This is a genomic window from Cryobacterium sp. SO2 (assembly GCF_026151165.2).
Classification (GTDB): Bacteria; Actinomycetota; Actinomycetes; order Actinomycetales; family Microbacteriaceae; genus Cryobacterium.
Window position 1 is genome coordinate 3,968,547 of the sequence record NZ_CP117849.1, and the last position, 55,889, is coordinate 4,024,435.

Sequence of the window (55,889 nt, forward strand, 5' to 3'; positions counted from 1 at the left end):
GCACCGGTCCGGTCTCGGTGGTGATGATCGCGCCCACCACCCGGCCGTCCTCGAGCACCAGCTCGCTGACCGGGGAGTTGAGCAGCACCTCGGTGCCCTGCCGGCGCACGATCTCCATGAGCGTCATCACCAGGGCGGCGCCGAGCCCGTAGAGGCGTTTGCCGGTGACCAGGCCACCGAGGGTGCGGAAGACGAACCGGGCGCCACGCACGAAGCCGCTCGGCGTCGACCAGGCGCGGGCGAGCAGCCAGACATCGTCGGTCTTGAGCGGCGCGGGGATGCCCTCGTTGGCCCGGGAGGACTTCACCCAGTCGCCCAGGCGCTTGGCGTCGAAGGGCTGCACCTCGATGCCGCGGCCCACCCGCCCTCCGGGCCGGTCGGGGTAGTAGTCCGGGTAGTCCTTGGCCGCGCACCAGCGCACGCCAAGACCCTCGAGAAGGGCGAACACCCGCGGCACGGCGTCGACGAAGGCCTCTCGGCGCTCGGTGGAGCTGGCCGGGCCGGCGTCGCCGATCGCCGCCGCCATGTACGTGAGCGCGTCGGTGCGGGAGTCCTGGATGCCGAGCTTGGTCATGAGCGGGTTGGTCGGCATCCACAGGCCGCCGCCGCTGAGCATGGTGGTGCCGCCCCAACGGCCTGTGCTTTCAACGACGAGGGCGGTGAGGCCCACATCCGCGGCGGTGATGGCGGCGGTCAATCCCGCGGCCCCCGAGCCTGCTACAAGTACGTCAACTTCGCGATCCCACTGGGCGGTCATGACTTCCTCCTCGATCCGGACAACACTGTCCGGATGTAACCTACCTCGGTGACCACACAAAACAAAGGGAATCTCGCCAGAGGGAATCGCGGACCGAGTGCCGGCCCCGAGAACCGGCGGGCGCTGCTCACCGCCGCGCGGGAGGTCTTCGCCACCGACGGGTTCTCGGCACCGCTGAGCGCCATCGCCCGGCGGGCCGGCGTGGGCCAGGGCAGCCTCTACCGGCACTTTCCCGATCGCACCGCGCTGGCGATCGCCATCTTCGACGAGAACATCGCGGAGATCGAGGTCTTCGTGGACAAGCCGGAGAGCACCCTCGACGACCTGCTCGACCGGGTGATCGAGCAGGCGCTCGTCTCCACGGCGCTCATCGACCTCGTGATGGCCAACGCCCGCGATCCCCGCGCCGTGCACCTGGCCGACCGGCTCAATGTGGTGGTGGCGCGGCTGCTCGCGCGCGAGCAGCAGGCCGGCCGGATCGGCCAGCACGTGAGCACAGCGGATGTGATCCTGGCGGTGTCGATGCTCGCCGGGGTGCTCGCCCGCAGCGAGGCCGCCGACCGCCCGGACGTGGCCCGGCGCGCCTGGGGCCTCTTCCACGCGGCGTTCACCCCGCACTGAACGAAATCCCTCCCCGAGTTCGGGCAAAGCTCCCCTTCAGCGCTCCCGAAGGGGCGTTTTGCGGCAAGTCGCGGAAGACCCCCTCCCCGAGTTCGGGCAAAGCTCCCCTTGAGCGCCCCCAAAGGGGCGTTTTGCGGCAAGTCGCGGCCGGAACAGTCGCCAATCGGAACAGTCGCCAATCCGAGCAGGGGCTTGCCGTCGACGGGCCGCCTGCATACGCTCCACACCAGTGGAGGTGCCGCCATGACCGACATCATCGCATCCGCCGTTTTGCTCATCGTGCTGCCGCTCGCGTTCAACGCCGCCTTCGCCGGCCTCGCGCTCTCGTTCGAATACCCCGATGTGCTGCGCCGGCCCACCGCGGAGGTGCTCGACCGTTTCCGCCGCGGCGGCACCCGGCTGATTCTGCTCTGGTGGGCCTTCGCCCTCACCGCGGTGCTCCTCGTGCCGCTCGCCGGCATCCTGCCCAGCGCGCTGGTCGGTGCCGACGCCACCCTGCTGTCGCTCGGGTCGATCGTGGGTGTGGTGGCCGGGGTGGTGCAGTTCCTGGGCCTCATCCGCTGGCCGTTCCTGGTGCCCTACCTGGCCCGGGTGAGCGCCGAGCCGGATGCGACGCCCGCGCGCAAGGAGGCCGTCGACGTCGTCTTCCAGGCGTTCAACCGCTACCTGGGCGTTGCGGTCGGCGAGCACCTCGGCCTGCTGTTCACCGGAGCGTGGAGCATTCTCGTCGGTGCCGCCATCACTCAGGCCGACCTGCTGCCGGACTGGCTCGGTGGGGTGGGGATCGCGGCCGGAGCCGTGCTCGCCCTGTGCTCGCTCGAATTCGTGGGCTCGTTCGAGCGCACGGGCTGGGCGCTCGTGGCCAGGCTCACCCCGGTGGCCTATGTGGTCTGGTCGCTCTGGCTGGTGGCGACGGGCGTCTTCCTGCTGCTCTGACCGGCAGGTGGGCAACTCGGCGGGTGGCAAGCGGGGCATACTGGCGGCGAGACCGGAAGGAGCCGACCGTGAGCCTCTGGATCTGTGCCACCTGTGGCGTCGAGCACGCCGACAAGACCGGCGTCTGCGCCAGCTGCGCCGACGAACGCCAGTGGGTGCCCGCCGCCGGCCAGGCCTGGACCTCGCTCGACGATCTGCACGAGGCCGGTTACCAGGCCGACCTCACCGAGCTCGAACCCGACCTGTTCGGCATCCAGAGCACCCCCGCGGTGGGCATCGGGCAGCAGGCCAAGCTGCTCTGCACCCCCACCGGAACCGTGCTCTGGGATCCCATCGGCTTCGTTGACAACGCCATCGCCAGCCGGGTGCTCGAGCACGGTCCGGTGCGCGCGATCGTGGCCAGCCATCCGCACATGTTCGGCGTGCAGGTGGAGTGGAGCCGGGCGCTCGGGCACCCGCCGGTGCTGGTGGCCGAGGCCGACCTGGCCTGGGTGGCCCGACCCGACCCGGCGATCGCCCCCTGGTCGACCGAGGTGCGTCTGCTGCCCGGTGTGACCCTGGTGCAGGTGGGCGGGCATTTTCCCGGCAGCAGCGTGATCCACTGGGCCGCCGGCGCCTCCGGGCGGGGCGTGCTGCTCAGCGGCGATACCGTCTTCGCCAACCCCGACCGCACCACGGTGAGCTTCATGCGCAGCTATCCCAACCGGCTGCCGTTGTCTGGCCCGGTGGTGGAGCGCATCGCCCGCACCCTCGAGAGGTTCGACTTCGACAGGCTGTACGGCAACTTCGACAACGTCATCCCAGCGGATGCCCGCGCCGTTGTGCGCCGCTCGGCCGACCGGCACTGGGACTGGGTGCGCGGCGACTTCGACCACCTCACCTGAGTGGCCGGCACTGCTCAGACGGGCCGCGGCTGCTCCGGCGGCTCGGGCAGGATGCGCAACCCCGCCGGCGTGTTCGCCACCTGCACGAGTTCGTCGATCCAGGTGCGATTCAGTGTGGGCTCCCGTTTGCCGGAGAACTCGAAATCGAGGGGGACGGCGGGGTTCAACCAGATGGAACTGTGCCCGCTGCCCGAGTCCTTGGACTTCTCCCAGGAAAACGCGAAACTCTCGCCGCGACGCAACTTGGCCACGATGACGACCTTGAGGTGCGCCAGCGTGCGGTCGTCGATGTCCACGGAGATCGCTGGCGACCCGTAGATGAACTTGCCCATCGCATTCCTCGCTTGTGGGTGAATCGCTTGTCTCTCACCGGGCAGTGTAGGCCGGGGCGGCCACGCTGACTACGAGTCGTAGTCCCGCCCGGCGCCCTCCTCGATCCCCTCGACGGCCCGGTTGAAGTCGGCGGCGTGGAATTCGGCTTCGGCCTCGGACTCGTCTGACGGGTCCTCCACCGCCAGGATGCGGGAGGGCGGGAAGACCGGCAGCGGGAAGAGCGCGATCTCTCCGGCCAGGGTCTCCTCCGCGACATCCGCCACATCGAGCTCGGTGGCCGGGCCGAGCACAAGCGTATGCGTGCGGGTAGTGCCGTCGGGTTCGCGCACCCGAATGTCGACGGCCACGCTCTCCTCACCACTCGAGTGCGTGGTGACGTAGTCGAGCAGCGCCTCGGCGACGTCGTCGCCGGTGAGGATGGTGCCGCCCGCGTACGTGATGAGCTTCATACCACTGACGATAACCGCCCTGAGGACTCTTGGGAATGACCACGGGTCACGCCGCCGGAGCCGCCACGAGTGCGCGCTCGGCGGCCGAGGCCTCTGGCAGCAGGATCTCGAAGCGGGCCGCGCCCAGATGCAGGGTGACCACGGTGGCACCGAGATATTTCGGATGCGGCGCCGCGGTGATCTGCTCGATGCCAGCCAACGGAATCGTCGTGTGCGACCGGGACAAATCGGGGGCGTTGCCGCGCACGAGCCAGGCCTTGCGGCCCAGAACGTGCAGCTCGTGGCCGGTGCTGCAGAGCACCGCTCCGTGCAGGGTCATCGGGTAGAGGGCGTGCACGGCCCGGGTGAGCAGACCGCCGCGAGGGGCGAGGCCGGAACGCCCGGTGGCGGCGAGCAGCGTCGCGTCGGGCTCGTGGCGCATCAGGTCGAAGTACGAGGTGACCAGGCCCACGTCGTGTTTGCCCAGGTCGAGCAGGTCAAGGGCGGGGACGGCAGCCGTGTCGGGCAGGGACACGGCTCCCGTGGGCGCCGGTGCCGGTCGCGACAGCTCGCCGAGCAGGTCGGCGAGGCGGGTGATGACCTCCTGCGACGACCCGTTGTACGGCACGGTGAGGGTCTCACCCGTGCGGGCCAGGATGCGCAGACGCCCGTCGACGAGGTCGACGGTGTCGGTGACCGCGACGATGTCGCCGTAGTAGAGGGACTTCTCGGTGTACCGGTCCTGCGCACGGCTGAGCACAACGAGAGCCTCGGGCCCTGCGATGAGCAGGTGGTCGTAGAGGTCCATGGTGGGCAGCGCGTCGCGGCGGCTGATGTTGCGGGGCACCTTGAGCACGAGCCGGCTGGCGGCAAAATCCACCGGGTAGTCCCGGTAGAGGCCGGGAACCTCGGTGGCGTCGCGCACCTGGTCCACCCACGGGCCGAAGGCGTCGAACTCTGCCGACCTGGTCACATCCGTCGCGTTCACTGGCTGCCTCTCGTGGCGCGCAGCGGTGCGCGCCCTCCGCGGCCGTTGGGTCCGCTGAAGATCAGGCTAGACCGTGTGGGCGCCGTTTCGTGACTAGGGGGCCGGCCACCGCAACGGGAGAAGCCGCATTCGAGACTCGTAGCACGGAAGGCATCATCTCAACCATCGACGCGCCGCCGTTTTCCGGGCGAAGTGCACAGCTCTCTCCCCAACGTTTCCACAGCACAATCCACAGGGTCCGGCCAGTGATCCCGGCGGTTTCCACACGCTGTGCACAGGGTTATCCACAGGGCGCGCGGCGAAGACATCTTCGAATTATCGATAATCAGGCCCGGGCGGGCGCTAGGAGGGCAGCACCGCCGGAGCTACACTCGCGGCATGGAGACCCAGCATTTCTCAATTCGCGTGAATGCGCCAGCTGAAGTGGTCTGGAAGACCATGTTCGACCACAACACCTATCGGCAGTGGACGAGCGTGTTCAACCCGGATTCGTATTTCGAGGGCGCCTGGCTGCCCGGCAGCGAGATCCGGTTCCTCGGCAGCAATCCCGACGGCGGCATGAACGGATTGACCGGGATGTTCGGCGTGATTACCGAACACCGCCCGTACGAGTTCGTGCTGATCGAATACCAGGGCCAGATCGTGAACGACATTGACGACACCACCAGCCGCGAGGCTCGGCAACTGATCGGGGCGAGGGAGGCGTACTCCTTCCTCGAGGCCGACGGAGCGACGACGGTGACCATCGACGTGGACACGGCGGACACCTACGCCGAACTCTTCGGCGAACTGTGGCCGAGGGGCCTGGCCAAGCTCAAGGAACTGGCCGAGGCCGCCGCCGCTGAACCTGGCCCTGCTCACACCTGAGACGCCCTGTCCTCGCCGCCGGTGCGGCGCTAGGCTCCCGGCATGAAAACCCTGCATTTTTCACAGGAGATCATTGCCCCCGCTGACATCGTCTGGGAGACCATGCTCGACGATGCCACCTACCGGGAATGGACCAGCGCCTTCAGCCCCGGCTCATACTTCGAGGGGTCCTGGCTGCAGGGCAGCGAGATCCGGTTCCTCGGCGACAGCGACGACGACGACGGCACTGACAGCGGCAGCGACGGAGGCAGCGACGGCGACGGCATGGGCGGCCTGGTTGGCGTGATCGCCGAGCACCGCCCGCACGAGTTCGTGTCGATCGAGTACACCGGTTTGATCCTGAACGGTGACGTGGACACCGAGAGCGACTACGCCAAGAAATTCATCGGCACCCACGAGAACTACACCTTCAGCGAGTCGCGCGGGGTCACGACCCTCACTATCGACCTGGACGTGGACGAGGAGGAAGCTGACATGTTCGCGGAGATGTGGCCGAAGGGCCTCGACAGGCTCACCGAGCTCGCCGAGGCCGAGGCGGCCACGCACGGCCGGCATGCAGCCGGCCAACCGGACTGAGCCGCACCAGATCTAGCGGCGCCGGCCGCGGATGGCGCCATAGCCGCGCATCAGCTGGGGCACGACGAGGTACACGGCCACGGGCACGACCACAACCGAGAGCACGAAGGCCCGGAGCACCGGATTCCAGTCGCCGGCGAACGGGGCGATCGCGAAGAATCCGAGCGTCACCAGCGGGAAGATGGCGATCCAGGTGATCACGGCACGCACGTGCACCGACGGCGGTCCTACACTGGCGCGGGGCGGTTGAGGGAGGGACATGGATGGTCCTTTCTGAGGCTGTTTCTAGGGCTGTTCTCGTCACTCCGGCTGGGGATCCGGCCGGGTCCTCCCTACGATGTGCCCCCCGGACCGATCGGTGAAACTATTGTTGCCAAAAGTGGGACACGCTGCTTAGCTGAGGGCATGAGCAGCACACCGAGGATCGCCGACGAGCTGAGCCAGATCGCTCCACGCCTGCGGCGCGCGCGCGAGAAGAAGAGCGTGACCCTGTCGGAACTCGCCACGGCCACCGGCATCTCCAAGAGCACCCTGTCCCGGCTCGAGTCCGGGCAGAGAAAGCCCAACCTCGAACTCCTGCTGCCCATCGTGGCGGCGCTGGCCGTGCCGTTCGAGGAGATCGTCAGCCCGCCCCGCGTGCAGGACCCGCGGGTGCCGCAAAAATCGACCAGGTCCGACGGCCGCACCCTCACGCCGCTGTCGCAGCATCAGGGCGAGCCCCAGGCGTTCAAGATCGTCATCCCCGCCACCGACCGGGAACCGGCCCCGCGCAGCCACACCGGCTACGAGTGGATCTACGTGCTCTCCGGCCGCCTGCGCCTGATCCTCGGCGAACACGATGTGGTGCTCGGCACCGGCGAGGCGGCGGAGTTCGACACCCGCAATCCGCACTGGTTCGGCTCCACCGGCGCCGATTCGGTGGAGATCCTGAGCATGTTCGGCAAACAGGGTGAGCGCATCCACCTGCGCGCCCGCTCCACGCCGGCGACCGAGAGCTGATCGATGGCGATGCAGGTCCTGGCCACCAAGCTGTTCGTTCCCCGGCTGCGCCCGAACGCCGTGGCCCGGCCGCGCCTGGTCGAGACACTGCGGGAGGGGCTCGGCTCTGGACGCAAGCTGACCCTGATCTCGGCCCCGGCCGGGTTCGGCAAGACCACCCTCCTGGGCGAGTGGATCGCCGATGCCCGGCAGCGGGATCCCCAGCTGAGGGTCGCCTGGATATCGCTCGACGAGGGCGACAACGACCCCGCCCGTTTTCTCAGCTACCTGGTCGCCGCACTGCAGCAGGCGGATGCCCCCATCGGCCCGGATGCCCTGAGCGGCCCGCCGGGGTCGGTGGAGTCGACCCTCACCGCCCTCATCAACGACATCGCGCAGAGCCCGCACCCGCTCCTGCTGGTGCTCGACGACGTGCAGCTCATCGAAGCCGCACCCGTGCGTGACGCCCTGGCCTTCCTGCTCGACCACCTGCCGTCGACCCTGCACGTGGCCGTGGCCAGCCGCTCGGATCCGCTGCTCCCCGTGGCCCGGCTGCGCGCCGGCGGCGAACTCACCGAGCTGCGAGCGGCCGAGCTGCGGTTCACCCCGGCCGAAGCGGCCGGGTTCCTCACCGAGCGGATGCGGTTGAACCTCTCCGCCGCGGATGTCGCGGCGCTCGAGACGCGCACCGAGGGCTGGATCGCCGGCCTGCAGCTGGCAGCCCTGTCGTTGCGGGACAGCACCGACGTCTCCGGGTTCATCGCGGGCTTCACCGGGAGCAACCGTTTCGTGATCGACTACCTCGTCGAGGAGGTCCTGCAGCGCCAACCCGATCCGATCCGTGCCTTCCTGCTGCAGACGGCCGTCCTCGACCGGCTCAGCGGCGAGCTCTGCGACGCCGTCACCGGGCTCACCGGGGGCACCGAGGTTCTGGCGGCGCTCGACCGGGACAACCTCTTCGTCGTGCCGCTGGACGACCGGCGCCAGTGGTACCGCTACCACCACCTGTTCGCCGACGTGCTCCGAGCCCGCCTGGCCGCCGACGGCTCCCTCGAGCCGGCCAGGTTGCACACCCGGGCCAGCGAGTGGCACGAACAGCACGGCCTGGTGGAGGACGCCGTCACGCATGCGCTGGCCGCCGCCGATGTCGAGCGGGCGGCGCGGCTGATCGAACTCACCATTCCCGCCGTTCGGCAGAGCCGGCAGGACGCCACCCTGCTGCACTGGCTGGCCCTGCTGCCGGCAGAGGTCATCCGGCGCCGACCGATTCTCGGCGTGTACTGGGCGTGGTCGGCGCTCATCGCGGGCGATGTGGACACCGCGGAGGCCAGGCTGGTCGGCGCTGAGGGCGCCCTCGCCGCGACGACCGGCAACGACAGCCCCGCCTATAACGACCCCGCCCACGACTCGGCGCTCAGCGAGGAGCTGCGCACCCTGCCCGTGACGATCGCCGTGTACCGGGCGGCCGTGGCGCAGGCCCGCGGCGACCTGGGCGGCATGATCGAACAGGCCCAGCGCGCCCTGGCGCTCACCGGTCCTGGCGATCATCTGGGCCGCGGCGCGGCGGCCGGCTTCCTCGGGCTCGCCTCGTGGGCCACCGGCGATCTCCAAGCCGGGGTGCGGGCGTTCGGCGAGGTCAGAACCAGCCTGCGGCTGGCCGGCAATGTGGCGGATGCGCTCGGCACAACGATCCCGACGGCCGACATGCTGCTGCCGCAGGGCCGGCTGCGGGACGCCCGCCGGGCCTACGAGGACGCTCTGCGGCTCGCCGCCGAGCAGGGCGACCCGCCACCGCAGTCCACCGGCGACCTGCACGTCGGGCTCAGCGAGGTGCTGATCGAGCAGAACGACCTCCCCGGCGCTCTGACCCACCTCGCCGCGAGCGAGTCGTTGGGCGAGCGGGCGCACTCGCACGAGAACCGGTACCGCTATTTCGTGGCGCTGGCCCGCATCCGCCGGGCGGAGGGAGACCTCGATGCCGCCCTCGACCTGCTCCGCACAGCGGAGGGGGTTTACCGCAGGGGGTTCTTCCCGGAGGTGCGCCCGATCGGGGCGGTGGCGGCGCGGCTGTGGATCACCCAGGGCCGGCTGGCCGAGGCCGCCGCCTGGGCGGCCGACGCTGGTCTTGCCAGCACGGATGAGCCGAGCTATCTGCGCGAGTACGAGCACCTGACCCTGGCCCGGCTGCTGATCGCCCGGCACGCTGTCGATCCACGCGCTGGCAGCATCCGCGATGCCCTGACCCTGTTGGATCGGCTGCTCCAGGCCGCGGAATCGGGGCAGCGGACCGGCAGCGCGACCGAGATCCTGCTGCTTCAGGCGCTCGCGCACGCGGCGCAAGGCGACACCGCCGTGGCCCTCCGATCTCTGGAACGCTCCCTCGGCCAGGCCGAGCCGGAGGGCTACTGCCGGCTGTTCCTGGACGAGGGCCCCGCGCTGACGGCGCTGCTGTCTGCCGCGGCCGCCGCGGGAATCGCCCCGGCCGCAGTCCGGCGACTGAGCGCGGCCGCGGGATCCGCCGCGACCGGCCAGCCGACCGATCAGCCGACCGAGCCGTTGAGCGAGCCGTTGAGCGACCGGGAGCTGCACGTGTTGCGGCTGCTGGCCAGCGAGCTGAGCGGCCCGGACATCGCCCGCGAGCTGTACATCTCGCTGAACACCCTGCGCACCCACACCCGGCACATCTTCGGCAAGCTCGAGGTCACCAGCCGCCAGGCGGCCGTGCGCCGGGCCGAAACGCTGGGCTTGCTCTGATCCGGGCTTGCTCTGACCTGGGCACGCACCGGGCACCCGCACAATCACCACCTCAATCACCACGCCGGATGATGCCCGGTCACCACGTCTCTCCCTAGATTCACAGTCGTCCCCGGATTCCGCCGGGGCGTCCCCGAATCAAGGAGAGCCACCATGAGCATCACCACGTCCACCCTCACCCGCGCCGCCGGCGTCTCCGCCGCGCTGGCCGGGCTGATCTACATCGTCATCCAGTTCATCCACCCCAGCGACGTGGTCGCGTCGATCACCACGCCGATGTGGGTGGTCGTGCACCTCCTCAGCCTGAGCATGGCCGTGCTCGCCCTGATCGGGTTGGCGGGCCTGTACCTCAGCCAGGTGCGGCAACTCGGGCTCCTCGGCCTGATCGGCTACCTGATGTTCAGCTTCTTCTTCATCCTGCAGTCGGCGTTCAACTTCGCCGAGGCCCTCATCGCACCGCTGATCGCGGATGTCGCGCCGCAGTTCGCCGAGGACTTCGTCGGGCTGTTCGGCCGCTACGCCAGCCAGACCGACCTCGGCCCGCTCGCCCTGGTGGTGCCGGTGGGCAGCGCCCTGTACATCGTCGGCGCGCTCATCTTCGGCATCGCCATCCTGCGCGGCCGGGTGCTGTCGCGCGGAGCGGGCATCCTGCTCATCGTCGCCGCCGTGCTGACGCCCGTGGCCGGGCTGCTGCCGCACACCGTTGAACGCCTGGCCGCCATCCCGATGGGCCTGGCGCTGATCTGGCTCGGCTACTCACTCTGGTCGGCCCGTCGCTCGACGGCGACAGGACTCACCGAGCCCGCCGAACGAAGCGTGACCAATGCCTCGCGCACTCGCTGAGCCCGACCGCTACGCCATCCGCCTCCAGGGACAGCTGGACGCGGGGTGGAGCGACTGGTTCGAGGGCTTCCAGCTCACTGCCGAGAGCGATGGCAGCACCACCCTGACCGGCCGGGTCATCGACCAGGCCGCGCTGCACGGCCTGCTGCGCCGGATCGGCGACCTCGGCCTCACCCTCATCTCGATCAACCCCGATCCGTCACTGAACCCAGACCTGCCAGTGAACCCAGACCGCCCACACCCTGAGGAGCAGGATTCCCGATGAACCACATCCAGGCCACCCGCACACCCGGCCCCGCCACGCTCCGCACCCGCCCACGATCACGGTGGTGGGTGCCGGCCGGTCTCATCCTGCTCAGCGTCATCCCGATCCTCGCCGGGGCCGCGCGACTCACCGAGCTCACCGGTGGCGCCGTCGGCACCGCCGAGAACGCGCGGTTCCTCGACTCGCCGGTCCCGGTACTCACGCACATCGTCAGCGCCACCGTCTTCAGCCTGCTCGGGGCGTTCCAGTTCCTGCCGGCCCTGCGTCGCGGACGCGGGGCCTGGCACCGCATCGCGGGCCGCGTTCTCATCCCGGCCGGGCTGCTGGCGGCGCTCTCCGGAATCTGGATGGTGCTGTTCTACCCGCATCCGCCGGGTGACGGCCTCCTCGTGTCGGTGTTCCGCCTGGTCTTCGGCGGCGCGATGGTGGCCGGCATCGGCCTGGGCATCCGCTCGATCTCGCGCCGAGACTTCATCGGGCACGGCCGGTGGATGACGCGCGCCTACGCGATCGGGGTGGCCGCCGGTACCCAGGCGCTGCTGCTGATCCCCGGGGCCATCGTCTTCGGGCCCACCGACCAGCTCTCCCGGGCCCTCCTGATGGGCGCCGCCTGGCTGCTCAACCTCGCCGTGGCCGAATTCGTCATCCGACGGCGCGCCGGTCAGAGGTTGGTCTGGACCTCCAGGAAGTCGGGATAGCGGCCGCCGTGGATCTCGACCGAATCGGACAGGGCGGCGAGGCGATCGGCCTCGTCTGTGCTGAGTTCGATGTCGGCGGCCGCGAGATTCTCTTCCAGCCGGTGCAGCTTCGTGGTTCCCGGGATGGGCACGATCCACGGCTCGCGGGAGAGCAGCCAGGCCAGGGCGACCTGGCCGGGTGTCGCGCCCTTGGCCGCGGCGATGGCCCTGACGCCGTCCACCAGGGTGATGTTCTGCTCGAGCGCCTCCGTGCCGAAGCGCGGGATGCTGGCACGCAGGTCGTTCCCCTGGTCGAATGCCGTCGACGCGGTGATGGTTCCGGTGAGAAAACCCTTGCCGAGCGGGCTGAAGGGCACAAATCCGATGCCGAGTTCGCGGCAGGCATCCAGCACGCCTTCTTCGGGGCGCCGCCACCAGAGTGAGTATTCGCTCTGCACGGCGGTGACGGGCTGAACCGCGTGCGCACGGCGGATCGTCGCCGCTGACGCCTCCGACATTCCGTAGGCCTTGACCTTGCCGGCCTCGATGAGGTCGCGCACGGCGCCCGCGAACTCCTCGATCGGGTAGTCGGGGTTGACGCGGTGTTGGTAGTAGAGGTCGATCGAGTCGAGACCCAGGCGTCGCAGGGAGCCGTCGACGGCGCCCGCGACTTCGTCGGGACGGAGCATCCGCCCGGTGGCCTGGCCAGTGACCGGGTCGATGTGCGCGGCGAACTTCGTGGCGATGGTGACGGTGTCGCGCAGGCCGGCGAGGGCCTCGCCGACAAGTTCCTCGTTGAGGTGCGGGCCGTAGATCTCCGCGGTGTCGAAGAGGGTGACCCCGAGCTCGACGGCCGAATGCAGCAAATCGATCATGCCGGCGCGATCGGGGCGGCCGCTGTACCCGCCCGTCATGGTCATGCAGCCCAGGCCGATGGCCGAGACCTCGAGGGCGTTCGGTCCGAGAGTGCGAGTCTTCATGCGATTCCTTTTGTGAGTGGGGGCTGGATGCGGGTCAGGTGCCGGCGTGCCCGGCGACCGCCGATGCATCCAGCCGGTGCGTGGCCGCCCAGGAGGCGAGGAGCTTGAGACTGGTCTCGCTAGACGTGCCGGGTTCAGCGCTGTAGAGCAGCAGACTCAGTCCAGGGTCAGCAACCAATTCGGCGCCTTCGAAGACGAGGTCCAGGTCTCCGACGATGGGGTGGTGGAAGTACTTGCGCCCCGCGGCATGTCTGCGAACGTTGTGCGCGCCCCACATGCTGCGGAAATCCTCGCTCAGGGTCGAGAGTTCGCCGATGAGGTCGTGCAGGTCTGTGTTGTGCGGGTCCCGGCCGGCCTCGGTGCGCAGGATGGCCACCGACTGCTCTGCCGCGACCTTCCAGTTCGGATAGAACAGTTCGGCGTGCGGGCGGTCGAGGAAGGCGAACCTGGCCAGGTTCGCCGGGTGCGGCTGCACCCGGAACAGGTCCACGTACAGGGCGCGCCCGAGTGCGTTGGCACCGAGGATGTCGAGACGGCCGTTCCGCACGAAGGCGGGGCCGCCGGTGTAGGAGTCGAGGATGAATTGGAGGGCAGGGCGCACGTTCGCAGCGCGGCTGGATCGACGTTGTTGCGTGGCCGGCGATTCGTTCGCCGCACGGGCGAGATCCAGCAAGTGGTCCCGTTCGGCGTCGTCTAGCAGGAGCGCGTGGGCGATGGAGTCGAGCACGGTCGCCGAGACACCGGTGAGATTGCCGCGTTCGAGTTTGGCGTAGTACTCGATGCTCACGTTGGCGAGCATCGCCACCTCGCCGCGGCGCAACCCGGGTACGCGCCGGTTCGGGCCGCCGGGCAGGTCGACCTGTTCCGGGCGTACTCGGGCACGGCGGCTGGTGAGGAAGTCCCGCACCTCGTTCTGACTCTGCGTGCTCATGCTTTCGACTCTACGAGCCCCGCCGGTGCTCTGGGGTGCTCCGTCAGTACACCTGTGGGCGGAGCACCCGTGCGCCTCGAAACGGTGTTGCGACGACCGTCTAGAGCAGGCCGGCCGACTCCGCCCACTGCAGCAGGATGACGGTCTTGCCATCGACGATGCGGCCATCGGCCACCATGGCCAGCGCGTCGTCGAGGGGGATCTCGAGCACCTCGATGTCCTCACCCTCCTCGGCCACGCCGCCGCCCGCGTCGACCCGGTCGGCCGGAGAGTAACGGGCCGCATAGAAGTGCACCCGTTCCGTGACCGAGCCCGGGCTCATGTAGAGGTCGAACACGTGCTGCAGCTCGCCGACGGCCACGCCGAGTTCTTCGGCGGCCTCGCGGCGGATCGCCACATCGGGGGCGTCGTCGTCGAGCAGGCCGGCGGCGGTCTCGATGAGCATGCCGTCGGCGTGGCCGTTGACATAGGCGGGGTAGCGGAACTGGCGGGTGAGCAGCACGGTGCGCCGCGCGGGGTCGTAAAGCAGGATGGTGGCGCCGTTGCCGCGGTCGTAGGTCTCGCGCTGCTGGGTGACCACCCGGCCGTCGCGGCGCCGGTAGCCGAAGGTGGTGCGGCGCAGCACGTGCCAGCCGTCGCTGGTCACCTCCACCCGCTCGACCGACACGGACGGATTGCCGTTCAGGCCGGCGCCCGTGCGGTGCAAGCCGGTGCGGCCGCGGCCGTCCGGCAGGTCGACACCGGGGATGCCGGCACTGGACTGGCCGGCACTGGACTGGCCGGGCTCGGGCGCGCTCACTGCTTGGCCTGAGCGGCGGCGGCGGCGACCCCTGGCACCTCGGCCAGGCTCGTGTACACCGGGATGCCCCGACGCCTGGCGATGGCCACATCCTGGTCGGCGCCGTGCGAGTCGCCGGGCAGCCGCAGCACACCGTCGCACCTCTCGAGCAGGCGCTCGGCGGTGGGATACATCACGTCGGCGGCCAGCGGATGGGCCACATCCGTCACACCGGCGCTGGCGAGCACCGGCAACGCCACCCACTCGCCGATCATGGGCAGGTGCCCGGCCCGGAAGAGCGGCCAGGCGGCCTCTTCGAGCCGGTCAAGGTTGCGGCGGAGGAGCACCGGGTCGTCGCCGGTGCCCGAGCGGTAGGGGCCGGCGATCAGGATCATCAGGGAAGCGGTCATGTCCGATAGAGTAATACAACGTGCAGAAACATGCACTAACCGGAAGGAACATGGAATGTTGGCTGCGGAACGTCAGGTTCTCCTGCTCGAACGGCTCAGCAGGGACGGCAAGATCGTGGCCAAGGACATCGCCGCCGAGCTGGGCCTCTCCGACGACAGCGTGCGCCGGGACCTCCGCGAACTCGCCGCCGCCGGACTCTGCCAGCGTGTCTACGGCGGGGCCCTGCCTGTGTCGCCGGCGCTCGCGCAGTACGCGGACCGCACTCTCGTGCAACCGGCCAGCAAAGACCGGGTCGCCGCCCGCGCCGCGCGGCTGATCGAGCCGGGCAGCACGGTGATCCTCGACGGCGGCACCACGACTCTCGCCGTGGTGCGCGCCCTGCCCCTGGACCTGGCCTGCACCGTGATCACGCACAGCCCCACCATCGCCGCGGCGCTGCTGCCGCATGAGAGCATCGACGTGTTCCTGCTCGGCGGGCGGCTGTTCCGACACTCCGCGGTGACCTGTGGCGCCGCGGCGGTCGAGGCCGCCCAGGCGATCTCGGCCGACCTGTTCCTGCTGGGCGTCACGGGCGTGCACGCCACGGCCGGCCTCACCACCGGGGACGTGGAGGAGGCCGCGATGAAACGGGCCCTCGCGGGCCGGGCGGCCGACACCGTCGTGCTGGCCAGTGCCGAGAAGATCGGGGTGGCCTCGCCCTACCGGGTGCTGCCGTTCGGCGACATCGCGGGCATCGTGACCGACACGGCGGCCGACGACCCCACCGTGGCCGAGCTGCGGGACCGCGGCATCACCATCCTCACCGCCCGCGACTGACCAGAACCGGGCGGATGCGCGCGCGGCCAGCCCCGCACATCCGCCGCAACTGTTGCCGAATCGGACATTTGCGCCCGGTGCGCCGGGCGCAAATGTCCGGAACGGGAACAGTTAGGGCTGGGTGGGCGCCGGGTCTGCGAGTGCCGCGGGTGCCGCGGGTGCCGCGGGTGCCGCGGATGCGTCGGGCACGCCGACGGTGAGCCGGCGCACGCTGCGGGTCGACAGGGCCGCGAGGCTGGCGACCACGATCACGGCGGCGCAGCCGAGCAGCACGGGCGTGGTGCCGTAGACGTGGGCGAGCGGACCCACGAGGATCTCCCCCAGCGGGATGGCGATGAACGAGCCGACGGCGTCGTAGGAGTAGACCCTGGCGAGTTTGTCCTGGGGGATGTTCTGCTGCAGCGACTGGTCCCAGGCCACCCCGAACTGCTCGATCGCGACGCCGCCGACGAGGAAGGCGATGACCAGCACCGGAACGATCGGCACTTCGACGAGCGGCAGCAGGGCCAGGCCCACGATGGGCAGGGCGGTGACGATCACCAGGCCCACCCCGATGCCCAGCGCATGCCGGGGGCGCCAGCGCAGGGCGAGCAGCCCGCCGAGGGCGAGGCCCACGGTCTCGGCGGCGATGATCAGGCCCCAGCTGGCGCGGCCGAAGGTGTCGTCGGCCACGAGCGGGCCGAGCACCGCGATCGCGCCCACGAAGGCGGCGTTCACCAGGGCGAACTGGGCCACCACCACCCACACCCAGGTGCGGCTGGCGAACTCCTGCCAGCCTTCGCGCAGCTCCCGCAACATGCTGGTGGGCGGCGGCGCGGCGGCGGCGGGCACGGCGACGGGCGTGCGCACGAAGGCGAAGAAGAGACCGGCGAGCGCGAAGGATGCGGCGTTGAGCGCGAGCCCCCAGCCAGGCCCGACCGCGGCGATGAGCAGGGCGCCGAGGCTGGCGCCCACGATCGCGCCACCGTTGAGGCTCAGCCGGAGCAGGGCGTTCGCCGGCCGCAACTGCGCCACGGGCACGGTTTGCGGCACGATGGCCGCCGAGGCCGGAAAGCTGACGGCGGCCACGGCGCCGTTGACGATGCTGAGGATCACGAGCAGCGGGATGGTGGCGGATCCGGACAACACGAGGGCGGCCACGACGGCCTGGGTGCCGGCCGCGGCGAGGGAGGTGCCGACCAGCAGCAGGTGCTTGGGCAGGCGGTCGGCGATGACCCCGCCGAACAGCAGCACGGCCACGTTGGCGATGGACCGGCTGGCCACGACCAGGCCGAGGTCCACGGCGGATCCGGTGAGGTCCAGCACCGCGAAGGCCAGGGCGATCGGGGCGGCGGCGTTGCCGAGGACGGCGATGGTGCGGGCGGTGAGCAGCCAGCGGAAGGGGGCGAAGGCGAACGGGCCGGCGCCGCCCGGGGCACGCCCCTGTGCCGCTTTCCCCCGATTAGCCATGCCGCCAGTCAACCACGCGGGTCGGGCCAGGCCCGCCGCGCCCGCCCATCCCAGGACAACTGTTGCTCGTGCGGACAATTGCGCCCGGCGCACCGGGTGCACATGTCCGATTCGGCAACAGTTGCGGCTTGCCGGGCCGGGGCGGCTATTCGCTCAGGCCGAAGCGTGCGTGGATGGGCGCCGTCCAGCGTGGGGCCCACCAGAGGATGCGCTCGAGCGCGGTCATCACCGCGGGCACGAGCACGATTCGCACCAGCGTCGCATCCAGCAGCACCGCCACCGCTAGGGCGGTGCCGATCTGTTTCATCTGCATCAGCTCGCCGGTGGCGAAGCCCGCGAACACCAGCACGATGATCAGTGCCGCCGAGGTGATGATGCGGCCGGAGCTCTGAAGGCCGGTTTCGATGGCCTTCCTGGTGCTCTCACCGCGGTCGTGGTGCTCTTTGATACGGGCGAGGAGGAACATCTCGTAGTCCATCGCCAGGCCGAACCCGAAGGTGAGCACGAGGGTGAGCACGAGAGCGTCGACGCCGGAGATGGTGTCGGGGTCGAAATTGAGCAGGCCGGAAAGGTTGCCCTCCTGGAACCCCCAGACCAGCACGCCGGCCGCCGCGCCCAACGAGATGGCGCTGATCACCAGAGCCGTGAGGGGGATGATCACCGATCCGGTCATCAAGAACAGCAGCACAAAGGTGGCCAGGGCGATGATCAGCACCGCCCAGGGGACTCCCGCAGCCAGCGAGTCGAGGTAGTCAATAGCCTGCGCGTCGGCGCCGCCGACCCAGTTGTCGAAGTCCGGCCTGTCGGCGCGGATTTCGCGCACCACGTCGGTGCCCTGGTGGGTGTCGACGGTGACCCTGGACACCCAGTAGCCGTTCTGGTCGACCGGCGGCGCTACATCCGTCACCCCGGGCAGGGCGGCGACGTCGTCGGCCCACGCGGCCGCCGCGGCCTGGTCGGTGCTCGACACGAGCAGCACCCGGGGCGCGGTGGCCAGGGGGAACTCTTCGTTGAGCGTCGTGAGGAAGTCGTACTGGCTGGATGAGCGCGGGATGGCGTCGTCGGCGCTGTTGGCCACCGTCATCGACAGCACGGGGCTGCTCAGCAGCAGCAGCACGGCAGTGCCGGCGAGCGCAACGAGCACCGGCGCCCGCTGCACGAACCGGGCCAGCTTGGAGAAGACGCCCTCGTCGGGCGCGATGTCGCCGAACCGGGTGAGCCACCGGCCGACGACGGGGATGCGAGTGAGCAGGCCAGGCTGCACCAGCCGTTCGCCGAGATAGCCGAGCAGCGCCGGCACCAGCACGAGGGCGGTGAGGATGGCGATGAGCACGACGCAGATCGCGCCGATGGCGATGGCCCGGATGATCGACGGCTCGAACACGAGCAGGCCCGCCGTGGCGATCGCAAAGGTCAACCCCGAGAACAGCACGGTGCGGCCGGCCGTGTTCACCGTGCTGCCCACGGCCTGGAGCATCAGTTCGTGGCGGCTGTGCCGGTGGTGCGCCAGAGTGGCCAGCTCCCCCGTTTCCAGCGGCGGCAGGTTCGCGAATGACTCCCCGTGCGGGCCCGGCGGGGCGCCGGGGCCGCCGCCGCCCACCCGCGCCCGGAACTCCTCCCTGAACCGGCTGACCATGAGCAGGCCGTAGTCGATCGAAAGACCCAGCCCGATCACGGTGATCACGTTCATCACGGTGATGCCGATGTCCATCACGAAGGTGAAGGCGTAGAGCATCCCGAGCGCGCCGATGATCGACGCGATGGCGCCCACCAGCGGGATGCCGGCCGCGAGGAAGCCGCCGAAGATGATCAGCATCACCAGCAGCGCGATCGGCAGGGCGATCAGTTCCCCCTTCTGCAGGTCGGATTCGGCGACGGCGACGAGGGAGTCGACGATCAGGGGCGCCCCGCCCACCTCGACGTGCGCGCCGGGGTCGAGTTGGCCGATGTCGTCGGCCGCCACCTGGAGGATGCGCTGCACGTACCGGAGCAGCGGGTCGCTGACCGCGCCGTCGGTGGTTTTCATCAGCACGGTGAGGAGCATCCCCTCCCCGTCGGCGGAGAGCAGCGGTGCGGCCGCCGGGTTGGGGGTGCCGTCGGGCAGTGGCGGGATGGTCAGCGGGTTGAGCACCTGGGTGACGCCGTCCACCTTCTCGAGCCGGAGGGTGGCGGATTCGAGAATCGCCGCCAGGTCGGGCGAGGCGAGGTCGGTGGGGTGCACCAGCAGGGACAGCGATTCGGTCTGCTCGCTCGCGGGCCCGTCGATCAGGTCGCCGGCGGTCTGCGCCTCGCCCTGCACCGCTGGTCCCGCACTGGAGAGCCGATCGAACAGGCTGTCCCCGGTGGCGCCGAACAGGGCCGTGGCCAGGCAGGCGGCGAGCGCGACGGCCCAGCAGAGCAGGGAGATGAGTCGGTGGCGGGCCACACTCACGCCCAGTCTTCGCAACATCGCGGGTCAGTCCTCTGGTCGTGGACGGGCACCTGTCCGCGGCCGGTCGCGCCCGATCTCCCTGTCGTTCGCGGCCAAACTACTCCCGTCTCGCCGGTCGCGTCGGCCTACAGCGCACTGGCTACAGCGCGTACCCTTCCTCGCCGTGAACCACGGTGTCGACGCCGGCGATCTCGTCGTCGTTCTTCACCCGGAAGCCCACGGTCTTCTCGATCACGAATCCGATCAGGTACGCGAGCACGAACGAGTAGACCATCACCACGACCGCACCGATCGCCTGCGCGCCGAGCTGGTTCCACGACCCGGTGTCGATGAGTCCGATGCCGGCACCGAAGATCCCGATGTAGAGGGTGCCGAGCAGCCCGCCGACGAGGTGGATGCCGACGACGTCGAGCGAGTCGTCGAATCCGAGCTTGAACTTGAGCTCGATGGCCAGGGCGCACACCGCACCGGCGAGCAGCCCGAGCACGATCGCCCAGCCCGGCGTGAGGATGTTACAGCCGGGGGTGATGGCCACGAGCCCGGCGACCGCGCCGGACGCCGCCCCGATGGCGGTGGGTTTGCCGTCGCGGAGGCGTTCGACGACAAGCCAGCCCAGGATGCCCGCCGCGGGGGCGACGAGGGTGTTGACCCAGGCGATCGCCGAGGTGGTGTTCACCGCCGCCGCCGAGCCGGCGTTGAAGCCGAACCAGCCGAACCAGAGCAGCGCGGCGCCGAGCAGGGTCAGCGGCACGTTGTGCGGCTTGGCCATGCCCTTCTTGAATCCCACTCGTTTGCCGAGCACCAGGGCCAGGGCCAGGCCCGCCGCGCCGGCGTTGATGTGCACGGCGGTTCCGCCGGCGAAGTCGTTCACACCCAGCAGGTACACCGACCAGCCGCCGTCCGTCATCTGCCCATCGGCGCCGACGGTGAAGTTGAACACCCAGCTCGCTACGGGGAAGTACACCAGCGTGACCCACAGGCCGGCGAACACCAGCCACGGCCCGTACTTGGCCCGGTCGGCGATCGCCCCGGAGATCAGCGCGACGGTGATGATGGCGAAGGTCGCCTGGAAGCCCGCGAAGGCGAGGGCGTTCGTGTCGGCGACATTCGACGAGGCCATCGCACCCGACGAGTCGATGCCGAGGAACTGTTGCAGGAACGGGTTCCAGGTGGGGTTGAGCAGGTAGTGCGGGATCAGCCAGTCGTCACCGGACCCGAAGGAGAGGGAGTAGCCGTAGACGATCCACAGGACCCCGATCAGGCCCATCGAACCGAAGCTCATCATCATCATGCTGATGACGCTCTTGGCCTTCACCATGCCGCCGTAGAAGAAGGCGACACCGGGCGTCATCAGCAGCACCAACGCCGCGGCGACAAGCAGCCAGAGCGAGCTGAGGTTGGTGTTCAGGTCGGATGTCGCATCCGCCAGCGCTGATACCTCGAACATATCGACCGCCTCCGTGTCAGGGGAAGGAACCTGCGCCGCCGCATCCGTTCAGGCCGGACCCGGTGCGACATCGTGATGATGGCAGCAGGTGCCCCGGCACGCTAGGCGGCAATGTTTCGGCGCGGTTAAGACTGCCTGTTAAGAGTTGCCGAGGGCGCGATCCTGCCGCCGGGTCTACCCTGCAGGCATGGCCGCACACGGAGAGCCGATACCGCTTGAGCAGTACTTCGAGGGCAGCGATCCGCGCGCGCGGGCGCTCTTCGACGTGGTGCGGGCGGCCGTGCTCTCGATCGGCGACGCCGAGATCCGGGTCACGACGAGCCAGATCGCGTTCCGCCGGCAACGCTCGTTCGCCTGGACCTGGCTGCCCGGCCAGTACCTGTCCGGGCCCGTCGCGCCGCTCGCGCTCGCGCCCCTCGTGCTCACCGTGGACCTGGACAGGTTCGACACCTCACCCCGGTGGAAGGAGGTGGTGGAACCCACCCTCAACCACTTCATGCACCACCTCGAGCTGCGCCGGGCGACAGACCTCGACCCCGGCGTGATCGACTGCGTGCGCGAGGCCTGGTCCCGGGCCGGCTGATGCGCCGACTTCGTCGCCGGACGGGTGCTACGAGCCGGCCTCGGGCACGAAACGATTGACGACCTCTGCGCGGCTCTCATCCTCGCTTGCGAAGACTCCGCCGTTCGCGACGCTGTCCGGTGTGATCTCCTCGAAAACGATCCGGACGTCGTCGCGACGAGCACCCAGGGTCAGAACGGCGCTGTCGGTGACGTCTTGAACAAAGGCTCGGCGCTGGTTGATGTTGCGCCCCGCGAGTAGTTGAACGGTGATGTTGGGCATGTCTGCTCCTTAGGCGATGGTGTTGCTCAGGGTGCCGATGCCGGCGAGGGTGATGTCGACGGTGTCGCCCGGTTGCACGGGCAGGTCGGTGCCGGGGGCCCCGGTGAGCACCACGTCGCCGGGCTCGAGGGTGAGCCAGCGGGTGACGTAGACCAGGGTCGCGGCGACGGAGGACGGCAGGTTGAACGACCCGGAGCTCGCGACGACGGTGCCGTTGATGACGACCTCGGTGGCCACGTTCTCGGGGTCGGCGATCTCGGTCTCGATCCACGGCCCGAGCGGCGTGTAGTTCTTGCCGCTCTTCCCCTGGAAATTGCGCGCGTCGATCGAGCACTGGTCGACGTTGGTGACGTCGTTGGCCACCGTGTAGCCGAGCACGGCGTCGAAGGCGTTGGCGGTGGTGAGGTTGGACGCCGACCGGCCGATCACCACGGCGAGCTCACCCTCGATGTTGACGGTGCCCACACCGCGCACGGCGAAGATGTCGTCGCCGGTGCCGGCGACGGTGTGCACAGACTTGTGCCAGGCCTGCATCGGCAGCGGATTGCCCGGCTTGTTGTGGCCGATGCCGACCACCACACGCGGCTCGACGGCGGCGAGCAACACGGCGTCGGCAGCCGCGATGGAGTCGCCGGTGTAGACGAGTGGGGCGGCGAACGGGTCGACGATGATGTTCCAGCTGTCACCGGCGGCGACCGCGTAGCGGGGGCCGGTGGGGGTGTCGAGTCGTGCGATGCGCATGAGCTACCTTCCTGAATCGAGCGAGGCCCTGAACAAGCGAGCCCTGGAATAGTGCGGGGCGCCGTGCGTGCACACGGCGCCCCAGTCTGTGGGTGGTTACTTCGGCATGCGGTTACTTCATGGCGAGCGAGGCGCGGGTGCTCTCGCCGATGATGCCGTGTTCCCAGCGGCCGTTGTTCAGGTCCTTGGCGATCCGACGGTACTGGTCGTCGTTCACGTTGTAGATGAAGTAGATGATCACGGCGGCGATGGTGAGCGCGATGGCCGGGTACAGCGTCATCACTGCCTTGATACCGAGAAGCGTCCCCTCCGACTGCGTCGTGGCCTGCGCCACGTAGCCGGAGACAGCGAGCATCCCGGCGCCCACCAGCGCGGCGAGCGACTGCGAAACCTTGCGCGAGAAGCTGAAGGCCGCGTAGGTCATGCCCTCACGGCGCACGCCGGTGTGCCATTCGCCGTAGTCGATGGTGTCGGACACGAACGCCCAGGTGATGCCGTTCGGGATCGACAGCGCGACGTAGCCGATGGTGACGAGGATCATGAACGTCCACAGGTTGGTCGGGATGATGAAGTTCAGGCCGTTGGCCACAACCGCGACGGCGAAGCTCACCATGACGGTGCGCTTCTTGCCGAAGCGCACGACCAGCCTCGGGATGAACATGATGCCCACGATGGAGGCGCCGATCATCACGAAGTTGAGCACGGCCATCAGGGCGATGTTGCCGAGGTTGAACTCGGCGAAGAAGATCATCATCATGTTGTTCACGTTCATCGACGAGATGGTGAACAGGCTCATCAGCACGAGGCCGAGCAGCGGGCGGTTGGTGAGCACGGCGCGGCCGTAGTCCTTGAGGCTCGTCTTCTCCTTGTTGGCTTCCCGGTTCACGACAACGTGTTCCTTCGTCCCGCGGTAGCAGAGCACGAACGAGACCATGCCGAGCACGGCCATGACCAGGGCGGCCCACATGTAGTTGTTGGCGGTCATGCCACCGAGCATCATCATGAGCGGGATGAACGCGATGCCGCAGATCCACTGGGCGCCGAGCGAACCGGCCTGGCGGGAGGTGGCGAGCTGGGCGCGCTCCTTGATGTTGCGGGTCATCACCGAGGCGAGCGAACCGTACGGTCCGTTGACGAAGGAGTAGACACCGCCCCAGATGGCGTAGGTGGCGGCGGCGAAGGCGATCTTCCAACCCATCGACACGTCGGGCATGGTGAAGGTGACCACGGTCATCACCGCGAGGATGAAGGCTGAGACCATCATCACCGGGCGGAACTTGCCTCGCTTGCCGATCTTGCGGCCGTCGATGAAGAGCGCCGCAACAGTGTCCATCACGGCGTCGAAGAGTTTGACGAGCACGAAGATCAGGGCAACGACTGCCGGGCCGATGCCCGCGGTGTCGATCCAGAACTTGGTGAGGTAGGCCTGGCCGAGGTCGAACATGAATCCGTTGCCGAGGTCACCGAACCCGTAGGCTACCTTCTCCGTACCGGTGAGGGTGCCTTCAGCCTCATCGGCTGCGACGACGGGCGCTGCGTCCGGGACGACGTCAATGTTGTCTTGGATACTCATGGGGCGCTATCACTCTTTCGGTTGCAATCATGGGTTCGTGCGAGGGGCACACTGGAGATCGATCAGGCAAAGCTGATGCGGGTGCCGGCGGATGAGGCGGCGGGGCAGGATGCGTGCGGATTCACTGGTTCCTCCTCGTTGAGCTTCAGTGCCGACGGCATCGTTCCGCAGAGCGGAATTCATGGCCGTGGTACAGACTTAGAGTACGGGTGAACCGCGGAAGTCGATGGGACCAAGGTCCTATTTTCGGGCAGAGAGTTCCATATGAGGCATAATTGCTGGTAGGTTGTTCCGCGAGACGGAACGTCAGCCTTCGCCGCCGCATCCACGGGCGCCGGGCATACCCCTCCACAGGAAATGAGAAAAACAATGCAGTTGCGTCATTCCACCAATCCCGCGCAGATCCGCAGCTTCGACACCGCGGCGCTCCGGGCCAACTACCTGGTCGACGACCTCTTCGCCGACGACGAATTCCGCGCCACCTACACGCACGAAGACCGGATCGTTCTCGGCGGCGCCCGCCCCGTGGCCGGCCCGATCACGCTCGGCACCTTCGACCTGCTGCGCACCGACACCTTCTTCGAGAACCGCGAGGCCGGAATCGTCAACGTCGGCGGCGCCGGCACCATCTCGGTCGACGGCACGAACTACGACCTAACCCCGGGCGCGTGCCTCTATATCGGTCGGGGTGTGACCGATGTGGTGTTCACCAGCGCCGATGCTGCCGCACCGGCCGCGTTCTACCTCTTCTCCGCCACCGCCCACACCGCCTACCCGACCACCCTGGTGGCGAAGGGCGAGGGCACCGTGCGCAACCTCGGCGACCCGACCACGTCGAACGAGCGCACCATCAACCAGTACATCCACGCCAACGGCGTGCAGAGCTGCCAGGTGGTGATGGGCGTCACCGTGCTCAGCACCGGCAGCATGTGGAACACCATGCCGGCACACACGCACGACCGGCGCACCGAGTGCTACCTCTACTTCGACCTGGCCGCCGAGCACCGCGTCATCCACCTGATGGGCGAACCGACCGAGAGCCGCCACCTCGTGGTGGCCAACAACGAGGCCATCATCTCGCCGAGCTGGTCACTGCACAGCGGCTTCGGCACCGGCAGCTACTCGTTCGTCTGGGCCATGGCCGGCGAGAACAAGGCGTTCGACGACATGGACCACGTGCAGCCCGCCGAGCTGCGCTAGCCGGTCCGGCCGGCAGCAGTTCCTGCTGTCTGTTTTACGTGTCAGTTCCCGGATGCCTGGGCGCAGGACTCGTCGGTGCCCGTGATGCCGGTGAGCCCGTCCAGGGCCTCCGGGGTCGGCGTCGGCGTCGCCGCCGGCGCATCCGTGGCGCTGGGATCTGCCGGGACGTCGACCGGAGGGTCGGCCACGACGGGCGCCTCGGGCTCCTCAGTCGGCTCAGTTGGCTCAGCGGGGGTCAGTGAGAACGGCTCGTCTGCGGCGATCTTGCCGAACATCGTGTCGGCGAGGTCCTGGGTGGGCACCACCTTGCCCGGGAAATCTGGGTCGTCGGTGGTGCCCGGGTACTGCACGAAGACCAGCCGGGACAGGTCGATGTCCTTGAGCGCCAGCGCCATCGACACCATCGTGTCGGCGTGGGCCAGGTTGGTGGACAGCTTGATGTTCTTGGCCGCCGCATTCGCCAGGGAGAGCAGCTTGGGCACGTCGGTGAGGGTGCCGTTGCTCTGCACCGTGCGCATGAGCGAGGCCAGGTAGAGCTGTTGCGAGGAGATGCGGGACAGGTCGCTGCCGTCGCCCACCCCGTGCCGGCTGCGCAGGAAGGCCAGGGCGTTCTCGCCGGAGACGACGTTCGTTCCCTCGGGGAGGTTGAGGCCGGCGTCCGGGTCGTCGATCGGCGCGGAGAGGCAGATCGGCACGCCGCCGACGGCGTCGCTCATCTGCACGACACCGCTGAACGACACGACTCCGGCGAAGGGGATGTCGAGCCCCGTGAGCCCCGAGACCGTATTGACCACGCAGGGCAGCCCTCCGCGGGACATGGCCTCGTTGATCGGCGCGGCCGACATGGCCTCGAAGACCTCGCCGGTGTCGGCGTTCGTGCACTCGGGATGCTCAACGATGAGGTCCCGCGGGATGCTCACGACCACGGCGTTGCTGTGGTCGGCCGAGACGTGCACGAGGATGTTGACATCGTTGAGGGCGGTCTCCCGCACACCGTAGGCGGCGCCCTGGGCGGCGTCATTGTCGACGCCGACGATCAGGATGTTGAACCCGTCTTCGTAGCTGCCGATGTTGATCGGCGCATCCGCCTCGTCAGCCCCGTTGAGGTCGATCGAGTTCGCTGAGACCTCGGTGGTGAGCTGCCACACGGCGAGAGCCGCCACCGAGGCTCCGCTCACCAGGAGCACAGCCAGGGCCATCGCTACGACGACCAGCACGCCCGTGACCGGGTTCGGCCGTTTCAGCCGGCCATGCCGGGCGATGCCCGCTCGATCGGATTCTTCGCTCACCTGTTGCGCCCACCCCTCGTCATGCCGTGCTCTGCGGAACTTAGCAGTCCCCGCTGGGCTGCCGTCGGCGTTGATGCCCCTTACACCCTGTATCCCGACGATCTCGGCACGTCAAGGGGCGACCGGGATCACCGGTCGCCCCTTGAGCGCGTCTGGTCTGCGCACTACATCTGCGCGCTACATCTGCGCGCTAGATGGTCACGTCTCCTCGCCAGCCGTCGCCGACGTTGGCGGGTTTCTCAACGAAGGTCTTGAACTGCTTCAAATCCTTGCGGATCACGTGGTCGTCGACGCCGAAGACCGCGCCCATCTTCTCCAGGAAGCCCTCGGCCTCCCAGTCCAGCTGCACGGTGACCCGCGAGGTGGTGTCGCTCAGGCGGTGGAATGTGACCACGCCGGCGTGCTTCTCGTCGCCGGAAACGCTCTTCCACGCGACCCGCTCGTCGGGGTGCTGCTCGGTGATCTCAGCATCGAACTCACGTTCGGCTCCGCCGATCTTCACCGTCCAGTGCGTGTGGGTGTCGTCGATCTGGGTGATGCTCTCGACGAAGTCGAGGAAGCGCGGGAACGACTCGAACTGGGTCCACTGGTTGTACGCGGTGCGGACGGGAACGTCTACGTCGATTGTCTCGATTACCTGGGTCACGGGATTCATCCTCTGTCGTGTACGCCGGTGATGTCTGGCGGACCGGTGGTGTGTGGCGGAACGGTCGGGTCTGTGCCGGGTCGGCGGACTCGATTCTGCGAGCGTGCGTCTACCTATGACGCATCCGAGGGACCATTCGTCACGGCGGCGGCCGAATTCCGTGCGAATCCGACCGCCGGACGCCGGTTAGGCCTTGCCGACCGGACGGGTCGAATCCTTCGCGGTGGGCTTGCGGGGCTTCCGGTCCTCCGCGCTGACCATCCAGATGTACTGCTCGAGCTTCAGAATGAAACCGTTCAAGATATCGGCGCTGGCCGGGTCTTCTTCATCGACAGCCTCGTGCACGTCGCGGATGTTGTCGACCGTGGCGGTGAGCAGGGCCGTGACCAGACCCACCGTTTCGGTGGTGTCGACCTCGCCGGCGGGGAACTTCGGCAGGTGCGTGGTCTTGGTGACGGTCTCGGTGCGTCCGTCGGGCAGGGCGTCGAGCGCGCGCATCCGCTCGGCCAGCTCGTCGGTGAAGGTTCGGGCGTCATCGATGATCTCGTCGAGCTGCAGATGCAGGTCGCGGAAGTTCTTGCCCACCACGCTCCAGTGCGCCTGCTTACCCTGAACGTGCAGCTCGATCAGGTCGACGAGGACGGACTGGAGGTTGCTGCCGAGCTCTGCGGATGCCTTCATGGGATTCCCTTCATCACCAGGGGGAACGAGATCGGCCGAAGGTTCAGCCGGCGCCCCGCCTGTTTCAGACAGCACCCTAGCAGCGTCCGCCGACAAAAACGGTACCCAGGTTCTTCTCAGTTTCGTCGCCGACCCGGCGGCTACTGTAGCGATTCTCTCGCACGTTCGTGCGATTACTTTCAGATCGAAAGAGCCTCATGACTGCCGCAGCGCCCCGTTCCCTGCCCTACCCGTTGGGTGCCACTCTCGTCGGCGGAGGCGTCGACATGGCGGTGTATTCCGAAACGGCCGACCGCATCGAGTTCTGCGTGTTCGACGACGACGGCACCGAAACGCGCACTGCTCTCACCGAGCGCACCGGGCACGTTTTCCACGGCCTCGTGCCGGGAGCCGGTGTCGGCACCCGCTACGGCCTGCGGGTACACGGCCCGTGGGATCCGGCGAACGGCCTGCGGCACAACGCCCACAAGCTGCTGCTCGACCCGCACGCCACCGCCGTCACCGGCGACTACGCCTGGGGCCAGGAGGTTTTCGGCCATGATCAGCAGAATCCCGACAAGCTGGACCCGAGCGACTCGGCCGGACGCACGCCGCTCTGCGTGATCACCGACCCCGCGTTCGACTGGGCCGGCGACACCGCCCCGCTGACCCCGCTGACCGACACCGTGATCTACGAGGTGCATGTGAAGGGTTTCACCCAGACACACCCAGACGTGCCCGAGGACATCCGCGGGAGCTACGCGGGGCTGGCCAGCCCGGCCGCCATCAAGCACTTCACCGATCTCGGTGTCACCGCGGTCGAGTTGCTCCCCACCCAGCAGTTCGTGCAGGACAGCCATCTCGAGGAGAAGGGCCTGCGCAACTACTGGGGCTACAACACCATCGGCTTCTTCGCGCCGCACGGCGACTACGCCGCGGCCGGAGACGGCGGCGGCCAGGTCGCCGAGTTCAAGGCCATGGTGCAGGCACTGCACGCCGCGGGACTCGAGGTCATCCTCGATGTTGTGTACAACCACACGGCCGAGGGCAACCATATGGGCCCCACCCTGTCGTTCAAGGGCATCGACAACGAGGCGTACTACCGGCTGGTGGACGGCGACCGCGGCAACTACTTCGACACCACCGGCACCGGCAACAGCGTGAATGTGAGCCATCCGGCCGCGCTCGGCCTGATCATGGACTCGTTGCGCTACTGGGTCACCGAGATGCACGTCGACGGCTTCCGGTTCGACCTGGCCACCACCCTCACCCGCCAGGGCGGCGACGCCGAGCTGCACAGCGCCTTCCTCACCCTGATTCAGCAGGACCCGGTGCTCGCGCCGGTCAAGATGATCGCCGAGCCGTGGGACACCGCCGGCTACCAGGTCGGCGGCTTCCCGGCCGACTGGTCGGAGTGGAACGGCAAGTTCCGCGACGACGTGCGCGGCTTCTGGCACGGCAACGCGGCGCTGCTCAGCACCCTCTCGCAGCGGGTGCTCGGGAGCCCGGATGTATACGAAGCAGACCGGCGGTCACCGCTGTCCAGCGTGAACTTCATCACCGCCCACGACGGATTCACCCTCGCCGACCTCACCATGTACGACGAGAAGCACAACGAGGCCAACGGCGAAGACAACAACGACGGCGAGAGCGACAACCAGTCCACCAACAACGGCGTCGAGGGGCCCACCGACGATGCCGAGGTGAACGAGCGGCGCGACCGGATGCGCCGCAACCTCCTGGCCACCCTGCTGCTCTCCGCCGGCGTGCCGATGATCCTCGGCGGTGACGAGCTGGGCCGAAGCCAGGGCGGCAACAACAACGCCTACTGCCAAGACGACGAGATCTCCTGGTTCGACTGGGCGAACACCGACACCGACCTGCTGGCATTCACGCGCACCCTGCTCGAACTGCGCCGGGAGAACCCGGCGCTACGGCCCGCGTGGTTCCGGCAGGCACCCGACGCCGACGCGCAAGACACCGTGCGGGTGCTTCGAGCGGACGCCGCGGAATTCACCGCTACGGACTGGACCGACGACGACGCCCACGCCATCACCTTCGTGCTGGAGCATGCCGGGGAGGACGCCTTCGCCCTGCTGCTGAACGCGGCCGCCAACGGGGTGGAGTTCACCATCCCCGCCGCGCCGAATGCGGAGTGGGAGCTCGCAGCGTCCAGCGACCCGGGCCAGCAGGTGACGGCTCCCGTCTGCACCCTCATCGTGCGCGACGGATCGTTCACGCTGCTGCGCTCACGCGCTTAACCCTTTCGTTGCTTGCGCTTATGTTTCGAATTCGGCCAGTATAGAAACGCCGCCAGCGCCAATTTTTGGGGTTCGAGCGCCGGCGAGCACTATTCTGCGTCGTCGCGGCACGGTCAGTTCAGCGTGTCGTCGGTTGCGCCCGAAACCATTCGAAAGGCGCCTCCATGTTCCGCACCACCTCCCGTCTGACCGTCATCCTCGCCGCTGCCGCCTTCTCGGCGGGCGCCCTGGCCCTGTCGGGCTGCAGCGCGATCACCGACCTCTTCCCCAAGGAAGCCGCGCGGGACGCCGACACGCAGGAGATCAGCGAGGCCGGCGAGGCCGATGTCTTCTCGCTGGCAGTCGGCGACTGCTTCAACGACCAGGACGCAGAGGAGATCGACAGCGTCCAGGCCATCCCGTGCTCGGAGGCCCACGACTACGAGGCCTATTTCGCGTTCGACGTGAGCGCCGAGGAGACCTACCCCGGTGACGAGGTCATCAGCCAGGCGGCCGAGGACGGCTGCGTCGCGGAGTTCCCCACCTTCGTGGGCATGTCGTATGAGGAATCGACACTGGACTTCAACTACCTCTCCCCCACCGAGGGCAGCTGGGAAAACGGCGATCACGAGATCCTCTGCATCGTGATGGGCCCGGAGAAGACCACCGGGTCGCTCGCCGGCGTCGCCCTCTAACCGCCTGACACCCGCTCCAGCACTGGCGCTCCGGGCCGGCACGGGCGCCCGGCCGGAACGGAAATAGCGCAAACATAGAGAACTCTTTGGTTTCATGCAGCCCGCGCGCAGCAGAGACAACGTACTGTTGCACATGGAGTTCCCCCACTCCAACGATTGGCCCCGGTGCCAGCTCCCTTTCCCCCGAAGCGCGAGCGGCACCGGGGCTTTTTCATGCCCGCATCCTCCCGCGAGCCGTGAGCTGAACCCCGAAAAACGCGACTTTTCGGGGCCCAACTCACGGTTCGCGGGATTTGGGCGTTAGGGAGTCGTTAGGAAACCCCTGTGCGCCAAAACCGGGGTGTGTACTCGATTCCGTGCTCGTGACGAGCACGTGTGCCTGCCGGCGTAACGGCGGCCTAGGGATGGAGAAAAACGCATGCTCGACCTTGTCTACGTGCTCGGCGTGATCGCCGTGTTCGCACTCATCGGCCTTGTGGCCTGGGGGGTGGCGAAGCTGTGATCGTGTTCGACATCATCGCCGCCGTTCTCGCCGTGGCCGCGCTGGGCTACCTGGTGCTGGCCCTCGTGAAACCGGAGCGGTTCTAGTGGCGCTCTGGCTGGGCATCCTGCAGGCCCTCACCCTCGTCGCCGTGCTCGTGGTGATCTACCGTCCCCTCGGTGACTACATGGCCACCATCTACACATCACATCGCGACCTGCGCATCGAACGCGGTTTCTACAGGCTGATCGGGGTGGACGCCCGCGGCCAGCAGACCTGGGCGGCCTACCTGCGCAGCGTGCTCGCGTTCTCAGCCGTCGGAGTGCTGTTCGTCTATGCGATCCAGCGGGCCCAGGCCGTGCTGCCGTACTCGCTGGGTTTCCCGGCGGTGCCGGAGGGACTCTCGTTCAACACCGCGGTGTCGTTCGTCACCAACACCAACTGGCAGTCATACTCCCCCGACGTGACCATGGGTTACACGGTGCAGATCCTCGGTCTCGCGGTGCAGAACTTCGTCTCCTCCGCCGTGGGTATCGCCGTGGCCGTCGCCCTGGTGCGCGGCCTGACGCTGCGCCGCTCCGGCACCATCGGCAACTTCTGGGTGGACCTCACCCGTGGGGTGCTGCGCCTGCTGCTGCCGCTCTCGGTCATCGCCGCGATCGTGCTCCTGGCCGGCGGCGTCATCCAGAACTTCACCGGGTTCACCGACGTGACCACACTGAGCGGCGCCACCCAGTCGATCCCGGGCGGTCCGGCAGCCTCCCAGGAGGCGATCAAGATGCTCGGCACCAACGGTGGCGGCTTCTTCAACGCCAACTCGGCGCATCCGTTCGAGAACCCGACCGGCTGGACCAACATGTTCCAGATCATCCTGATGCTCGCCATCCCGTTCAGCCTGCCGCGCACCTTCGGCACCATGGTCGGCGACAAGAAGCAGGGCTACACGATCCTGGCGACCATGGCCACGATCTTCGTGATCTCGCTCACCGCGCTCACGATCTTCGAACTGGGCGGCGCCGGCACCGCCCCTGGCCTGGCTGGCGGCGCGATGGAGGGCAAGGAGACCCGGTTCGGCATCATCGGCTCCGCCCTGTTCGGAACCGCGTCCACTCTCACCTCCACCGGTGCGGTCAACTCGATGCACGACTCGTTCACGTCGCTCGGCGGCATGATGCCGATGCTCAACATGATGCTCGGCGAGGTCGCACCCGGCGGCACTGGCTCCGGCCTCTACGGCATGCTCATCCTCGCGGTGATCGCCGTGTTCGTGGCCGGCCTGCTCGTGGGCCGCACCCCGGAGTACCTGGGCAAGAAGATCGGGCCGCGCGAGATCAAGCTCGCGAGCCTCTACATCCTGGTCACCCCCACCCTGGTGCTTCTCGGCACCGCGCTGAGCTTCGCGATTCCCGCGGTGCGAGCGGATGTTGAGGCCACGTCGATCTGGAACCCCGGCCTGCACGGGCTCTCCGAGGTGCTCTACGCCTTCACGTCGGCGGCCAACAACAACGGATCGGCGTTCGCCGGGCTCACCGCCAACACGCCGTGGTTCAACACGGCGCTCGGCGTGGCCATGCTGCTCGGCCGGTTCCTGCCGATCGTGTTCGTGCTGGCCCTGGCCGGGTCGTTCGCGGCGCAGGACAAGGTACCCGCAACAGCGGGCACGCTGCCCACCAACCGGCCCCAGTTCGTGGGCTTGCTCATCGGCGTGACCCTCATCATCACCGCACTCACCTATTTCCCCGTACTCGCGCTGGGTCCCCTAGCGGAAGGGCTGCAGTAAGCCATGACCACTCTCCTCGACACCCCCACCACGCCGACCGGCGACCACCATTCGGCCCCGAAGAAGGCGATCAGCGCCGCCCAGCTCGTGGCCGCACTGCCCGGCGCCGTGAAGAAGCTCGATCCGCGCCTGATGTGGCGCAACCCCGTCATGTTCATTGTCGAGATCGGCGCGGTGCTCACCACGCTGCTCGCGATCTTCGAACCGTTTCTCGGCGGACCGGCAGACTCGGGCGGAAGCACAGTGCCCGGGTCCTTCACCATCGGCATCGCGGTATGGCTCTGGCTCACCGTGGTCTTCGCCAATCTGGCCGAGTCCGTGGCCGAGGGGCGCGGAAAGGCCCAGGCCGACAGCCTGCGCCAGACCCGTACCAGCACCAGCGCCACCCAGGTGCTGGACTACAACGCCGAGACCAACCCGGGCGCAGAAGGCGCCAGGGTGCAGACGATCTCGTCGGCCGACCTCACCCTCGGGGACACCGTGATCGTCGTGGCCGGGGAACTCGTGCCCGGCGACGGCGACATCGTGTGGGGCATCGCCTCGATCGACGAGTCCGCGATCACCGGTGAATCCGCGCCCGTGGTGCGGGAGTCCGGCGGCGACCGCAGCGCCGTCACCGGCGGCACCCGGGTGCTCTCCGACCGCATCGTGGTGCGCATCACGAGCAAACCCGGCGAGACCTTCGTGGACCGCATGATCGCCCTCGTCGAGGGCGCGGCCCGGCAGAAGACACCCAACGAGCTGGCACTGAACATCCTGCTGGCCAGCCTGTCGATCGTGTTCCTGGTGGTGGTGCTCACCCTCAACCCGATCGCGAGCTACTCCGCCGCCACCGTGAGCCTGCCCGTGCTGATCGCCCTGCTGGTCTGCCTCATCCCCACCACCATCGGCGCGCTGCTCTCGGCGATCGGTATCGCCGGCATGGACCGGCTCGTGCAGCGGAACGTCCTGGCCATGTCTGGTCGCGCGGTCGAAGCCGCCGGCGACGTCACCATCCTGCTACTCGACAAGACCGGCACCATCACCTACGGCAACCGGCAGGCCCGCGAGTTCGCGCCGCTGACCGGGATCTCCGAAGACCAGCTGGTGCGTGCCGCCGCGCTCTCGTCGCTGAGCGACCCCACCCCGGAGGGCAAGTCGATCGTCGACCTGGCCGCCGAGCGGGGCTTCCACCGCCCGGAGAGCCTGGTCGGCGACGTCGTACCGTTCACGGCACAGACCCGCATGAGCGGCATCGACCTGGCCGAGGGCGGGCAGATCCGCAAGGGCGCCGGCTCCGCCGTGCTGGCCTGGGTGGGCGAAGCCGGTCCGGTGCTGGAGTCCGTACTGGCCGAGCTGACCGAAGAAGTGGAGCGCATCTCCCGGCTGGGCGGCACCCCGCTGGTCGTTGCCACCGGCGCATCCGCTACCGGCAACCGCCCCGGCGAACGCTCAGTGCTCGGCGTGGTCTACCTCAAGGACATCGTCAAGGAGGGCATCAAGGAGCGCTTCGCCGAGCTCCGCGCGATGGGCATTCGCACCATCATGGTCACCGGCGACAACGCCCTCACGGCCACCACCATCGCGGCCGAGGCCGGCGTCGACGACTTCCTCGCCGAGGCCACCCCGGAGGACAAGCTCGCGCTCATCCGCCGGGAGCAGGAGGGCGGCAACCTCGTGGCGATGACCGGCGACGGCACCAACGACGCCCCGGCCCTGGCCCAGGCCGATGTGGGCGTGGCGATGAACACCGGCACCTCGGCCGCGAAGGAGGCCGGCAACATGGTCGACCTCGACTCCGACCCCACCAAGCTGATCGACATCGTGCGGATCGGCAAGCAGCTGCTGATCACCCGCGGTGCTCTCACCACCTTCTCGATCGCCAACGATATCGCCAAGTACTTCGCCATCATCCCGGCCATGTTCGCCGGGGTGTTCCCGGGCCTCGCGGTGCTGAACATCATGCAGCTGAGCTCGCCGGCGTCGGCGATCCTGTCGGCGATCATCTTCAACGCCATCATCATCGTGGTGCTGATTCCGCTGGCCCTGCGCGGAGTGAAGTACCGCGCGGCGAGCGCCGCCAGCGTTCTCGGCCGCAACCTGCTCATCTACGGGCTCGGCGGCGTGATCGCCCCGTTCCTGGGCATCAAGCTGATCGACCTCGTCGTGTCGCTGCTCCCCGGGTTCTAACCATCATGTCCATCTCTGCCACACTCGACCAACCGAAACGGAACTCCCTCTCATGAGCGCATCCCGCCCCCGCACCGGCCCCCTCACCCGGCCATACTGGGTGGCCCTGAGGGCCATGCTCATCTTCACCGTGGTGCTCGGCATCGCCTACCCGCTGACCATCACCCTGGTCGGCCAGGTGGCGATGCCCGCCCAGGCCAACGGCTCACTGATCACCGACAGCAGCGGCACCGTGGTCGGGTCCAGCCTCATCGGGCAGTCCTTCACGGATACCGACGGTGCTGCCCTGCCCGAATGGTTCCAGTCCCGCCCCTCCGCGGCCGGCGACGGCTACGATGCGAGCGCCTCCAGCGGCAGCAACTGGGGCCCGGAGAACGCCGACCTGATCCAGGCCATCGGCGACCGTCAGGCCGCGATCAGCGAGCTCGACGGTGTGCCGGTGGACGAGATTCCCGCCGATGCCGTCACCGCGTCGGCCTCCGGGCTCGACCCGCACATCAGCCCGGCCTACGCCCTGCTGCAGGTGAAGCGCGTCGCTGCCGCCCGCGACCTGCCCGAGGCCGACGTGCGCGCGCTGGTGGACGCGGCCGAACAGAGCCCCGATCTGGGGTATCTCGGCGAACCCACGGTGAATGTGCTCAACTTGAACATCGCACTCGCACAGCTCGAGGCGAACAGGTGAAGGGCTAACCCATGAAACGCGGTCATCTTCGCGTGCTGCTCGGCGCCGCACCCGGCGTGGGCAAGACCTACAGCATGCTCGAAGAAGGCCGCCGGCTGCGCGGCGAGGGCCGGGACGTGATCGTCGCGATCGTGGAAACCCATGGTCGCGCGGCCACTGCCCGCATGGTCGAGGGCCTCGAAGTTGTGCCGCGGGCAGTGGTGCAGCACCGTGGCATCGAGCTGTCCGAGCTGGACCTGACGGGAGTGCTCGCCCGACACCCCGATGTGGCCCTCGTCGACGAACTCGCACACACCAATGCCCCCGGCTCGGCGCACACCAAGCGTTTTCAGGACGTCGAGACACTGCTGGCCGCGGGCATCGACGTGATCTCGACAGTCAACATCCAGCACATCGAATCACTCAACGACGTGGTGCAGCAGATCACCGGTGTGCCCCAGCGCGAGACCCTGCCGGATGCCGTGCTGCGCGGGGCCGACCAAGTGGAGGTCATCGACCTGGCCCCCCAGGCTCTGCGCGACCGGCTCGCCGAGGGCAATGTGTACCCCGCGGCGCGCATCGACGCGGCGCTGTCGAACTACTTTCGGCTGGGCAACCTCACGGCGCTGCGTGAGCTCGCCCTGCTCTGGCTGGCCGACGAGGTCGATACCGCGTTGCAGAGTTACCGTGCCGAGCACGGCATCCAGAACAAATGGGAGGCCCGCGAACGCGTTGTCGTGGCGCTCACCGGCGGTCCGGAAGGGGAGACCCTGATTCGGCGCGGCGCCCGCATCGCAGCTCGCTCGGCCGGCGGTGAGCTTTTCGCCGCCCACGTGATCAGCCAGGACGGCCTGGCCACCTCGCACCCTGGCGCCCTTGCCGCGCAACGCGCACTGGTGGAGGAACTCGGCGGAAGCTACCACCAGGTGGTCGGCGACGACATCCCCCGGTCACTGGTGGAATTCGCCCGCGCCTCCAATGCGACCCAGCTGGTGATCGGCGTCAGCAGGCGCAACCGGCTCACCGCCGCCTTGTCGGGCCCGGGTATCGGCAGCACTATCACCCGCGAGTCCGGCGACATCGACGTGCACATCGTCACCCACTCCGCGGCCGGCGGCGCCTTCGCGCTTCCCCGGCTGGGCGGGTCCCTCACGCTGGGTCGCCGGCTCGCCGGTTTCGCCCTGGCCCTCGCCGGCGGTCCCCTGCTCACCTGGCTGCTCGTCACCTTTCGCAGCGAGGAGTCGATCACCAGCGATGTGCTCAGCTACCAGCTGCTTGTGGTCATCGTCGCTCTCGTCGGCGGGGCCTGGCCGGCGGTCTTCGCCGCCGTGTTGTCCGGGCTCACGCTCGACTACTTCCTGGTGCAGCCGCTCTACACGATCACCGTGGCCGAGCCATTGCACCTGTTCGCCCTCTCCCTCTACCTCGTCAACGCGATTCTGGTGAGCTATGTCGTGGACCAGGCTGCCCGGCGCACCCGGTCGGCCCGGCGGGCAGCGGCCGAATCCGAGTTGCTCGCCACCGTGGCCGGCAGTGTGTTGCGCGGCGAAGACGCCCTGCAGGCCCTGGTGACGCGCACGCGTGAAGCTTTCGGGCTGAGCCGGGTGCGGCTGCTCTCCGGCGGCGAGGTGCTGGTCGAGGCCGGTGCGGCGGATGTGAGTGCGGCTGAGGTGGCTGGTGCGGCTGTGAAGGATGCGGCTGTGAAGGATGCGACGGCGCAGCCCACAACCGTGCCCGTCGGTACGCGAGCCACCCTGGAGCTGACCGGACCGGACCTCGCGGCATCCGAACGGCGGTTGCTCACCGTGATCGCCAGCCAGATCGACGCGGCGCTCGAACACAGCGCCCTCGCGCAGACCGCCAGTGCGATCGGCCCGCTCGCCGAAGCCGACCGGATGCGCAGCGCCCTGCTCGCGGCCGTCGGCCACGACCTGCGCCGCCCGCTCGCCGCCGCGACCACGGCCATCAGCGGCCTGCGCGCCACCGATATCGCCCTCACCGACTCCGACCGCACCGAACTGCTGGCCACGGCCGGGGAGAGCCTGGACACCCTGGCGTCACTGGTGACGAACCTGCTCGACGTGAGCCGGCTGCAGGCCGGCGCGCTGGCCGTGGCGCTGGGCCCGGTGGATCTGGCCGACGTGGTGCTGCCCGGGCTCGACGAGCTGGGTCTGGGGCCGGACACCGTGGAACTCGACCTGCCCGCCGAGCTCACCCCGGTGCTCGCCGACCCGGGCCTGCTGCAGCGGGCGGTGGTGAACCTGCTGGCCAACGCCATCCGCTTCTCGCCGGCCGGAACACCGGCCAGGGTCGCCGCCAGCCGGTTCGCCGACACCGTGCAGCTGCGCATCGTGGACCGGGGCCCCGGCATCCCGGCCGACCGGCGAGACGACGTGTTCGTGCCGTTCCAACGGCTGGGCGACACCGACAACAGCACGGGACTCGGCCTGGGCCTGGCGCTGTCGAAGGGCTTCGTCGAGGGGATGGGCGGCACCCTCGAGGCCGACGACACCCCCGGCGGCGGCCTCACCATGGTGATCTCGCTGCCGGCGGTCGGGCCCGCGGCCTCCGGCGAGCGCGGCGAGCCTGCCGAGCCTGCCGAGCCTGCCGACCAGACGCACCCCGCACCCCGGAGCAGCGACGGAGCCCCCGCATGAGAATCCTGATCGCCGACGACGACCCGCAGATCCTGCGGGCGCTGCGGATCACCCTCGGCGCCCGCGGCTACGAGATCATCACCGCGCACGACGGCACCAGCGCTCTGGCGGCGATCGTGGACTACCACCCCGACCTGGTGATGCTCGACCTCGGCATGCCCACCCTCGACGGCCTCGAAGTGATCGACTCTGTGCGCAGCTGGAACAGCGTGCCGATCCTGGTGGTGAGCGGCCGGAGCGGTGCCTCCGACAAGGTGGAGGCCCTCGACCGGGGCGCCGACGACTATGTGACCAAGCCGTTCTCGATCGACGAGCTGCTGGCGCGCATCCGGGCCCTCACCCGCCGGATGCCCACGAGCGGCGACGAACCCGTGGTCACCTTCGGCGACATCACCGTGGACCTGCCGGCCAAGACCATCGTGCGGGCCACAGCCGGCGGCCCGGCGCCCGTGCGGCTCACCCCCACCGAGTGGCAGATCCTGGAGCTGCTGCTGCGCACCCCCGGCAAGCTGGTGAGCCGGCAGGCCCTCTACGCCGAGGTGTGGGGGCAGCACAAGATGACCGACACGGGTTACCTGCGGCTCTACCTGGCCCAGCTGCGCAAGAAGCTCGAGCCCGACCCGGCGCATCCGCGCTATCTGCTCACCGAGGCCGGCATGGGCTATCGCTTCGCGCCCGACCCGCCCCCGCCCGCCTGATCCGAGCGGATGCGTGTTGCGCGGGTCAGGCGCCGGTTCGCGGGTGGCACGCCACCCGCGCAGCGGCGCCGCACCCGCGCTCGACCGCTGCTAGGCCTGGACGGGCAGCTCGGCCGGGACTGGTTCCTCGGCGCGGGCGCGGGTGGGGAAGCGCGGGGTGAGCAGCAGGAACACCAGGATGAGCCCGCCCTGCACGAGCAGGGCGTTGCGGAAGCCCTGGCCGGGGTCGCCCACATTGAGTCCGGCGAAGAACACCGAACCGAGCACGGCGACGCCGACCGCGGAGAAGATCGACTGCACGGCCGTGAGCACGCCGGAGGCCGACCCCACCTCGTCGTCGTCGACCGCGCCGAGGATGATGTTGAACAGGGCGGCGACCACCAGCCCGCCGCCGATGCCGGTGAGCACCAGCCCGGGGGTGAGCTGCCAGATGCTGAACCGGCTGATGTCGCCGAGCGCGATGAAGAGCCAGGCCGCACCGGCAAGCTGGAACAGCGCGCCGATCTGCAGAACCGCACGGCCGAGCTTGTCGGCCAGGAACGCGCCGCTCACGGCACCGCCGATGAGGCTGCCGATGGCCAGCGGCAGACCGCTCACGCCGGCCTCTCCCGCGCTGAAGCCCTCTCCGAGCTGCAGGAACAGGGTGAAGACCAACTGTGCGCCCACGGTTCCGCAGAAGAACAGGCCGATGCCGCCCAGGCCCACCAGATAGGCCGGTTTGCGGAAGATGCCGGGGGTGACCAGCGGGGTGCGGCCGGCGTCGAGCCGGGCCTTCTGCCGCCGGGTGAAGAGGTAGAACCCGACCAGCGACGCGGCGATGCTCAGCCAGGTCCAGGCGGGCCAGCCGGCGCTCTCGCCCTGCACCAGCGGCAGCACGAGCAATCCGCTGGCGAGCACCATGATGGTGGCGCCGACGAGGTCGATGCTGATCGTGCGGTCGCCGGCCGTGCGCGGCAGCACGATCCAGGCCACGACGATCGCGGCCAGGCCGATGGGCAGGTTGATCAGGAACACGGCCCGCCAGCCGGAGCCGAACAGGTCGGCTTGGATCAGCGCACCGCCGATGATCGGTCCGGCGATGCCGGCCAGGCCGAAGACCGGACCGAAGATGGCGAAGGCCTTGCCGATCTCGCGGGGCGGGAACGCGGCTCGGAGCAGGCCGAGCCCCTGCGGCAGCAGGATCGCCGCCGAGAACCCCTGGATCAACCTGAAGGCGATGAGGGTGCCGATGGTGGGGGCCACGGCGCAGAGCAGCGAGGTGAGGGTGAAGGAGATCAGCCCGATCAGGAACATGGTGCGGCGGCCGAACCGGTCGCCGAGCCGGCCGCCGAGGATCAGCCCGGCGCCCAGGGTGAGGGCGTAACCGCCGATCACCCACTGCAGCCCCGTTGCGCTGGCGCCGAGGCTCGCCTCGAGGGAAGGGCCGGCCACGTTGACGACGGTGGCGTCGATGAGGTCGATGATCTCTGCGGTGAGCATCACGGCCAGGATCAGCCATTTGTAGCGGTAGGGGTCGGCGGAGCCGGACGTTGACGCGGAGCCGGACGTTGACGCGGAGCCGGACGTTGACGCGGAGGAGGCGGAGGGCATGGGAGGGCTCCTGTACAGGGTGGAGGATGGCGCCGACGGCGGTAGCACCGGGAGGAGGCGAGGTGGAGTCGGGACGGAAACAGGACGGAGACGTCGGTCACCGGGAGGTAATCAATGAGATTGGCAATATTGAGTATTACCATGGAGATCATGGATGTCAAACCTGAACTGTTCGGGACCGAGTACAACGCCAGCCGCGCTATCGCACGACGCGGCGGCGGGCCGATGGCGGAGCGGGACGTGCGCGCCCGGATCCAACGACTGGGCCTGAAGGAACAGGCATTCCGCCGGCACCTCGCCGATCAGATCGCCGTTGACGAGATGGGCCTGGAGGTGATGGACAACCTCATGTCCCGGGGCTCGTCCAGCCCCACCGAGCTCGCTCACGAGATCAACATCTCCACGGCGGCGATGAGCCTGGTCTTGCAGCGCCTGGAGTCGGCCGGGCACATCACGCGCCAGCGGCATCCGTCTGACGGCCGCCGCCTGGTCGTGGCCGCCACGGATGACTCGGTGCGCCTGGCGTACGGCCACGTGCTGCCCCTGGTGAACGGGCTCGAAGCCGTGGTTGCCTCGATGAGCGAGGCCGAGCGGGCGGCGGCCAGTGATTTTCTCGACAAGGTCATCGCCGCGTACGACGGCGCCATGAACTGACGGGTGCGCCGCGCGCCTGCGCGGGTTAGCTCACCGCATCCGCCAGCGGTAGGTCGGCCGCCGGGCGATGCCCCAGCAGTGCGCTGACGTCGCCCGCGAGGTTCTGCGGCGGCCGGCCCCGCACGAACAAGATCGCCGGATCGGTGGAGGGCGAGCGAGCGGGCACACCGCCGACGACGGCGAGGGCGCAGGCCGCGCTGGAGGTGACACTGAGGTAGGTGCCCACGCGCAGTCCCAGAACCGGCACGTTGTTCTCCTCGAGAAACTCGGTCAACCGGTTCTCCCTGGACTCGTCGGGGTTCACGCCGGCCGGGTCCGCGTCGAGATAGTGCGGATTGATCTGGAAGGGCACCAGACCGAGCGCCTCGAACGACTCCGGCTGCACGATGGGCATGTCGTTGGTGGTGCGGATGCTGGGCGCGGTGATGTTGGCCCCGGCGTTGGCACCCAGATAGGGCAGGCCCTGCTGCACCCGGGCGCGGATGGCCGGCATGACGCCGAGACGCTGCAGGGCTGCGAGCAGGCGGAAGGTGTTGCCGCAGCCGACGAACAGCGCCTGCGCGGACGCAATGGCGGCAACAGGGTCCGCCGCCTCATGCAGGCCCCGCACCGCGATGCCGTGCGGCTCGAACGTGGCACGCACCAACGCCGTGTAGGCGTCGAGGTCCCCGCCCGCGTAGGGAACGAAGGTGATCTCGGTCACTCCGTGCAGGAAGGCGAGCACTTCGGGGAGGGCATGTTCGAGATACCCGTGCCCGTGGTTGGTGGAGTTGGACAGGAGGAGCAGGTGCATGGGGTCCCTTCATTGGGATGGTTCGCTGGCACACTCGACGTCAAGATTGTGATCCTACCGCTGACCCGGCCCGAGCCACACGGGCAGTTTTTGTGCTCCGGGCAGATCGCGGGAAGCCCCGGCTTCCTAGGATGGGAGCATGTCCATCGACTCTGGAGGAACCATGTCCGCCGTTTCCAGCACGCTTGAGCTTCCCTCCTCCGTCGAACTCGGCCAGGGGCCGGGCGGACTGGCCGTGGCGCGGGTATTCGCCCCGGGCGGCACCGCCGAGGTATACCTGCGCGGCGCCCACGTGGCCGCCTGGACGCCCGCCGGCGGCACCCCGGTGATCTGGATGAGCGACCAGAGCGAGTATGCGCCGGGCGTTCCGCTCCGCGGCGGCGTGCCGATCTGCTTCCCCTGGTTCGCCGGGCACCCCACGGATGCCACGGCGCCCTCCCACGGGTTCGCCCGGCTCGCCGACTGGCAGCTGGTGGAAGCGCGCGAGACCGCCGAGGACGTGGTGCTGGTCTTCGTGCTCACCGACACCGAGGCCACCCGGGCGTCGGCCTGGCCGCACCGGTTCGAGGCCCGCTACACGGTCACCGTGGGCGCGGAGCTGTCGCTCGCCCTCGAGGTCACCAACCGCGACACCGAACCGGTCACCTTCGAGGAAGCCCTGCACACCTACCTCGCGGTCGCCGACATCCGCCAGACCACGGTCTCGGGCCTGGAGGGCGCCCCGTTCACCGACCGGCTCACCGGCCCGCTGCCCGCCGAGACCGAGCCGGTCACCTTCGACGCCGAAACCGACCGCATCTACCAGGCCACGACCACCACCACCACGGTGACGGATGCGTCCACCGGGCGGGTCATCACCGTCGCCAAGCAGGGCTCGGCCAGCACCGTGGTCTGGAACCCCTGGATCGACAAGGCCGCCGCCATGGCCGACTTCGGCGACGACGAGTACACCGGCATGGTGTGCGTGGAGACCTGCAACATCCGTACGGACGCGATCACCCTCGCGCCCGCCGCCAATCACACGATGAGCGTGCGTTACTCGGTGGCCTGAACCGCGCCCCGCACCTGCTCGGCGCCGGCCAGGCCCACGAACATTGTGGTGTGCAACACCGAGACATGCTCCTCGATGATCCGCACGGCGGCGACCGGGTCGCGGTTCCGCAGGGCAGCGACCAGGCGCGTGTGCTCCTCGTTCACGGTGTGCAGGTAGGCCACCGGGTAGGGCAGGAAATAGCGATACAGGGCATAGAGCACGTCGCAGTAGTGCGGCAGCGCCCAGTCCTGGCCGCTGGCCCTGGCCACGGCCAGGTGGAAGGATTCGTCGGCGGCGTGGTACTCGGTCCAACTCTGGGCGGAGGCCGCCTTCGCGACCCAGGCGTCAAGTTCGTCGAGCTGGCCGGCGTCGGCAGTGAGAGCGGCGTGGTGGGCCAGCGAGGCCTCGATGAGCACCCGACGGTCGATGAGTCCGTGCACCTCGTGTGCGTCGGAGAAATACGCCGCGATGGCGTCCACCGACACGGCGGCGGGCGTGTCGGCCACGAAGGTGCCCCCCGCCCGGCCCCGACGCCGGCTGAGCAGCCCCTCGTCGGCCAGGCTCTTGAGCGCGCGGCGGGCGGTGATCTCGCTCACCTTGAGGGCCGCGGCCACCTCGGCATCCGAGGGCAGTTGCTCACCGGGCGCGAGGAGCTGCAATTGCACGGCGAGCGCGATGCGCGCACGCACGGTGTCGGTGGCGCTGAGCCTGGTGATTCCCGCGACCGCGGGATTCAGCAACGCCGCAGCGGGCGCCTGGTCCGGGTCGGTGGCGGCGGTCCTGTCGTCGTCAGTGGGCTTCACTGCACCAACATTAGTCATTCGGGCTAGACAAAAGCGATCAATATGATCTATTTTGAGTCGTGGAGACGCCGTCCTCTCCGAGAGAGGACGACTCCGTGCCCCGTCGCATCCGTATCGCCGCCATTCAGGCCCCGCCGCTGCCCATCGGGGTCGACCTCGACCTCTTCGCCGCCCAGGTGCACGATCTGCTCCAGTCCGATCCGGGGATCGAGTTCGTGGTCTATCCCGAGCTGCACCTGTTCGGCGTCGAGTCCGCGGAGACCGCTGACCCCACGTCGGCCGAGCGCAACGCTCGACTGCGGGCATCCGCCGAGCCCCTCGACGGCCCCCTGATGACCCGACTCGGCCGAATCGCGCGCGACGCGGGCGTCTGGCTGTTGCCGGGCAGCGTGTGCGAGGCGGGCCCGGCCGGGGAGCTGTTCAACACCGCCGTCGTGTTCTCGCCGGCGGGCGAGCTCGTTGCCAGCTACCGCAAGATCTTTCCCTGGCGACCGTTCGAGCCCTACGATCCCGGCGACAGGTTCGTGGTCTTCGACGTGCCGGATGTCGGCCGGTTCGGCCTGTCGATCTGCTACGACGCCTGGTTCCCCGAGGTGTCCAGGCACCTCGCCTGGCTCGGCGCCGAGGTGGTACTCAATGTCGTCAAGACCACCACACCCGACCGGGCGCAGGAGCTCGTGCTCGCGCAGGCCAACTCGATCGTGAATCAGACCTTCACCGTGAGCGTGAACTGCGCTGCTCCGGTCGGCGAGGGTCGCAGCCTGCTCGTCGACCCCGAGGGCGCGGTGCTCCGCAGCGCCGGCACCGAACCGGAAACGCTCGTCGAGACCATCGACCTCGCAGCCGTCAGCCGTGTCCGCGGGGAGGGCACGGCCGGCCTCAACCGGATGTGGTCGCAGTTCCTCCCCACCGACTCCCCCCTCGAACTCCCGCTCTACAACGGCCGCATCGATCCCGCCCGCTGGGCACCGCACACCGTCACTCCACCCATCCCTTCTGCAGAAACGGACCGCTGACCATGACCGACACCCCGGCACTCACGCGCACGCTCGGCCTACGCTCCCTCGTGCTCTTCGGCCTGGCCTACATGACCCCGCTCATCGTGTTGGGCATCTTCGGGGTGGTGGCCGAGACCACCGGCGGAGCGAGCGCCGCCGCCTACCTGGTCGCCCTGGTGGCCATCCTCTTCACCGCGTCGAGTTACGGTCGGATGGCCGCCGCCTACCCGGTGGCCGGCTCGGCGTATACCTACGTGCGCCGCACCATCGACCCCCGGGTCGGCTTCCTGGTGGGCTGGGCCGTGCTGCTGGACTACCTGTTCCTGCCGATGGTGATCTGGTTGATCGGCGCCGCCTACCTCGAAGCCCAATTTCCCGGCGTGCCCGGCTGGGTGTGGATCATCGGCTTCATCGTGCTGACCACCCTGCTCAACATCCTGGGCATCAAGGTCGCCGACAAGGCCAACCTCATCTTGATGGCCTTCCAGGTGCTCGTGATCGGGTCGTTCGTGGCTCTCTCGATCGGGTCGATTATCGCCAACCAGGGCGCGGGCGGCCTCGTGAGCGTCGACCCGTTCGCCAACGCCACCGCCACGTTCTCCGGCATCACCGCGGGGGCCGCGATCGCCGCATACTCGTTCCTCGGCTTCGACGCCGTCACCACCTTCACCGAGGAGACGATCAATCCACGCAAGACGGTGCCCCGCGCCATCCTGCTTGTCGCCCTCATCGGCGGCGCCATCTTCATCCTCGTCTCGTACACGACCCAGCTCGTGCACCCCGGCGGTGTCTTCACCGACGCCTCCTCGGCCGCCTTCGACATCGCCCTCCAGATCGGCGGCAACCTGTTCGGCGCCCTGTTCCTGGCCGGCCTCGTGATCGCCCAGTTCGCCTCCGGCCTGGCTGCACAGGCCGCGGCGTCCCGGCTGCTCTTCGCCATGGGCCGTGACGGCGTGCTGCCCCGCCGTATCTTCGGCGAGGTAAGCCGACGATTCCACTCGCCCGTCTTCAGCCTCGTGATCATCGGCGTCGTCGGGCTCGTCGCGCTCTTCCTCGACGTGGCCACCTCCACCTCATTCATCAACTTCGGGGCGTTCGTGGCCTTCACCATGGTGAACGTGTCCGTGGTCTTCCACTACGTGCGCCAGCGCCGCGCCGGCACCCGGCTCAGCCCGGTGTTCTTCCTGGTCGTCCCCGTCATCGGTGCCATTGTCACGCTGTACCTGCTCACCAGACTCGACAGCAACGCCATCGTGCTCGGCCTGAGCTGGCTGGCCATCGGCGTGGTCGTGCTCGCCGTCATCACCAAGGGGTTCCGCCGGCAGCCGCCGGAGATGGAGTACCGGGAGGCCGACGACCAGGCGCTCCGGTCCGCCGCCACCCTCTAGGCTGAGGGCACTCCGGGCCCCCTTCCGGTCCGGCGCAGGAGGACGCATGCGACTCACCCTCGCCCAGATCGCCACCGGCACCGACAAGGCTCACAATCTCGCCCTCATCGACGCGGCGGCCCGGCAGGCCCGGGCCGCCGGCGCCGACCTCGTGGTGTTTCCCGAGTACGCCATGTACGAGAAGGCGGTGGTCGACGCGAGTTTCGCCGACGCCGCCGAACCACTCGACGGCCCCTTCGTGACCGGGCTCCGCGCCCTGGCCACCGAGCTGAACATCGCGGTCGCCGCGGGTGTCGTGGAGCGCAGCGACCACGACGGCCGGCCGTACAACACCATTCTCGTGGTGGGCCCGGATGGCGGCACACTCGCGAGGTACCGCAAGGTGCACCTGTTCGATTCCGCCGGGTTTCGCGAGTCGGCCTGGATCGCGCCGGCGCCCAGCCTCGAGCCGGTGGTCTTCACCCTGGCCGGCACCCGGGTGGGGCTGATGACTTGCTACGACCTGCACTTCCCCGAGCTGGGCCGGGAGCTGGCCGATGCCGGTGCCGATCTGGTGTTGGCCTGCTCCTCCTGGGTGCCCGGCACCGACAAGCCCGAACAGTGGCGGGTGCTGGTGCAGGCCCGCGCCATCGAGAACTCCTACTTCGTGGCGGCCGTCTCGCAGGCACCGCCGGTGTCGATCGGGCGCAGCCTCCTCGCCGGACCATCCGGCCGGGTCGAGGGCGAGCTGGGCGACGCGCCGGCACTGGCCACGTTCGACATCGACCCGGCCAGGGTCACGGCTACCCGCGCCCGCAACCCCGCCCTGGCGAACCGGCGTTATGTCGTGGGTCGGCCGGGGCCGGCATCCGGTCCGGCGGTCAGGCCAGCGAGTACCGCTTGACCGAGGGCCCGGCCGCGATGCGCGGGTCAGGCGCCGGTTCGCGGGTGGCACGCCACGCGCGCAGCGGCGCGGAGCCCGCGCAGCTGCCAACCGGGCCCGCGGGCCGGGCCGAACGCCGCCGAGGTCAGCCTTTGTTGCGGCCGGGGGTGGCGTAGCCGCCGGCGCTCGCTGGTCCCCCGAACGCGATGGCCACCCCGATCATGAAGCCGAAGTTGTACCAGTTGCCGTCGTTGTGCACCTCGTAGATGTTCACCTGGGAGTTGAACAACGACACGATGAACGTGATCGGGCTGATGAAGCCCTGCCACAGGCCCAACCAGAAGCCCGCGAGTTCGTCGGGCGGCACCACGGCCGCCACATCATTGGGCCCCGGCGCGCATCCGGCCAGCACCAGCGCCAGGAGCACCGCACCCGCGGCGACCGCCGCAACCCTCGACGTGCCCATGAGCCCTCCCGGAGCGGCCACTTCGACCGCAGCCGGGCGCCGCAGGCCGGACTGCCGACGCTGCACACGGTAGACGCGCTCCTCCGCACCGGCAAGGTGCACCGCACCGGGGCGTGGAATGCCCCAGCCAAGCCCGACGTTGTACCCGGTAATGTCTTTCTCCACTGAAACTCCACCCGCGCCCGAGACCCTTCCCGCCGGCACTACCGGCGCCGAGCAGCATCCCACCCGAACGGCGCTCGTCGCCGGCGCCAGCGGCATAGCCGGCTCGGCGCTCGTCGACCAGCTCACCAGCGACGGCTGGAGCGTCATCGCCCTGTCCCGCACCCCGGTCGCGGCCCGCCCCGGCGTGATCCCGGTGAGCGCCGACCTCCGCAGTGTCGAGTCGCTGCGCGCCGCCCTGGCCGGGCACGCCCCCAGCCACGTGTTCTTCACCGCGTGGCTGCGGCAGAACACCGAGGCCGAGAACATCGTGGTGAATTCGGCCATGGTGCGCGACCTGCTCACCGCGCTGGCCGATGCCCCGGTCGAGCACGTGGCCCTGATGACCGGTCTCAAGCAGTACCTCGGCCCGTTCGAGGCCTACGGCCAGGGCGACGTGCCAGACACCCCGTTCCACGAAGACGAGCCCCGCCTGTCGGTGGAGAACTTCTACTATGCCCAGGAAGACGAACTCTGGGCCGCCGCTCGCGAGCGCGGCTTCACCTGGTCGGTGCATCGCGCCCACACCGTGATCGGCCACGCCGTCGGCAACGCCATGAACATGGGCTCCACCCTGGCCGTCTACGCCGCGATCTGCGCCGAGCTCGGCCGTCCGTTCGTCTTCCCGGGCTCGGAGACCCAGTGGAACGGCGTCACCGACATGACCGACGCCCCGCTGCTCGCCGAACAGATGGTGTGGGCGGCCACGACCCCGGCCGCCGCCGACACGGCGTTCAACATCGTCAACGGCGACACCTTCCGCTGGCGTTGGCTGTGGCCGCGCCTGGCCGCGCACTTCGGCGTGGAGTGGGAGGGCTTCGTCGACGCCCCGCGACTCCTCGAGGTGCAGATGGCGGATGCCCAGCCGGTCTGGGACCGCATCGTGGCCAGGCACGGCCTCGTCGAAGCCGACCTCACCCGGCTGGCGTCCTGGTGGCACAGCGACGCCGACCTCGGCCGCACCATGGAGGTCTTCGCCGACATGGGCCGCAGCCGGGCCGCGGGGTTCACCGGCTACCGCAACACCGAGCACGCGTTCCTCGAGCTGTTCGCCCGGTACCGCGCCGAGCGCCTCATCCCGTAACGACGACAACGGGGCGACGCGCGGGTGCCGCGCCGCTGCGCGGGTGGCACGCCACGCGCGCAACGGCGCGGCACCCGCGTAGCTCGCGGATCTGACCCGGACGTGCCGCAGCAGGCACGCGGCGGCCCCACCGGCGCACCCGAGAGGGGGCGCCGGCGGGGCCGGGGATGTGGCGGGTTACTCGTAGCGGAGCGACTCGATCGGGTCCTGGCGGGCGGCGCGGAGCGCCGGGATGGTGCCTGCCAGGAACGCCAGGCCCATCACGGTGAGCACGATGGTGGCCAGCGCCGCCGGGTCGAACGCCACCAGGGTGAGCCCGGGCAGGTCGGCCAGCAGCGTGTCGGCCAGCACCGCGTTGGCGCCCGCTCCGGCCAGCATACCCACGGCCACGCCGATCGCGCTGCCCATGAAGCCGATGAAAACGGCTTCGAGGCTGAACAGGCCGAAGATCTTGCCGCCGCCCAGGCCCATGGCCTTCATCAGGCCGATCTCCCTGGTGCGTTCCTGCACGCTCATCAGCAGGGTGTTGACGATGCCGAAGCCGGCGGCCAGCAGGGCGATCACGGCGAAGGCGTTGAGCACCAGCACGATGCCGTCGATGACGGCCTTGAACGACCCGATCTGGTCCTGCACGGTGGTGCCGGTGTAGCCCAGGTCGCTGAGCGAGGTCTTCAAGGTGCTGAGTTCGGCATCCGTGGCCGACTCGTCGAATCGAACGACGGCCGAGGAGTAGCTGTCCTTGTTCGTCTCCGACAGGCCAACGCTCTGGGTGTCGTAGAGAGCCTCGGTGAGCGCCTCGTTGGCCGTGAAGGCGCTGGAGCCCACCAGGCCCTCCTCGGCCACGCCGACGATGGTGGCGGTGACCTCTGAAGCGGTGCCGGCGACATCCGTCACCCCGAAGGTGAGAGTGGTGCCCACGGCGTCCGCGGCATCCGCGAAACCGAGCGCATCGACGTAGGAGACCGGGATGGCGACCTCGTAGGCATCGCTGGCCGAGGACGGTTCGGCGCCGGCCGCGAGGTCGAGGGCCATGCCGGGGATGAAGCTACCGACGCTGGCCTCGTAGGCGGTCCCGTCATCCACCTGCACGTAGTCCGGGCTCACCTGCAGCTGTGGTTCGACCGAGAGCACCCCGTCGACGTCTTCGATGGCGGTGAGGTCGGCCGAGGTGAGGGCCACGACGGTGGATCCCGGGCGGCCGGTGGCGGCCGCGACGGCCTTGGCATCCGGGTCGTACTCTGTCGGCCCGTCCGAGGTGTCTTCGGCGGCCTTGGTAACGGTGAGCACGTCGTCGGCACCGATCGAGGCGACCGTGGTGTCGATGTACTGGTTGATGCCGGTGCCGACCCCGCTGGTGAGGGTGAGCGTGAATGCGCCGATGAAGATGGCGAGCACCGTGAGGGTGGTGCGGGTCTTGCTGCGCAGGCTGTTCTTCACGGCCGAGCGGATCAAGTCGAAGACGTTCATGCGCGCACCTCCTCAGTGGTCGGGGCCGCATCCGGGGTGGCGGGCACCGCGTGCAGGGAGTCGACGATGAGACCGTCGCGGATGTACACGCGGCGGTCGCAGCGGGCGGCGAGCTCCTCGTCGTGGGTGACGATGATGAGCGTGATGCCCTTCTCCTTCTGCAGCGAGAAGAGAATGTCCTCCACGACCTTGCCGGTGGCGGAGTCGAGGTTGCCGGTAGGTTCGTCGGCAAAGATGACGCTGGGATTGTTCACCAGCGCCCGGGCGATGACCACGCGCTGCTTCTGCCCGCCGGAGAGGTCGGTGGCCTTGTTCTTGGCTTTGTCGGCCAGTTCCAGCTGCTCGAGGGCCGCCATGCCGCGGCGCTTGCGTTCGGCGCCGCGGATGCCGGCGATCTGCAGCGGCAGCGTCACGTTGTCGAGCACGCTGGTGCCCGGGGTGAGGAAGAACTGCTGGAAGACGAAGCCGAAGGTCTCGTTGCGGGTCTGGTTGACGACCCGTCCGCTGAGGTTGATCGCGTCGCGGCCGCTGAGCTCCACGGCCCCGGTGGAGGGGTTGTCGAGCAGAGCGAGCAGATGCATGAGGGTGGACTTGCCCGAGCCGCTCTTGCCCACGATGGCGACGGATTCGCCCTGCTGAATGTCGAGGGAGACGCCCTTGAGGGCGTCGAACCGGGTGGCGCCGCGACCGTACGACTTATGAATGTCGCGGGCGGCGAGAATGGGCACGGTCATGGGGTGGGCTCTCCTGGTGAATGCGATGCTGCATGGATGGCGCTGCTGCGCGCTTGCTGACTGCGCCTTGCTGACTGCGCGGTTTGGCGTGCCGGCCGGACCGGCTCACAGTGAACCGGCCCAACGGCACGACTTCAGTCTGCTCCGGTGCATCGAACCGGGCGTCCACCTTTCGTGGCAACCTGTCCGTACCGCGGCGGGCGCGGTTTCGCCGGCTCCCGGGCGCGCCGTACTGCGAACGCAGTACACCGAGCACCCACGCCCGCGGGCAGACGCGGCCCGGAACGGTTGACAGAATAGGGTCGAGCCCCATTCTGCGGGCGGGAGGACTCCATGCTCAGCCAGCGCGACCACGAACCGGACAGCCGCACGCGGCGCGCGCCGGCGACACCGTCCGAGCGCCGGCAGCATGAGGGGGACCCGGCCGAACGCAGCTTCTCGCCGCTCGCCAGGCTGCCGCTGTGGCTGCGCCACGTGATCCCGGTGCTGCTCGTGCTCGGCCCCAGCATCGCCCGCACCGACTTCAGCGGCAACTTCGCCTCGAGCCCGGCCGCCGCGCTCCTGGTGCTGGTCTCCGCCGGTTCCGTGCTGCTGCGCCGGCGCGCGCCTCTACTGGGCGCCTCAGCAGCCGTCATCGCCTGCGTTCTCGGCGTTGCAGTCGACGGACCGGTCATCTCCTACCTGATTGCGGTGTTGATTGGTGTGTTCGCTGTGGCGCGCTGGCTCCCCCGGCGCACCTCACTGCTCTTTTCCGGCGCCACGGCGCTCCTGCTGGCCGCCGCCACCCTCGCCTTCGTCAATTCGCCCTGGAACGATGCCCGCGCAATGGTGCAGCTGGCGGCGTTCGTGGGTTTCGCCACCGCCGCCGGCGACGCCAACCGGTCGCACGCCGCCTACATCCGCGGCATCACCGACCGGGCTCGTCGCGCCGAGGAGACCAAGGAGTCCGAGGCGCTGCGCCGTGTGGCCGAGGAGCGTCTGCGCATCGCCCGTGACCTGCACGATCTGCTCGCCCACCAGATCGCGGTCATCAACCTGCACTCCAGCGTCGCCTCGCAGGCGCTGCCCGACCGGCCGGACGACGCCGAGAAGTCCCTGGCCACCATCCGCGAGGCCGCCCGCAGCGTGCTGGGCGAGATCGGCAGCCTGCTCAACGTGCTGCGCGCCACGGATGCCGGCGCCACGGGCCTCGCCACGGCGCCCGTCGCCGGGCTCGCCGACCTCGAGGCGCTGCTCATCGATTTCGAGCGCAGCGGCTTGCAGGTGGACCACCGGGTGGCCGGCACCCCCAGGCCGCTGCCCGCCGCCGTCGATATGGTCGCGTTTCGAGTGGTGCAGGAGGCGCTGACCAACGCGCACAAGCACGGCGCAGACCATTCTGCGCTGCTCCACCTGGACTACCAGGCGGATGCGGTCGAGATCACGGTGACCAACACCGTGGCCGCGCCGCCGCGCCCCGGCTCCGCGGCAGCGGAGACCGCCGCCTCCGCCGGTGCCGGGCACGGCCTGCTCGGAGCCAGGGAACGGGTGGGCTCGGTGGCCGGCCGCCTCACCGCTGCCAGGGGACCCGGCCCGGTCTTCAGGTTCACCGCCCTGTTGCCCACCAACGAGCCTGGCGTGCCCGGCCCGCTCCCCCGCTCCTCAACGAATGGTGCCCCATGATCTCCGTAGTCCTCGCCGACGATCAGTCCCTGATCCGCACGGCGGTGGCCGAACTCGTCTCGCACGAGGAGGGCTTCAGCGTGGCCGGGCAGGCCGGGAACGGGCGTGAGGCCGTGGAGCTGGTGCGCCAGAGCCGCCCGGACATCGTGCTGATGGACATCCGGATGCCCGTGATGGACGGCATCCAGGCGACTGCGGCGATCTGCGCCGACCCGGACCTGGCGGCGACCCGCATCATCGTGCTCACCACCTTTGAGGAGGACGAGTACGTGCTGCAGGCCCTGCGGGCGGGGGCGAGCGGGTTCGTCGGTAAGGGCACTGAGGCGGCCGACCTGATGAACGCCATCCGCACCGTGCACGGCGGCGACGCGTTGCTCTCGCCGCGCGCCACGAAGGCGCTGATCGACCGGTACACCGCCCCCGCCGAGCCCGCTGCTCTGGCGGTGCCGGCCGCGCTGGCGCTGCTCACCGAGCGGGAGCGGGAGATCCTGCTGCTCGTGGGCCGCGGGCACGCCAACGGCGCCATCGCCGACGAGCTGGTGATCTCTCCGCACACCGCCAAGACCCATGTGAACCGGATGATGACCAAGCTCGGCGCGCACGACCGCGCCCAGCTCGTGATCATCGCCTACGAGTCGGGCCTGCTGGTGCCCGGCGCGCGCCCCTAGCCCCGCACCACACCCGAGTCCGCGCCTGCCGCGTCACTGGCTGCAGTGACTGGCCCAGTTTTGCTAGTCCAGCCGGCCGCGGACTAGCGAAAGTGGGCCAGTCATCCCACCCAAGTTCGGGACTGGCCCATTTTTGCTAGTCCAGCCGGCCGCGCACTAGCGAAAGTGGGCCAGTCACAAGGGGGGGGCATGGGGCGGCGCGCGGGCCGCAGGCGCTACCTGCCGACGAGGCCCTTGCGCACCATGCTCTCAGCCGCGGCGGCGATCGCGCCACGAGCGCCGCGTGGGCTCCAGCCGAGCACGCGGCGGGCCTTCGCGTTGGAGGTCTTCTTGGCGTAGCCCAGGTCGGGCACTGTCGAGCGGAACCGCGCGGAGAACAGGGCCGCCACCCGCACCACGAGGTTCGGAATGGTGCGCGTGGGCACCTGGGCCGCTGCGCCGCCCACTGCGGCGCGGATCGTGGCGCCGATGTCGTTCAGCTCGATCGCCGGGCCGTTGGAGATCAGGAAACGCTGGCCAGCAGCATCCGCCGCCGTCATCGCCAGGATGTGCGCGGAGGCGACATCCCGCACGTCGACGATGGGGATGAAGATATGCGGGAAAGCGGGCATGGCGCCGTTCAGCATCGACTGCACGATGTGGTTCGAGCCGGAGATGTCGTTGCCCATGACAGGCCCCATGACCGCAACGGGCAGCAGTGTGACCAGCTCCATTTCGCCGCCCTCACTGGCAATGAAGTCCCAGGCGGCGCGCTCGGACAGGGTCTTGCTTTTGCCGTAGGCGTCGACGCCTGGTCCGTCGAGCACTGTCCAGTCGGCCTCCGTGAAGACGTGATCGTTGTGCGGATGGCCCCAGCTGACGGCGTGGAACGCAGAGGTGAGCACGACGCGCTTCACTCCCGCGTCGCGGGCCGCGCGCAGCACACGCAGAGTGCCCTCCCGGGCGGGCACGATGAGGTTGTCCTCGTTCTCAACGTGACCGGGCTGCACGGGGGATGCCACGTGCAGCACGTAGTCCATTCCGGCAACGGCATCTGCCCAGCCCTTATCGCTCAGCAGGTCGGCCTCGACGAAACTCAGGTTCTCTCCGTCGACCATCCCGGCGTCGGTGAGCACGGCGCGCACGCCGGCCTCCTTGCCCAGGGAACGCACCGTCGTGCGGACACGATGACCTGCTTCGAGGGCCTGGAGGATGGTGTGTCCGGCGATGAAGCCGGATCCGCCGGTGATGAGTACGCGCTGCTGGGTCATAAGTGGGTTCCTTGGTGTGGTGCGGCGGGAGCGTTCTGATTGCCGTGTTCTCATCCTGCGCACATGGCCCACGCCCAGCCAGAACCCCGTCGGTCCTGGGAGTGGGAGGGACACCCATGGGGCCCCCTGGGCACCCGCCCGCGCCTCCGCGGCCCCGCCGCGGTCGCCGAGACTAGTCCGATGCGCCGTTCGGCTGCCAGGCATCCCGATCGCGCGGGTGATCCAGGGCGGGCAGGGTGTACGACGCCAGCAGCGCGAGTTTGTCGGCACTGCTCGTGCCCGGCTGGGCGTGGTAGATCACCAGCAACTGGCCGGCGGTGCCCGTGATCGCCAGCTTCTCCCTGAACAACTCGAGCTCGCCAACCTCGGGATGGTTCATCAGCATCGAGGCTCCCTCGTAACGGGCGACGTCATGGCGCGCCCACAGCTCGCGGAACAGCGGGCTCGCGAGCGACAACCGCCCGACCAGGTCGACGGCGCGGGGGTCGTCGATCTCGGTGCCGATCGACTGGCGGAATCCAGCGACGACAAAGGCGGCAGCGGTGGTCCAGTCAGGGAAGAGGTCTTGCTCGGCCGGGTCGAGGAACAGGTCACGCATCCGGTTGCCACCCGCAATCAGTCGGGGCGAGAGCGCGGCGGCGAGGGGGTTCGCCGCGAGCACGTCGAAGTAACGGCCCTCGACGAACACCGGCAGCTGAAGCGTGTCGATCAGTGAGCGGATGCCCACCGGCACGCTCTCCGCCCGCGACCGC

At 69.1% G+C, this 55,889-nt stretch carries 55 protein-coding genes (2 of these 55 cut by a window edge); 29 read left to right on the forward strand and 26 right to left on the reverse strand.

Features of this window, described 5'->3' with window-relative positions:
- On the reverse strand, window positions 1-757 hold the beginning of the coding sequence (locus BJQ94_RS18735; protein WP_265398147.1) for an FAD-binding protein. It extends 953 nt beyond the left edge of the window; the window shows 757 of its 1,710 coding nt (coding positions 1-757); the start codon lies at window positions 755-757; its stop codon lies off the left edge, out of view.
- Window positions 758-805: 48 nt separating this feature from the next.
- Between BJQ94_RS18735 and BJQ94_RS18740 the strand changes: the two genes are divergently transcribed.
- From BJQ94_RS18740 to BJQ94_RS18750, 3 genes are all read left to right on the forward strand, one after another.
- Window positions 806-1,378 (forward strand): TetR/AcrR family transcriptional regulator, encoded by a 573-nt coding sequence (locus tag BJQ94_RS18740; RefSeq protein ID WP_265398146.1) that lies wholly within the window; start codon window positions 806-808, stop codon window positions 1,376-1,378.
- Window positions 1,379-1,621: 243 nt separating this feature from the next.
- Window positions 1,622-2,314 (forward strand): DUF4386 domain-containing protein, encoded by a 693-nt coding sequence (locus BJQ94_RS18745; protein ID WP_265398145.1) that lies wholly within the window; start codon window positions 1,622-1,624, stop codon window positions 2,312-2,314.
- Window positions 2,315-2,382: 68 nt separating this feature from the next.
- Entirely contained in the window at window positions 2,383-3,198 is an 816-nt protein-coding gene (locus BJQ94_RS18750) for an MBL fold metallo-hydrolase (protein ID WP_265398144.1), read from the forward strand.
- A 14-nt stretch (window positions 3,199-3,212) separates the two neighbouring features.
- Here BJQ94_RS18750 and BJQ94_RS18755 read toward each other — a convergent pair whose 3' ends face one another.
- The 3 genes from BJQ94_RS18755 to BJQ94_RS18765 all read right to left on the reverse strand — a co-directional run bounded on the left by BJQ94_RS18755 (window position 3,213) and on the right by BJQ94_RS18765 (window position 4,947).
- Window positions 3,213-3,530 (reverse strand): ATP-dependent DNA ligase, encoded by a 318-nt coding sequence (locus BJQ94_RS18755; RefSeq protein ID WP_265398143.1) that lies wholly within the window; start codon window positions 3,528-3,530, stop codon window positions 3,213-3,215.
- A gap of 69 nt (window positions 3,531-3,599) precedes the next feature.
- Window positions 3,600-3,980 (reverse strand): hypothetical protein, encoded by a 381-nt coding sequence (locus BJQ94_RS18760; RefSeq protein WP_265398142.1) that lies wholly within the window; start codon window positions 3,978-3,980, stop codon window positions 3,600-3,602.
- 46 nt (window positions 3,981-4,026) lie between these two features.
- The gene (locus tag BJQ94_RS18765) at window positions 4,027-4,947 is read right to left on the reverse strand and encodes a hypothetical protein (protein WP_265398141.1); all 921 of its coding nucleotides are present in this window, start codon (window positions 4,945-4,947) and stop codon (window positions 4,027-4,029) included.
- Between the two features lie 378 nt (window positions 4,948-5,325).
- On the opposite strand from BJQ94_RS18765, the gene BJQ94_RS18770 reads away from it, so the two are divergent.
- Both BJQ94_RS18770 and BJQ94_RS18775 read left to right on the forward strand, forming a co-directional pair.
- Window positions 5,326-5,814 carry an SRPBCC domain-containing protein gene (locus BJQ94_RS18770; protein ID WP_265398140.1) on the forward strand — a complete coding sequence of 163 codons (489 nt, stop codon included), beginning with the start codon at window positions 5,326-5,328 and terminating at the stop codon, window positions 5,812-5,814.
- Between the two features lie 42 nt (window positions 5,815-5,856).
- Window positions 5,857-6,390, forward strand: a complete 534-nt coding sequence (locus BJQ94_RS18775) for a hypothetical protein (RefSeq protein ID WP_265398139.1) — start codon at window positions 5,857-5,859, stop codon at window positions 6,388-6,390.
- A 12-nt stretch (window positions 6,391-6,402) separates the two neighbouring features.
- Here the strand turns inward: BJQ94_RS18775 and BJQ94_RS18780 are convergent, their stop codons facing one another.
- A complete protein-coding gene (locus BJQ94_RS18780; RefSeq protein ID WP_265398138.1) occupies window positions 6,403-6,651 on the reverse strand; it encodes a hypothetical protein in 249 nt (82 codons plus the stop codon).
- Window positions 6,652-6,795: 144 nt separating this feature from the next.
- Between BJQ94_RS18780 and BJQ94_RS18785 the strand changes: the two genes are divergently transcribed.
- The 5 genes from BJQ94_RS18785 to BJQ94_RS18805 all read left to right on the forward strand — a co-directional run bounded on the left by BJQ94_RS18785 (window position 6,796) and on the right by BJQ94_RS18805 (window position 11,928).
- Window positions 6,796-7,389, forward strand: a complete 594-nt coding sequence (locus tag BJQ94_RS18785; protein WP_265398137.1) for an XRE family transcriptional regulator — start codon at window positions 6,796-6,798, stop codon at window positions 7,387-7,389.
- Between the two features lie 3 nt (window positions 7,390-7,392).
- Window positions 7,393-10,122, forward strand: coding sequence for a LuxR C-terminal-related transcriptional regulator (locus BJQ94_RS18790; RefSeq protein WP_265398136.1), 2,730 nt, complete (start codon window positions 7,393-7,395; stop codon window positions 10,120-10,122).
- Between the two features lie 153 nt (window positions 10,123-10,275).
- On the forward strand, window positions 10,276-10,965 hold the full coding sequence (locus BJQ94_RS18795) for a hypothetical protein (protein ID WP_265398135.1): 690 nt from the start codon (window positions 10,276-10,278) through the stop codon (window positions 10,963-10,965).
- Window positions 10,946-11,230 (forward strand): hypothetical protein, encoded by a 285-nt coding sequence (locus BJQ94_RS18800; RefSeq protein WP_265398134.1) that lies wholly within the window; start codon window positions 10,946-10,948, stop codon window positions 11,228-11,230. Before BJQ94_RS18795 ends, BJQ94_RS18800 begins: the two co-directional genes overlap by 20 nt.
- The gene (locus BJQ94_RS18805) at window positions 11,227-11,928 is read left to right on the forward strand and encodes a DUF2306 domain-containing protein (protein WP_265398133.1); all 702 of its coding nucleotides are present in this window, start codon (window positions 11,227-11,229) and stop codon (window positions 11,926-11,928) included. Before BJQ94_RS18800 ends, BJQ94_RS18805 begins: the two co-directional genes overlap by 4 nt.
- Here BJQ94_RS18805 and BJQ94_RS18810 read toward each other — a convergent pair.
- The 4 genes from BJQ94_RS18810 to BJQ94_RS18825 form a co-directional block, all read right to left on the reverse strand.
- Window positions 11,892-12,887, reverse strand: coding sequence for an aldo/keto reductase (locus BJQ94_RS18810; protein ID WP_265398132.1), 996 nt, complete (start codon window positions 12,885-12,887; stop codon window positions 11,892-11,894). The genes BJQ94_RS18805 and BJQ94_RS18810 overlap by 37 nt on opposite strands.
- A gap of 34 nt (window positions 12,888-12,921) precedes the next feature.
- The gene (locus BJQ94_RS18815) at window positions 12,922-13,818 is read right to left on the reverse strand and encodes a helix-turn-helix transcriptional regulator (RefSeq protein WP_265398131.1); all 897 of its coding nucleotides are present in this window, start codon (window positions 13,816-13,818) and stop codon (window positions 12,922-12,924) included.
- A gap of 100 nt (window positions 13,819-13,918) precedes the next feature.
- A complete protein-coding gene (locus tag BJQ94_RS18820) occupies window positions 13,919-14,617 on the reverse strand; it encodes an NUDIX domain-containing protein (RefSeq protein WP_265398130.1) in 699 nt (232 codons plus the stop codon).
- Window positions 14,614-15,006 carry a DUF4406 domain-containing protein gene (locus tag BJQ94_RS18825; protein ID WP_265398129.1) on the reverse strand — a complete coding sequence of 131 codons (393 nt, stop codon included), beginning with the start codon at window positions 15,004-15,006 and terminating at the stop codon, window positions 14,614-14,616. The genes BJQ94_RS18820 and BJQ94_RS18825 overlap by 4 nt, the downstream gene beginning before the upstream one ends.
- 55 nt (window positions 15,007-15,061) lie before the next feature.
- On the opposite strand from BJQ94_RS18825, the gene BJQ94_RS18830 reads away from it, so the two are divergent.
- Complete coding sequence (locus BJQ94_RS18830) at window positions 15,062-15,823, forward strand: DeoR/GlpR family DNA-binding transcription regulator (RefSeq protein WP_265398128.1); 762 nt, start codon at window positions 15,062-15,064, stop codon at window positions 15,821-15,823.
- A 111-nt stretch (window positions 15,824-15,934) separates the two neighbouring features.
- On the opposite strand, the gene BJQ94_RS18835 is transcribed toward BJQ94_RS18830, so the two are convergent.
- The 3 genes from BJQ94_RS18835 to BJQ94_RS18845 form a co-directional block, all read right to left on the reverse strand.
- Window positions 15,935-17,272, reverse strand: a complete 1,338-nt coding sequence (locus BJQ94_RS18835) for an MFS transporter (protein WP_265398127.1) — start codon at window positions 17,270-17,272, stop codon at window positions 15,935-15,937.
- Between the two features lie 145 nt (window positions 17,273-17,417).
- On the reverse strand, window positions 17,418-19,697 hold the full coding sequence (locus BJQ94_RS18840; protein ID WP_265398126.1) for an MMPL family transporter: 2,280 nt from the start codon (window positions 19,695-19,697) through the stop codon (window positions 17,418-17,420).
- Between the two features lie 145 nt (window positions 19,698-19,842).
- Entirely contained in the window at window positions 19,843-21,150 is a 1,308-nt protein-coding gene (locus BJQ94_RS18845; protein ID WP_265398125.1) for an ammonium transporter, read from the reverse strand.
- 187 nt (window positions 21,151-21,337) lie between these two features.
- On the opposite strand from BJQ94_RS18845, the gene BJQ94_RS18850 reads away from it, so the two are divergent.
- A complete protein-coding gene (locus tag BJQ94_RS18850) occupies window positions 21,338-21,733 on the forward strand; it encodes a DUF5655 domain-containing protein (protein ID WP_265398124.1) in 396 nt (131 codons plus the stop codon).
- A gap of 27 nt (window positions 21,734-21,760) precedes the next feature.
- Here BJQ94_RS18850 and BJQ94_RS18855 read toward each other — a convergent pair whose 3' ends face one another.
- The 3 genes from BJQ94_RS18855 to BJQ94_RS18865 all read right to left on the reverse strand — a co-directional run bounded on the left by BJQ94_RS18855 (window position 21,761) and on the right by BJQ94_RS18865 (window position 24,308).
- Window positions 21,761-21,994 (reverse strand): tautomerase family protein, encoded by a 234-nt coding sequence (locus BJQ94_RS18855; protein WP_265398123.1) that lies wholly within the window; start codon window positions 21,992-21,994, stop codon window positions 21,761-21,763.
- Window positions 21,995-22,003: 9 nt separating this feature from the next.
- Entirely contained in the window at window positions 22,004-22,735 is a 732-nt protein-coding gene (locus BJQ94_RS18860) for a fumarylacetoacetate hydrolase family protein (protein ID WP_265398122.1), read from the reverse strand.
- Window positions 22,736-22,847: 112 nt separating this feature from the next.
- Entirely contained in the window at window positions 22,848-24,308 is a 1,461-nt protein-coding gene (locus BJQ94_RS18865) for a glycoside-pentoside-hexuronide (GPH):cation symporter (protein WP_265398121.1), read from the reverse strand.
- 369 nt (window positions 24,309-24,677) lie between these two features.
- On the opposite strand from BJQ94_RS18865, the gene kduI reads away from it, so the two are divergent.
- Complete coding sequence (gene kduI / locus BJQ94_RS18870; protein ID WP_265398120.1) at window positions 24,678-25,508, forward strand: 5-dehydro-4-deoxy-D-glucuronate isomerase; 831 nt, start codon at window positions 24,678-24,680, stop codon at window positions 25,506-25,508.
- 41 nt (window positions 25,509-25,549) lie between these two features.
- Here kduI and BJQ94_RS18875 read toward each other — a convergent pair whose 3' ends face one another.
- The 3 genes from BJQ94_RS18875 to BJQ94_RS18885 form a co-directional block, all read right to left on the reverse strand.
- Entirely contained in the window at window positions 25,550-26,797 is a 1,248-nt protein-coding gene (locus BJQ94_RS18875) for an LCP family protein (protein WP_265398119.1), read from the reverse strand.
- Window positions 26,798-26,987: 190 nt separating this feature from the next.
- Complete coding sequence (locus BJQ94_RS18880) at window positions 26,988-27,443, reverse strand: SRPBCC family protein (RefSeq protein ID WP_265398118.1); 456 nt, start codon at window positions 27,441-27,443, stop codon at window positions 26,988-26,990.
- Between the two features lie 186 nt (window positions 27,444-27,629).
- On the reverse strand, window positions 27,630-28,124 hold the full coding sequence (locus tag BJQ94_RS18885; protein WP_265398117.1) for a DNA starvation/stationary phase protection protein: 495 nt from the start codon (window positions 28,122-28,124) through the stop codon (window positions 27,630-27,632).
- A gap of 197 nt (window positions 28,125-28,321) precedes the next feature.
- Here BJQ94_RS18885 and glgX point away from each other — a divergent pair, with 197 nt between their 5' ends.
- The 8 genes from glgX to BJQ94_RS18925 all read left to right on the forward strand — a co-directional run bounded on the left by glgX (window position 28,322) and on the right by BJQ94_RS18925 (window position 39,484).
- Window positions 28,322-30,364 carry a glycogen debranching protein GlgX gene (gene glgX, locus BJQ94_RS18890; protein ID WP_265398116.1) on the forward strand — a complete coding sequence of 681 codons (2,043 nt, stop codon included), beginning with the start codon at window positions 28,322-28,324 and terminating at the stop codon, window positions 30,362-30,364.
- A gap of 164 nt (window positions 30,365-30,528) precedes the next feature.
- On the forward strand, window positions 30,529-31,038 hold the full coding sequence (locus tag BJQ94_RS18895) for a septum formation family protein (RefSeq protein WP_265398115.1): 510 nt from the start codon (window positions 30,529-30,531) through the stop codon (window positions 31,036-31,038).
- A gap of 498 nt (window positions 31,039-31,536) precedes the next feature.
- A complete protein-coding gene (gene kdpF / locus BJQ94_RS18900; RefSeq protein ID WP_265398114.1) occupies window positions 31,537-31,626 on the forward strand; it encodes a K(+)-transporting ATPase subunit F in 90 nt (29 codons plus the stop codon).
- Window positions 31,626-33,299, forward strand: coding sequence for a potassium-transporting ATPase subunit KdpA (gene kdpA / locus BJQ94_RS18905; RefSeq protein ID WP_265398113.1), 1,674 nt, complete (start codon window positions 31,626-31,628; stop codon window positions 33,297-33,299). The genes kdpF and kdpA overlap by 1 nt, the downstream gene beginning before the upstream one ends.
- 3 nt (window positions 33,300-33,302) lie before the next feature.
- Complete coding sequence (gene kdpB, locus BJQ94_RS18910) at window positions 33,303-35,468, forward strand: potassium-transporting ATPase subunit KdpB (RefSeq protein WP_265398112.1); 2,166 nt, start codon at window positions 33,303-33,305, stop codon at window positions 35,466-35,468.
- Between the two features lie 52 nt (window positions 35,469-35,520).
- Window positions 35,521-36,150 carry a potassium-transporting ATPase subunit KdpC gene (kdpC, locus tag BJQ94_RS18915; RefSeq protein WP_265398111.1) on the forward strand — a complete coding sequence of 210 codons (630 nt, stop codon included), beginning with the start codon at window positions 35,521-35,523 and terminating at the stop codon, window positions 36,148-36,150.
- A gap of 11 nt (window positions 36,151-36,161) precedes the next feature.
- Window positions 36,162-38,786: an ATP-binding protein gene (locus BJQ94_RS18920; protein WP_265398110.1), complete on the forward strand. Its 2,625-nt coding sequence runs from the start codon at window positions 36,162-36,164 to the stop codon at window positions 38,784-38,786.
- Window positions 38,783-39,484 carry a response regulator transcription factor gene (locus BJQ94_RS18925; RefSeq protein WP_265398109.1) on the forward strand — a complete coding sequence of 234 codons (702 nt, stop codon included), beginning with the start codon at window positions 38,783-38,785 and terminating at the stop codon, window positions 39,482-39,484. The genes BJQ94_RS18920 and BJQ94_RS18925 overlap by 4 nt, the downstream gene beginning before the upstream one ends.
- A 90-nt stretch (window positions 39,485-39,574) precedes the next feature.
- Here BJQ94_RS18925 and BJQ94_RS18930 read toward each other — a convergent pair whose 3' ends face one another.
- Window positions 39,575-41,074 carry an MFS transporter gene (locus BJQ94_RS18930; RefSeq protein WP_265398108.1) on the reverse strand — a complete coding sequence of 500 codons (1,500 nt, stop codon included), beginning with the start codon at window positions 41,072-41,074 and terminating at the stop codon, window positions 39,575-39,577.
- 150 nt (window positions 41,075-41,224) lie between these two features.
- Here BJQ94_RS18930 and BJQ94_RS18935 point away from each other — a divergent pair, with 150 nt between their 5' ends.
- Entirely contained in the window at window positions 41,225-41,728 is a 504-nt protein-coding gene (locus BJQ94_RS18935) for a MarR family transcriptional regulator (RefSeq protein ID WP_265398107.1), read from the forward strand.
- A gap of 25 nt (window positions 41,729-41,753) precedes the next feature.
- Here BJQ94_RS18935 and pepE read toward each other — a convergent pair whose 3' ends face one another.
- A complete protein-coding gene (gene pepE / locus BJQ94_RS18940; protein ID WP_265398106.1) occupies window positions 41,754-42,521 on the reverse strand; it encodes a dipeptidase PepE in 768 nt (255 codons plus the stop codon).
- Between the two features lie 139 nt (window positions 42,522-42,660).
- Between pepE and BJQ94_RS18945 the strand changes: the two genes are divergently transcribed.
- Complete coding sequence (locus BJQ94_RS18945) at window positions 42,661-43,572, forward strand: D-hexose-6-phosphate mutarotase (RefSeq protein ID WP_265398105.1); 912 nt, start codon at window positions 42,661-42,663, stop codon at window positions 43,570-43,572.
- Here BJQ94_RS18945 and BJQ94_RS18950 read toward each other — a convergent pair.
- Window positions 43,557-44,357: an FCD domain-containing protein gene (locus BJQ94_RS18950; protein WP_265398104.1), complete on the reverse strand. Its 801-nt coding sequence runs from the start codon at window positions 44,355-44,357 to the stop codon at window positions 43,557-43,559. The genes BJQ94_RS18945 and BJQ94_RS18950 overlap by 16 nt on opposite strands.
- A 95-nt stretch (window positions 44,358-44,452) precedes the next feature.
- Here BJQ94_RS18950 and BJQ94_RS18955 point away from each other — a divergent pair, with 95 nt between their 5' ends.
- From BJQ94_RS18955 to BJQ94_RS18965, 3 genes are read left to right on the forward strand one after another with little or no spacing between them, the layout of a single operon-like run.
- Entirely contained in the window at window positions 44,453-45,373 is a 921-nt protein-coding gene (locus tag BJQ94_RS18955; protein ID WP_265398103.1) for a carbon-nitrogen hydrolase family protein, read from the forward strand.
- 2 nt (window positions 45,374-45,375) lie between these two features.
- Complete coding sequence (locus BJQ94_RS18960) at window positions 45,376-46,743, forward strand: APC family permease (RefSeq protein WP_265398102.1); 1,368 nt, start codon at window positions 45,376-45,378, stop codon at window positions 46,741-46,743.
- A gap of 46 nt (window positions 46,744-46,789) precedes the next feature.
- On the forward strand, window positions 46,790-47,626 hold the full coding sequence (locus tag BJQ94_RS18965; RefSeq protein WP_265398101.1) for a carbon-nitrogen hydrolase family protein: 837 nt from the start codon (window positions 46,790-46,792) through the stop codon (window positions 47,624-47,626).
- Window positions 47,627-47,750: 124 nt separating this feature from the next.
- Here the strand turns inward: BJQ94_RS18965 and BJQ94_RS18970 are convergent, their stop codons facing one another.
- Window positions 47,751-48,236, reverse strand: coding sequence for a hypothetical protein (locus BJQ94_RS18970; RefSeq protein ID WP_265398100.1), 486 nt, complete (start codon window positions 48,234-48,236; stop codon window positions 47,751-47,753).
- Here BJQ94_RS18970 and BJQ94_RS18975 point away from each other — a divergent pair.
- Window positions 48,223-49,356 (forward strand): SDR family oxidoreductase, encoded by a 1,134-nt coding sequence (locus BJQ94_RS18975; RefSeq protein ID WP_265398099.1) that lies wholly within the window; start codon window positions 48,223-48,225, stop codon window positions 49,354-49,356. The two genes, BJQ94_RS18970 and BJQ94_RS18975, sit on opposite strands and share 14 nt — an antisense overlap.
- 177 nt (window positions 49,357-49,533) lie before the next feature.
- Here the strand turns inward: BJQ94_RS18975 and BJQ94_RS18980 are convergent, their stop codons facing one another.
- Entirely contained in the window at window positions 49,534-50,823 is a 1,290-nt protein-coding gene (locus BJQ94_RS18980; protein WP_265398098.1) for an ABC transporter permease, read from the reverse strand.
- On the reverse strand, window positions 50,820-51,557 hold the full coding sequence (locus BJQ94_RS18985) for an ABC transporter ATP-binding protein (protein WP_265398097.1): 738 nt from the start codon (window positions 51,555-51,557) through the stop codon (window positions 50,820-50,822). The genes BJQ94_RS18980 and BJQ94_RS18985 overlap by 4 nt, the downstream gene beginning before the upstream one ends.
- Before the next feature lie 333 nt (window positions 51,558-51,890).
- Between BJQ94_RS18985 and BJQ94_RS18990 the strand changes: the two genes are divergently transcribed.
- Window positions 51,891-53,219 (forward strand): histidine kinase, encoded by a 1,329-nt coding sequence (locus BJQ94_RS18990; RefSeq protein ID WP_265398096.1) that lies wholly within the window; start codon window positions 51,891-51,893, stop codon window positions 53,217-53,219.
- Window positions 53,216-53,887: a response regulator transcription factor gene (locus tag BJQ94_RS18995; protein WP_265398095.1), complete on the forward strand. Its 672-nt coding sequence runs from the start codon at window positions 53,216-53,218 to the stop codon at window positions 53,885-53,887. The genes BJQ94_RS18990 and BJQ94_RS18995 overlap by 4 nt, the downstream gene beginning before the upstream one ends.
- A gap of 215 nt (window positions 53,888-54,102) precedes the next feature.
- Here the strand turns inward: BJQ94_RS18995 and BJQ94_RS19000 are convergent, their stop codons facing one another.
- A complete protein-coding gene (locus BJQ94_RS19000) occupies window positions 54,103-55,137 on the reverse strand; it encodes an aldehyde reductase (RefSeq protein ID WP_265398094.1) in 1,035 nt (344 codons plus the stop codon).
- A gap of 172 nt (window positions 55,138-55,309) precedes the next feature.
- Window positions 55,310-55,889 carry the 3' portion of a helix-turn-helix transcriptional regulator gene (locus BJQ94_RS19005; protein ID WP_265398093.1) on the reverse strand. The gene runs 296 nt beyond the window's last position, so the window shows 580 of its 876 coding nt (coding positions 297-876); its start codon lies off the right edge, out of view; it ends in the stop codon at window positions 55,310-55,312.

Bases quoted from the DNA above. Each gene is read 5' to 3' on its own strand.
- BJQ94_RS18755 (WP_265398143.1), bottom strand. From the start codon at position 3,530: ATGGGCAAGTTCATCTACGGGTCGCCAGCGATCTCCGTGGACATCGAC.
- BJQ94_RS18960 (WP_265398102.1), top strand. From the start codon at position 45,376: ATGACCGACACCCCGGCACTCACGCGCACGCTCGGCCTACGCTCCCTC.
- BJQ94_RS18945 (WP_265398105.1), top strand. From the start codon at position 42,661: ATGTCCATCGACTCTGGAGGAACCATGTCCGCCGTTTCCAGCACGCTT.
- BJQ94_RS18865 (WP_265398121.1), bottom strand. From the start codon at position 24,308: ATGAGTATCCAAGACAACATTGACGTCGTCCCGGACGCAGCGCCCGTC.
- BJQ94_RS18925 (WP_265398109.1), top strand. From the start codon at position 38,783: ATGAGAATCCTGATCGCCGACGACGACCCGCAGATCCTGCGGGCGCTG.
- BJQ94_RS18795 (WP_265398135.1), top strand. From the start codon at position 10,276: ATGAGCATCACCACGTCCACCCTCACCCGCGCCGCCGGCGTCTCCGCC.
- BJQ94_RS18965 (WP_265398101.1), top strand. From the start codon at position 46,790: ATGCGACTCACCCTCGCCCAGATCGCCACCGGCACCGACAAGGCTCAC.
- BJQ94_RS18775 (WP_265398139.1), top strand. From the start codon at position 5,857: ATGAAAACCCTGCATTTTTCACAGGAGATCATTGCCCCCGCTGACATC.
- BJQ94_RS18780 (WP_265398138.1), bottom strand. From the start codon at position 6,651: ATGTCCCTCCCTCAACCGCCCCGCGCCAGTGTAGGACCGCCGTCGGTG.
- BJQ94_RS18770 (WP_265398140.1), top strand. From the start codon at position 5,326: ATGGAGACCCAGCATTTCTCAATTCGCGTGAATGCGCCAGCTGAAGTG.
- BJQ94_RS18815 (WP_265398131.1), bottom strand. From the start codon at position 13,818: ATGAGCACGCAGAGTCAGAACGAGGTGCGGGACTTCCTCACCAGCCGC.
- BJQ94_RS18930 (WP_265398108.1), bottom strand. From the start codon at position 41,074: ATGCCCTCCGCCTCCTCCGCGTCAACGTCCGGCTCCGCGTCAACGTCC.
- BJQ94_RS18850 (WP_265398124.1), top strand. From the start codon at position 21,338: ATGGCCGCACACGGAGAGCCGATACCGCTTGAGCAGTACTTCGAGGGC.
- kdpC (WP_265398111.1), top strand. From the start codon at position 35,521: ATGAGCGCATCCCGCCCCCGCACCGGCCCCCTCACCCGGCCATACTGG.
- BJQ94_RS19000 (WP_265398094.1), bottom strand. From the start codon at position 55,137: ATGACCCAGCAGCGCGTACTCATCACCGGCGGATCCGGCTTCATCGCC.
- BJQ94_RS18805 (WP_265398133.1), top strand. From the start codon at position 11,227: ATGAACCACATCCAGGCCACCCGCACACCCGGCCCCGCCACGCTCCGC.
- BJQ94_RS18995 (WP_265398095.1), top strand. From the start codon at position 53,216: ATGATCTCCGTAGTCCTCGCCGACGATCAGTCCCTGATCCGCACGGCG.
- BJQ94_RS18825 (WP_265398129.1), bottom strand. From the start codon at position 15,006: ATGACCGCTTCCCTGATGATCCTGATCGCCGGCCCCTACCGCTCGGGC.
- BJQ94_RS18990 (WP_265398096.1), top strand. From the start codon at position 51,891: ATGCTCAGCCAGCGCGACCACGAACCGGACAGCCGCACGCGGCGCGCG.
- kdpB (WP_265398112.1), top strand. From the start codon at position 33,303: ATGACCACTCTCCTCGACACCCCCACCACGCCGACCGGCGACCACCAT.
- BJQ94_RS18790 (WP_265398136.1), top strand. From the start codon at position 7,393: ATGGCGATGCAGGTCCTGGCCACCAAGCTGTTCGTTCCCCGGCTGCGC.
- BJQ94_RS18855 (WP_265398123.1), bottom strand. From the start codon at position 21,994: ATGCCCAACATCACCGTTCAACTACTCGCGGGGCGCAACATCAACCAG.
- BJQ94_RS18810 (WP_265398132.1), bottom strand. From the start codon at position 12,887: ATGAAGACTCGCACTCTCGGACCGAACGCCCTCGAGGTCTCGGCCATC.
- kduI (WP_265398120.1), top strand. From the start codon at position 24,678: ATGCAGTTGCGTCATTCCACCAATCCCGCGCAGATCCGCAGCTTCGAC.
- pepE (WP_265398106.1), bottom strand. From the start codon at position 42,521: ATGCACCTGCTCCTCCTGTCCAACTCCACCAACCACGGGCACGGGTAT.
- glgX (WP_265398116.1), top strand. From the start codon at position 28,322: ATGACTGCCGCAGCGCCCCGTTCCCTGCCCTACCCGTTGGGTGCCACT.
- BJQ94_RS18835 (WP_265398127.1), bottom strand. From the start codon at position 17,272: ATGGCTAATCGGGGGAAAGCGGCACAGGGGCGTGCCCCGGGCGGCGCC.
- BJQ94_RS18935 (WP_265398107.1), top strand. From the start codon at position 41,225: ATGGATGTCAAACCTGAACTGTTCGGGACCGAGTACAACGCCAGCCGC.
- BJQ94_RS18745 (WP_265398145.1), top strand. From the start codon at position 1,622: ATGACCGACATCATCGCATCCGCCGTTTTGCTCATCGTGCTGCCGCTC.
- BJQ94_RS18845 (WP_265398125.1), bottom strand. From the start codon at position 21,150: ATGTTCGAGGTATCAGCGCTGGCGGATGCGACATCCGACCTGAACACC.
- BJQ94_RS18785 (WP_265398137.1), top strand. From the start codon at position 6,796: ATGAGCAGCACACCGAGGATCGCCGACGAGCTGAGCCAGATCGCTCCA.
- BJQ94_RS18800 (WP_265398134.1), top strand. From the start codon at position 10,946: ATGCCTCGCGCACTCGCTGAGCCCGACCGCTACGCCATCCGCCTCCAG.
- BJQ94_RS18885 (WP_265398117.1), bottom strand. From the start codon at position 28,124: ATGAAGGCATCCGCAGAGCTCGGCAGCAACCTCCAGTCCGTCCTCGTC.
- BJQ94_RS18760 (WP_265398142.1), bottom strand. From the start codon at position 3,980: ATGAAGCTCATCACGTACGCGGGCGGCACCATCCTCACCGGCGACGAC.
- BJQ94_RS18830 (WP_265398128.1), top strand. From the start codon at position 15,062: ATGTTGGCTGCGGAACGTCAGGTTCTCCTGCTCGAACGGCTCAGCAGG.
- BJQ94_RS18920 (WP_265398110.1), top strand. From the start codon at position 36,162: ATGAAACGCGGTCATCTTCGCGTGCTGCTCGGCGCCGCACCCGGCGTG.
- BJQ94_RS18980 (WP_265398098.1), bottom strand. From the start codon at position 50,823: ATGAACGTCTTCGACTTGATCCGCTCGGCCGTGAAGAACAGCCTGCGC.
- BJQ94_RS18985 (WP_265398097.1), bottom strand. From the start codon at position 51,557: ATGACCGTGCCCATTCTCGCCGCCCGCGACATTCATAAGTCGTACGGT.
- BJQ94_RS18975 (WP_265398099.1), top strand. From the start codon at position 48,223: ATGTCTTTCTCCACTGAAACTCCACCCGCGCCCGAGACCCTTCCCGCC.
- BJQ94_RS18860 (WP_265398122.1), bottom strand. From the start codon at position 22,735: ATGCGCATCGCACGACTCGACACCCCCACCGGCCCCCGCTACGCGGTC.
- BJQ94_RS18895 (WP_265398115.1), top strand. From the start codon at position 30,529: ATGTTCCGCACCACCTCCCGTCTGACCGTCATCCTCGCCGCTGCCGCC.